Raw genomic sequence first — 57,671 nt, 5'->3', positions numbered from 1 at the left:
TCCACGCGTATCGCCTCAAGGATGGGATGGCTCGCTTACGCGCGTGCGCCGCGAACCACGGCGGAAGCTGCCTTTCCCAAGTTTATGAAGGAAGCAAGGCAAACTATCGGTTTCGATGTAAGGCCGGTCACGAATGGGAAATGTTAGGTGCGCGGATCTTTCGTGGAGCATGGTGCACGGAGTGCCAGCATGAGGCGAAGCGATTTGGTATCGACTTCATGCGTCAGTTGGCAGCCGGTCACGGAGGGCGCTGCCTAACCAATTCCTACAGGAATACAACTACCCAACTGGAATGGGAGTGCGCACTAGGGCATCGCTGGTGGGCTTATCCAGGAGCAGTCGTTCGAGGTCATTGGTGCGCCGCCTGCAGTCACAATGCGGCCAAACTCGGTATCGACCTGATGCGTACGATCGCGGCCGAGCGCGGAGGAATGTGTGTCTCCACAAGCTACGTGAATAGTGCGACAAAGCTGGAGTGGGAGTGCGCACGGGGCCATCGTTGGTTAGCTACGCCCAATTCTATCCGGCGCGGCCACTGGTGTGCTCGCTGCTATTTCATCAGCATCACAACTACAGACAAGACGCGTCGAAAGCGGCGTCATGAGGTTGCCTAACGCCTGCGCCGATTTGATAGCCGGCGATGCGCTAAAATCCAGCGCAGATAGGCTGCGGTCAAACTCCGCATGTCGAATGAAAGAAATCGAGAGGGCTCATGGTCAAGGCTATCCTAGGCATTGTGATGGGGATCGGTTTTCTCATAATCGCGGCCTTCGTCGCGTGGTCGACTCACGAATTTCTCCAGACGGCGATTGCCGTACCCGGGGAAGTTGTCAGCCTGAATGCAGGCGGGAGCCATCCCCAGATCGAATTTGTCACCAAAGCAGGCCAGCGCGTCTCCTATCCGCAGGGAGGGATGATCTACGGCATGAAGGTCGGCGATAAAGTGACCGTGCTATATCAGGAGGACGCTCCTCTGCGATCCGCCACGATCGATCGATTCGGCGCAGTTTGGAATTGGACGTTGATGGCACTGATCTTCGGCGCCGGCTTCATTCTCTTCTCGCTGATGAACCTGCCATCCAGAAAATAAACGACTTGAGAGGGCCACGTGTCAATTTTCAGGCATAGCGACTGGACATACAAAACTGGCGCAACTGGTGGTGTCAGTCTCGAACTTGCCGTTGCTTCGGGCGGCACGATCGTCCTGGCGGATCCCGGCGGTCAACTGTTCGACTTCTATTACGGCGGTCTTGGGATCGGATATGGCCTTGGACTCCGAATCCCGAAGATCAAGTTGCCTAGGTTTTCGATACCTGAGATCAAGATTCCGAAGATCGCCGGGCACGAGGTCGGGGGCGCAGGTTCGCTCAAGTCCTTTGATAGCGCTGGCTTGATATACATGTTGCCGGCGTTTGACGGCAAAGAGCTCTCCAAGTCGGATTTTCAAGGGGCTACGGTCTATCTCGACGGAGGCGTCGGCGTCGGGTACGGCAAGGCAGGTACGGCCATGCTTCTTGGTATCAATCCCGCACAACTTGCGCTCGGATTATCGAGCCCCGCAATGATGTGGCTGGCAGAGAACGCAATTGCTCACGCGCGGGCCGCCCTGGTGATGGGCGGGACGACTGTGGGCCTCATAGCTGGAGGCGGCGCAGGCATTTTGGTCGGTTATCTGCATTAACTAGATCAGCGGCCGTGTTCCGATTCGCGCCGGACAGCGTCGAAGTTCGCGCCCCGTCTGCGAGGAGCAAATAACCAGCTCGATGTAGCTGTTCATCGCAGCATACGGGGCAAACAACCTGTCCAACATTCGCGCGAACAAGTGCAACGTGACGTCGCGCAACGCTGCCTCATCGAGAGAGACGACAATCTCGACACCGCGGACGAACGACGGGAACGCGCCATCGGGTGACATCCATCTGATCGCGGGGCGATGGTCCAGGTCGGTGATCGCATCGATGCTCCGTTGCGCGATGATGCTCGCGCGCGGCGCGTGCAGTCTTAGAAAGTCTTTAAATGCCTTCAGCCCCGTTTGCGTGAGATCGAACGGGTGCAACGACATGCCCGCAAGGATCCGCCACAATGCGTCGTGGCCGCGCGGCAGTGTGCTCGGCAAGGTCGGGCGCGTAAGCAATCTAATGGGGCACGCTAACGCCGCGCTCTCGTGCAGCAGGTCGCTGTCGCGTGCACCGATTGGCAACCGGGCGGGCAAATCTCCGTTGGTAGCCGTGACGTCGACATCGACTTGCGGATGTTTCAGTTGCGCAGAATGGCCCTCCAGTCCGACGAGTGATAGCAGCAGTGGCGCGCGCGTTGTTCCAGTTGCTGCGTACGGATCGCGAAACGCAGCCCAGTATGCAATCGCGGGATCAGGGGCGCGAGCATGGCTGAACGCCCGGTAAGGCAATACGTTCGTACGTACGTGGCGACTGGTCAATGGCGAGCCCCTCTCTTGTTCAGCCTCCAAGCGATCGCCTAAATGAACGGCATCGATCGAGTACACGTCGAGCGGGGAGCCGGTCTCCAGCGGCTCCGGTGTGACGGGGTATGCCCTATCAGCGCTTGTCAACTGGATCGGAATCGCATCTCGCTTGAACAGATTGACCACCGGTGTGCAGTACAACCGAAAGGACGAGGCATCGAGTTCAGTCAGTACCTGTGCTGCGGCGGATTCGGCTGGTGTGTCGAGGATTGCGAGATGCAACGTCAGTCGCTTTGCCGCTGGCGTGCGTGCGGCCCGCCGAATTCGTCCTAGATCGATGTCAACAAAGTCGAATTTTTCGGGGAACGCGAAGGACTCGATGAGCGTTTGGTACGCATCCGATGTAGTGGTCGATTCTTTCGGCAACAGGCATTCATTCTCGCCAAAACCTACCGATTCGATCGGTATCCTAGATAATGCCGCCCACCGGCCGCTCTGATCGACCTCAACAAATGCGGCGCCGGCACGTAGCAGCAAAGCATCGGTGAGCGCAGCAACGCGCGGCCGATCACCGGACAGGTGAACACGAACTGTACCGGACGGGATTGCCTCATCGAATATCTCAGTCGGCGTCGCACTGGCGAACTCGATCGAGAGTATGCCTGTGACACTGGGCGGGAGTCGGACGGCCGCTGGGACGAGCGTGGCCGGAGCATAGCGCACCGAGTGAACTCGTAACGGGGACAACGTGACGTCATAGATAGTTTGAAACCGGTACGGTGCCGCGTTAGCATCGAGCAGCGTGCCGCGCGGCATCGTGAACGGCGTTGTCAACTGGCCGAAGAGATCTCTCGGATCAAACTGCGCGATCGCGCACGAAGGCACGGTGCGAAGATACTGTGGATACAGCATCTCCAGCAGCGATTCGGTGAATTCCGGATAGGTGTCCTCAAGCTTTGCATCGACACGCGCGGCCAACAATGCAAACGTCTGGATCATCCGGTCGACATGCAGATCGCCCTGCCCGTTTGCAACCCCGAGTCGGGCGCCGATCTTCGGATAGCGTCGTGCAAATTCCGTGACGCCACGTAGCAGCAAACCGACCTCGTATTCGTAGTGAGGCAACAGGTTATCCATTCACCTTTCCTACAGCTCCGTCCCCATATATGAGGTACAAGAAACACAAAACTTGATCTTTTCGGCGGCCGGCAGTTTAAAATCCACCGACGAATAATATCCTGCCACTCCGATGCAGGGTTCTGAGGGCGCCATGCAACTGTCAGATATTCCAAGTTTTTTTGGGCTACAGAGCAATCGGCTGTTCACCATCCAGACGCCTATGAAGGGCCGATCTGACTTGGTGCTTGTCGATTTTCACGGTACCGAAGGCTTATCTCAAAACTTCGAGTTCCACGTTCGGCTCGCCTCTCAAGACTCGAACATTGAACTGAAGAAGCTGATCGGTCAGCCTGTGACGATTACGTTACAGCTTACCGATGCGCTGGCGAGCTCGGAAGAGCGGTATTTCCACGGCTACGTAGCCAACTTCACCCACCTCGACCACGACGGTAGCTTCACCGTCTACAGCGCGACACTCGTGCCATGGCTTTGGATGCTCTCGCGCAGTCGCGACATCCGGATTTTTCAGGAGGAGAATACCGAAGCAATTCTTTCAAAAGTCTTTCAAGACTACGGAAAGATTGCGTCGTTCGAGTTCCGATTGTCTAAGGCGACAAAGAATCGCAGCTACTGCACGCAGTACCGTGAAACCGACTTGGAATTTGTCGAGCGCCTCATGCAAGAAGATGGCCTGTTCTTCTTCTTCGAGCACGCGAAAGACGGTCACAAGCTGATCATATCGGACAACTCGATCGCGGCGAAGCCGATCAGCGGCCGCAGTCCGGTGTTGCAATACACCAAAGGCGAGGCGCTCGACAATCTAGCTGTCATCACGTCGTTCCAGGCGAGCCGACAACTGGAATCCAACAGTGTCGGTCTGAAGACGTTTGATTACAAGGCACCGCACGCGCGCCGGTTTGTTTCGGGTGGAACCGAAGTCAACCAGGGCGAAGTACCGTCGTACGAAGTCTACGACTATCTGGGCGAGCATGGGTTTGCGGACAGCGATCGCGGAGAAGCATTGACGCGCTTCAGAACACAGGCGCTTGCGGCACACAGCAAGGTCTTCATCGGAACGAGCACGAGCCGGCGGTTAGCGCCATGTCAATACTTCGAACTCGACGATCACTACGACCACAGCAATGCCAAACAGGAGGATCGACAGTTTCTGTTGACGACGATCACCCACAGCGGAACGAATAACTATCAGGCCGGAGAAGGCGCAGCGAACTACCACTGCAGTTTCACCTGCATCCGCAAGAAGATTCCGTATCGGCCGGCGTTCACCATCGAGCGACCGTCGATCATCGGTCCGCAAACGGCCGTCGTCGTCGGTCCCGAAGGCGAGGAAATTTACACGGACAACCTAGGCCGCGTGAAGGTGCAATTCCATTGGGATCGGCTAGGCAAGCGCGATCAAGGCAGTTCATGCTGGGTACGTGTCGGGCAACCGTGGGCCGGTCGCGGATTTGGGATGATCCAGATCCCGCGGATAGGTGACGAGGTGGTCGTAATTTTCCTTGACGGTAATCCGGATAGACCCCTGATCATCTCGAGCGTCTATAACTCCGCCAACCTGCCTCCATGGGGATTGCCTGCGAATGCTACACAGAGCGGGATTCTCACGCGCTCGACCAAAACCGGCAACGTCAACACGGCCAACGCCATTCGCTTCGAGGACAAGAAGGGTTCGGAGGAAGTCTGGTTGCATGCTGAGAAAGATCAGCGCCTCGAGGTCGAGCACGACGAGTCGCATTGGGTTGGAAACGATCGAAAGAAGAACATCGATCACGATGAGACGGTGCATGTCGGCCATGACCGAACCGAGACGGTCGACAACAATGAGACCATTACGATCGGCGTGGATCGTACCGAACGCGTTGGCAGCAACGAGACCCTGACGGTTGGAGGTAACCGAAATGAGACGATCGAAGGTTTGCAGAATCTTCTGATCGCGCTCGCCTCAACCGAGACGATCGGACTCGCCAAGGCGCTGACGATCGGCGCCGGCTACAACGTGGCCGTTGGCGGTGCAATGAATACGGTTGTCGGGCTCGCGCAGGCCGAAGAGGTTGGTCTTTCCAAGACAACGCTGGTTGGAAAGACCTGGACCATTACTGCTGGCGATCGGCTGGAAATCAAGGTGGGCAAAGCACATCTTGTGATGGACAGCGACGGGACGATTTCCATCAACGGCCACGAGATCAACGTTGGAAGCACTGGCGAGCAGCACTATAAGGCCGACGGTGAGATCAACATGAAAGGCAAAAAAATTCTGGGGAACTGATTATGAATACTCGCCTACCCGATTCCCTTCGTGTCGAGATTGAAGGTACGCTTTCCGAAAGTGCATCGAAACCGTTATCGACGAAACCGGACGATCTGCGGTTTGGCGTAGTGCTTGCACGAATTCGTGGCACCAGAGAGGACGGTCGAGTTCAGATCAGTTTCCTCTCAGCTGATCTGCCGGATGCGTGGGCGCAGTGTTTGTCCCCGCTTGACGAATCATCAACAGATCGCACTTGCGCAGTGCAGTTCGTTGGTGGCGATACAACGCAGCCGATTGTTATGGGCTTGTTGCTAGAATCGACCTCGAGCGATAACGATGACGTCGCTACTGCAATGGCTGGCGAACGGGTCGTCATCGAAGCACAACAAGAAATCGAACTTCGCTGCGGCGATGCACGGATCTTACTGACGCGCGACGGTATTGTTCAGATTCGCGGCACATATGTCACCAGCCACGCGAGTGCGACGCAGCGCATTCGAGGTGGTTCGGTCCAGCTCAACTGACGCGACGAGGAGACGTCGCAGTGGACATCGTGAATGGAAGCAAGCACGTCTCAGTCGAGGTCTCTACTGCCCTCGATGTCGAGGGACGTGAGCATCTGATTATCGTTGCGAAGGCCACATACGGCATACCTGCTAATGATGGAGCGGCTACGCCGATCAAAAGCCAACCGTTCGTTATGGCTGACATCTACGCCGGTGAACCTGGTCTATCAGCGGCACTCTATGAAGCGGACTTCGTGTTACGGAAGCAGCGGTGCGACGTGCTGTTTAACGCCAACGCCTATGCATCTGGCCTGAGTCCCGTGACGCAATTGGATGTTCGAGTTCAAGTCGGCGCAATGAACAAGACGTTGCGTGTGTTTGGCGATCGCTTCTGGGAAAAGCGGCTGACCGGCATTAAACCGGGCAAGCCCGCACCCATCACGCGTGTGCCGTTGCACTATGGGAAGGCCTACGGCGGGGTTCAGATTGTCGACGGCGATAGCGGAACGCAATCGTTCACCCACAGAGGGAATCCAATAGGCATCGGGTATGGGCCATCGAGCAAAGAGATGGTCGGCGTTCCCATGCCGAATATCGAATCTGTTGACGACCCGGTTCAATCTCCGAAGAAGGATTACCCGCCTCGTGCACTGTCAGCAATCAGTCGATCCGATCCGAAGCGAGCCGCATATGCAGGAACATATGATGAGCGATGGCGCCGTGACGTCTTCCCATTTCTGCCAGAGGATTTTGACGACCGCTACTATCAGTGCGCACCGGAGGACCAACAAATCGAATTTCCTCGCGGCGGTGAGACCGTGGAACTGCTCAATCTGATGCAGGGCAGGCCTCATGTTCGCTTCAAGCTCCCGAAACTGAGTCAGATGCCAGTTCGAATTCTGGGAACTGACTATCAGGTACACGAACCAGAAGTGCATGTCGATACGCTGTATTTCGAACCAGACGAAGAGCGTTTCAGCGTCGTCTGGCGCACCAGCATTCCACTTCAACGCCGCATACAGGAGATTGATACGGTGGCCGTCGGACCAATCTGCAAAAACTGGTGGATGGCGAAAATCGGGGGCGCGGCTGGATGCACCGGGTGTGGCGGTAAACGCAGCACCAAATCGGCACCTGACGACTGTGAAGACGAGATCACGTTGGTCGAAAAATTATGACGCCTCTTTCGGTTCAAGAAATCGGGATGTGCTGCGCAGTCGGCCATTCATCGCTATCGGCCAGTGCTGCGATCCGTGCGAACATCAATCACTTCCGGGAGACCCGCTTCGTCGGCTTTGATGGGGAACCGATTGTCGGTGCCTATCTGGACGGAATCGAAGAGTGGGGGTCTGCTCGACTGGCCAAGATGTTTCGCACTGTTGTCGAAGAATGCCGCACCAGTTCTGGCGTGCGCTGGTCACCGGAGACAACGGCACTGCTGTTGCTGGTGCCTGAGCCAAGTCGCCCCGGGACCGACGATGACTGGCCCGATGAGATCTTGACCTCTTGTGCTCAGGAAACGGGCCTCTCTTTTAGCCGACTATCGCGAATCTTGCGTACCGGAAAGGCTGGAATTGGAGAGGCACTCTTGCTCGCGCACTCGTTGCTGAACGAGCAGCGGGTTGGGCATGTGATGGTCTTGGGCATCGACAGCTATCTGCACGCAGATGTTGTCGTCCAGCATCTCGAGGGTGAGCGAATTCTCTCAACTGAAAACCGCGACGGATATATTCCTGGCGAAGGAGCCGGCGCAGTTTTGTTAGGTCTAGACGATGGAGCTCCAGGGCGGCTGCTAATTACTGGCATCGGATGCGCTGAGGAGAACGCGCGGATTAGCCAGTTAGAGAAGCCAATTCGCGGCTTGGGGCTCAAGAGGGCGATCCGCGATGCAAGCCAAATGAGCGGTTTCGCTGTCAGTGCGTGTGCTTTCCATATGAGCGATATCAGTGGTGAGTCGTACTACTTCAGAGAAGCGTCGCTAGCGATCGCAGGCAGTTTGGAAACGAAGGTGGAGAGCTTCCCTCACTACACCCCGGCAAGCAGCCTTGGTGAAACAGGTGCTGCGGTCGGGCCGTTGTTGCTCGCTTACCTTAGTGCAATCTCCGGTCGCTGGGACAGTCCTGGCCATCGAGGTCTTCTTCACTTCAGCAATGACGACGGACGGCGGGCCGCCGTCATGGTCGAATATCGGCCGGATCCCTTCCACAAGAACAATGATGCGAGCTTTGTCGCATCAGGGGTAGGACGATGAGCACGAACGTATATGTGAACAATCGCGAGGCCTGCTCGAAAGCGGCCAACGGCAAGTCCACGGCAGCGTTCCCTGACCCGTGCTGGAGTCCGCCGAATCCACCCGCCGGTCCTATCGTTGTGCCGTATCCAAACACGGCATACGCGAGAGATCTCGCAAACGGCACGAGTACGGTATTTATCTGTGGCTCAATGGTTGCACAAGCCGACACATCGTATTTTGCGACGAGTATCGGTGACCAGGGGGCAACGGAATCGCTACCGAAAGGCGTTGCAACCGGCGCAATCGAAGGCAAGGCGTATTTTATTTCGTGGTCGCATGATGTGATGTTCGAGGGTAAGGGGGTTCCTCGGCACGAAGATCTGATGACGCACAACCACGCTTCAGATCCCGGGAACACTCCGCCGCACATTTATATGGATAGCGATGCGATTCGACGCGATTGCTCTGGGGAGCTTAAGAAGGTTCAGGACGCTTGTAAAAAAACTGGCGACGATAAGGTACCGAAGCACGCCGTCTTGAACAAATTCCTGAGCCCGAAGACCCTGCAAAAACTTGATCAGCTTGAAGGCGATATCAAGAAAAAGCTCGAGAGCAATAGCGATACGGCTTGGATGGAGCATTGCACTGGGCTCTGGATCAAACCTAGTGGCGGCGTCAAGGATGTGATCGACAAGTTCAACAGCTTGCTGAAAGACATGACGTCCGACTTCAAGGACACTGTGAAGAACATGCTGACCCCCTTGGTCGACAAGGTGAAAGCCGAGGTTGAACAAAAAGTTGGACAGGCAGCTGCGAAGCGCGGAGCAGAACTCGGGGAGCGGGCACTGACGCGGTGGGGCGTAGGCGCTGTCGCGGGTGGTGGTATCTTCGATGAGGTAACTGAAATTGGTGCGACAGCATGGAACGCCTATGACTGGGCGAGTACCGCTTATCAGGGTTACCAGCTCAGCAAAGAGGCGTACAAGGCCGTTCAGGAAATCGGCGACATCAAGGATATGGTTGGACAGGCTTCGAAGGAACTTGAAGCGCTTGCTTCCGATGCAGCCAAGATGTCTCCGACACAGGCCATGGCCACCGGCATGGGCGTTCTGTCGCGCTTCAACGCATGCACGCGAGCACGCCGCTGTATCCTCGTTACCTATGACGAGACTAAAGCGCCGAAGAACCTAAACGGGAAAGGCTGTTGCCCAGGGCAAACGGGACACCACATCCTCCCTGATGAAATGACAAAGGGCGGGCGCTGCCCAGGATACGACAAGAACTCGGCACCGACGGTTTGCGTGGAAGGCACGAACAACAATAACGGTTCCCACGGCCTTATCCATAAGGCGATGGCTATCATGATCAAGGACCATACTTCTGGATTGTTCGGGAGCAACACACTGTCGTACGAAAAGGCGCGGGACTACGGCATTAGAAGCATTCGAGATACTTTTCCAGAGTCTCAGTGCAGTAGGAAGTGCCTGAAAACCCAGTTGGACTCGTACTATCGAAGTAAATGCAACCAGGACCTGCCTGCGGTTTCGGGAAGCTCCGGCGGTGGTGGGCAGGACGATAGCGCAACGGATACCGAAAAATGAACTCTGAAGGAAGCGGCATGATCACGGACCGGGAGTACAAGAACAGTCTGCATGGGTACTACATTACAGACTGTGTTGTCCGGAACCGAGACTACTTTCATTTCGCGGTGCGGAATGAGGCCGAAGGTGAGGACGCTAGTCCCTTGTCGGAAGAGAAAGTATCGAAGAAGATTGTCGGGTTCTATCTCGATGAGCCACTCGACAAGCGGATGGGGTCACGTGGCCTCACCGGGTTCGGCATGCTTCATGTCGGCGCGGCCAAACTGCCATCTGGGAAAGACCAGGTCGTTGCGGTCGACGACGGCGGGCAAGTATACGCAAGCGGTGGCGGACGGTCCGAAGTCGAAGCCGCCATTCCGGTTAGTAAGGAAGGGCCTCGACGTGGTGGAATTCGACGCATCCGCATGATCGCGGGCCGGCTATATGCTGTCGGGGGATATAACACGGCATGCTTTAGAGCCAACGTCGGTGACTGGACATCTTTGTGCCTCAATCTGCCCATCCCCGATCCTGACAACGTCGACGCCGTCGAAGATGGAAGCTTCGCGGACATCGACGGGTTTTCGCACGACGATCTCTATGCTGTGGGCGGACGCGGCAATGCATGGCGCTTCACCGGTTCGAAATGGAAGCGCGTACCGTTGCCGACCAACATGCTGCTGACGTCCGTCTGCTGCACGCCGGATGGGAATGTATATATTGGAGCGCAGTCGGGAACGATCTTCAAAGGTCGCGAAGACACCTGGGTCATGATTCACCGTGGCGATATGACGTTGCCGTTCAAGGACATCGTGTGGCACGCAGGCAAGCTCTGGTGCACGTCCGATTACGGTGTGTGGAACATCGTCGACGACAAGGTCGTCGACGTCGAGCTACCGGCCGAAATCAAGGTATGCGCTGGTAATCTATCGGCCGCGGATGGAATGATGCTGATGGCAGGGGTACACGGCGCAGCGTATCACGACGGGATTGAATGGCGGCTGATCTTCAACCGCTTCGAGATGGATGAACGGGCCACTCGATAATGACGGTTCCTACGGTTGCAAGATCTCCTGTTATACGACCATTGCTGATGCGGCATGCACAGGATGCCGCGTTCTACTGGGCTCAGAGCGATAGCAGTTTATGTTCGCCGACAGTGTCGATCAAGAAATTGGCATCGTTTCATAGTCTGCTTGAGGCGAACCTCGATGGACTCCGTGTGGCGGGCGACGCCGGAATGCTGATGGCGCGCAGAGAGCTTGATCGCTGGAAATCCCAAGGCGACGCGTTCGTATACGGAGTGCTCTCGCTCGAGAGATACGCCGACAGCCAGTTTGAACCTGCGTGGGATTTGCTCGACGAGCATGCAGAGTCGACTGTATACGGGTTCAGTTGCGCGATCTCATGGGCGTCGCGTAAGGCGGTCTTCGCCCGACTCGAGCAATGGAAAGCGGCTGCTCACTCGCTTCCGTTGGCGCTATCGGTATTCGCACGGCGGGAGCTTGCTTTGCCGATCGCCTCACCGGACGTGGCTCGATACTTCGATCATGAATCGCATTGGGTGCGGGTCGCGGCGTGCAATCTCGCAGCAGAACTCCCTGTTGCATCCGCTCGAAATTTCCTTCTTCGCGCACTCGATGATGACGACCTAGGCGTCCAAATCGCCGCTGCTGACGCTTTGATGAAGTTTGGACGTGATACAAGAGTGAGGCAACGACTCGTCGACATGGTCGGGCGATGCAAGCTATTGGCTGAGGAGTGGCGCGGTTTGGCAAAGCAAATCGCACTTGCGCGACTGGACCGACTAGCCAGATACCTTGGGCATGCGGTGAACTGTGGCGACCATGAGGCCCGCGAAATATTTGAGGCGCTTCCCGCTGAACTAAAAATGCCGTTCGTCGCCCATCATGGTGATCCGGTGTTTGTCGACGATCTTGTCGCGCAGTTGTCCGAGAACAGATTGTCTGACACCGCATTTCAGGCGATGCATTTAATTACTGGCATCGATTTGGATGACAGCCAGTTTCTGGTTAGAACGACACCGATGCCCGATAAGGATTCGGACGAGGACTCCTTGCAGCAGCTTGATTCGGCGCGGTTGCAACCGGACCATAGCGCAATAACCGACTGGTGGGATAAAAACCGGGCTCACTTCAGGAGCGGAACTCCGTGGCTGGTAGGGTCGTCGGCTTTGAACCACGAACATATCGGCCGGATCTTTCGTTTGGGATCGCAGTTGCAACGGTTCGCGGCTCAAATGCACGCGTTTTCGCATGGCATTTCGATTTCCAAGTTGGACATCCGAACACCCATGTGGCGGCAACCGGTGAATTCTGCTTAGCTGGTTGATCGGACCTATGGCGTCGCACGTGACTTTTCTACCGCATTTCGGAACTAGGATCAACATAGCTTGCTGCTCAAGTTCATAAAATCATCAGCCGGCACGACCGAGAGTTATCTCACTTTCTTAGCAGGCCGTTGAAATACCTCGGTCGGTCCTGCACGATGTAGGTTCCCGAGATCAAGGAAGAACAGGCCGATGCGAGGTGCGGGCGGTTACAACGAATCGTTGTTCAGCACGGTGAGGCTAGAAGAATTTGTTCCGCAGACGCATCGCTGCGATCCTGACTGGCGCGAACGTCAACGATGTTACGCAGTTGCAGCCGCTGATCTACGCGATTCCATCGATTCGCGGCCTGCGCGGCCACCCGATTCAACGGCCTCGCGTGGTCTACGCCGATCGCGGATACGACTCCGAGCGGCATCGGCGAGCCCTGCGCAATCGCGGTATCCAGCCAGTGATCGCGAAGCGCCGGACCGGACACGGCAGCGGACTCGGCAAGTATCGTTGGGTGGTCGAACGCACTCCCTCCTGGCTCCACAGTTTTCGTCGCTTACGCACTCGCTTCGAGCGACGGGCTGACATTCACGAAGCATTCCTGAAACTCGGTTGCTCGCTTGTCTGTTGGAACATCTTCAGGCGTATCGAGCAGCCCTTTTTGAACTAGCCTCTTAGAAGTTTCCGACTAATAGCCTCGTTCTCGGGACTTCCAGTATTCTTTCGGGAACTTCAGTGGGATCGCGATGGCAAAGGTACGAAAGGCGTTCGACAGCGTGCGGGCATCTCGGGATGGCCATGAATTCCATGAAGCTTGGGTAGCACGTAAATGTCTGGGACTGTTATTGCCCAGAGACGATCTTGTCGGTATCGCCATCGAAGGATTTGGCACAGAAGATCAGAAGCTTGTCACTGCCGAGGCCAATGAAATTGCCGATGCGGTGCTGTACTTTGGTCGGCGCGCGACGTTCTCCGAAGCGAGGCAGGTCGTAGTCGTACAGGTGAAGTATTCCAAGGCTGCGGAACTTAAGCCTTTCCGTGCTTCCGATGCCAAGAAGACTTTGGATAAATTCGCGGGAATCTATCGCGCGCACAAGCGCAACCATGGCACCGAGACAGCGCGCGACAAGCTTCGCTTCGAGCTGGTTACGAATCGCCCGATCGCAGCAGTCTTCACCGACGCGCTGCTTGGTCTGGCTCGAGGCAACCTACTCGACGGTGAGACGAAAGAACAGGCAACTCAAATCACAGCTGCTTGCAAGCTGAGAGGCAAGGATCTCGCTGAGTTCGCGGCGCGCGTCGTGATGGTCGGTTTGACCGGCGATCTGCGGTCCAACAAGGAGCAGTTGGCCATCACGCTGGCTGATTGGTCACCGGCACGTGATCACATGGCGGCCATTCGCCTCAATAGCATACGAGAGATGGCGCGAGATAAGGCTGGGCTCGCGAAGCAGCACCGCAACGTAATCGCACGCACCGATGTCTTCGCTGCGCTTCAACTTTCCGATGACCGTGACCTGTTACCTTGTCCGGCAAGCTTTCCGGAGGTGGGTGCGATCGTGGATCGCGTGCAATTGGACGATGCCATCGCTCGGATCCCCCGACTCACCAAGCCATTGGTCATCCACGCTGAAGGTGGCGTTGGCAAGACTGTCTTCATGACCTCCCTAGCGTCCCGACTGTCGTCGTCGCACGAGACAGTGTTGTTCGACTGCTTCGGCATGGGGCAATACCGCGCGCCTGACGATGCCAGACACTTGCCCGGACGAGGACTCGTCCACATTGCCAATGACTTGGCTTGCCGCGGCTTGTGCGATCCGCTACTTCCCTCGACGAGCAACAGCGAAGACATTGTTCGTGCGTTTCGCGTGCGCTTAGAGCAGGTGGTCGCCACACTACGCCTCGGCTCGGCCGACCGGCAACTAATCTTGTTCTTGGACGCGATCGACAACGCGAACGAACTCGCACGTGATCGTGGCCAGGATGCTTTTCCGAAGCTACTGCTCCAAAGCCTGGAACACGGGATACTAATTCCGGGCCTGCAGGTGGTGGTCAGCGCACGCAGCCATCGACGCCAAGCTGCGACAGGCGGTGCGTCCTGCGAAGAACTGGAGCTTCGGCCGTTTACGGAGCCCGAAACGCATACGTTTTTGGGTTCCCGTATTTCGAAACTGACAGAAGCGATGGTGCAGGTCGCTCAATCCCGCTCGCTGGGAAACGCACGTGTCCTCGAGCACTTAGCCAAGGAGCCTGACCTACTTGCGCCGTCTGAGATCGGGAAGCTCATTGAGCTCGACGACTTGATCCGACAGCGCATCTCGGATGCGCTGGTCGAGGCGAGGAGGTTGGGCAACACCGACGCGAACATTCGAGCGTTTCTCGCGGGCTTGGCTACGCTGCCGCCACCAGTACCTCTTAAAGAGTTTGCTCAGGTCAATGGCATGCCTGAGGGCGCCGTAAGGAGCTTCGCTGCCGACTTGGCCCCCTTGCTTGAACAAACGAGCCATGGGCTGATGTTCCGTGACGAGCCAACGGAGACTTTGATTAGGCACGATTACGCCGCCGATGCAACGACGTTGCGTATCCTGGCGGACAATCTTCTCGCGATGCAGTCGACTTCGGTCTACGCGGCCACGACCTTGCCGGAACTGCTCCTGCAGTTGTCGGATGGCGATCGCCTGTTTCAACTGGCGTTTGACGAAAGGTTGCCGACAGCGATCACCAGCAAGGTTGGGCAGCAAGCGATCCGCCACGCGCGCTTGAGGGCGGCGGTCGGACACTCGGTTCGTGAGAGCGAACTCGATCATCTGGTGCCGTTGTTGGTTGAAATGTCTACGCTGGCTTCGGTAGATCAGCGCGGGACCCAGTACCTGCTGGATCATCCTGATCTCGTCGTGACCGCGCGGGATATCGACTCATTGCGACGCCTGTTCGAAGCTCGGACCAAGTGGGCAGGGTCTCGCCATGCACGCCTCGCTATTGCTCACGCGCTTATGGGCGAGAGCGCTGACGCCGTCCGACATGCGCAATGGGTCTCCGAGTGGCGCGCGCACTACTATCAGCAAAAACCCGACCATTTTCAGGACCGTGCCAGTCCGACGGTTATGGATATGGCGGCAATCCCGTTTTGCCATTTAGCGAACGGCAACGGTGAGGCGGCGGCGCATGACTTAGAGGGGTGGATTGACTGGTACGCCTATGATGTCGCGAAGGCGACGTTTGAAATGGCGAGTCGCCCCGAATCTAGGCTCCTCTTCGCCCCCGATGTTATGGACCGGTACTTAGCCAGCCTGAACACGTTCGGGCCGCTGGCGGCGGCCGTTCGGTACGCGACTAGCGACGAGAATCGTAGGCGTGACCTCATCGTCACTCTGGCTAGAGTGTGCGCTAACGAGAAAGGGGTCGATCTGGGCAAAGACCACCATCGAACCGGCCAACCGGCAATCGTTCGAGGCCTTCTCGAGGCTGCAGCGGCCGCCATCGCGCTGGAAATGCCAGTGGAGGCCAAGGCAATTGTTGATGCGCTGCCTCCTGTGCCGCCGACATTGCACTCCTTTCGGGAGCCCCATTGGGCCGGTGAGGTCTACCCGTTTGTGGCGCGGCAGGTTATCGGGTGTATCGCGGACGGTGAGCCGATCGATGATCGGCACTTGCTACCACGCGAACTGATCGAATTTGCTCAAAAAGTTCCGGCCGACACCCGCGGAAGCGAATTCCGCAAAGCACTTCAAGCAGTGCTCGAATCGGAATACCGAGCGAAGGGCAAGTCGCCTGATGCCAAAGAACGGATCAGCTACGATGACAAGACGTCGGCGGAGCGCTTCCTCGATCAACACCTGTCGACTTGGGTGAAAGTCGCGAATGCGTTCGCACAGGCCTTGGGTAGTGGACACGGTCGTGCTGCGGCCACCCTGTTGCCACTGACGAGTTTGTGGAAACAGCTGCGCGTCAAGGAAGACCATTACTCCGGTAGCAAGAATACCCAGCGACAGCACAACGCGGTTGGGGAGCGTCTATTGACCCTCGCGCTCGTTGCAAACCTCGACGCGAACCCATCGGAACTCTCGACGTTCGTTACCGCTGCCGCCGAACCCGGGACAACGCCGGTGCCGAAGATCATTGAGCTGGTGGAACTGCTGGCCGCTCGCCCGGCCTTCCAGGCATTGGCCGGTGCGCTTGCTGTCAAAGTGAGCACCGCGATAGAACAGGAAAATGAAGTGGGAGCGCGCGCGGAGCATTTTGCCCGCCTCGGCCAGGCCTTGGCTGTGGCAAGTCCCTCCGAGGCGGTTGAGTACTTCAGGCGGGGCCTGGATCAGTTGGACGCAATCGGCTCCGGTGATTACCGATTCGTGGACGGACTGATGCACCTCGCCAGCACGCTGAAAGGCGACCATATTGACGATCGAGATAGTCACGCCTTGTCCAACATCTGCGAACTCAATCTTGGGGAGGAGCGGAAGTTCCACTGGGGCATGTTTGGAAATGCGATGTCTAGGGCGTCTGGGCTGAAAGGTTTGGCGAAACTGGCGCGGTGGCAAGACCGCGATCGAATTTCGCTCGATTACACTTTGCTGCCCTATCTGCGAGCTTTGGTCGAAGATGACCAGCTCGATCCTGACCTCGCCGTGATTTTGCTGCGACTTTCCAACCCTGCCGAGCTCTATGTCTGTGGCACCGAGCAGTTGGTTGCCACGCTCGAGACCAAGGTCTGTAGGCACCAAGTGCTCCTGGTGCGCGAACTCGTTGCTCAGTATCTGCAGAATAATCCAGGCTCGTTGAGCTCTGAAACCCCACGCGTTCTCGCACAGTTCGCTAAGAATGTGTTGGGCGAAAATTCGCGGGAATGCGGTTACCTTTTGGCTGCAGCTGAAAGGATCGAGGTGGCGTGTGACGACTACAACACGCTCAATAACTGGCGTCCATCCGAACCCAGGCACAGTGCAGTCGAACGGCAGAGCGAGGAAGCAGCAGCTCGGACTGCTGTCTTGGCCCTCGCGGCCGATCTGAACCCACTCGATGACGTTTCGGTGGCTCGCGCGCTCGACGCGGCCTGTGCCGTGCGAATTGGGATGAGATTCTCGCGTGACGTACTTGATGTGCTGAGGGCGAAAGTCGCATTTTCGGACTGGCCGCAGTACATCAAGCTCATCGCACGTCAAGGTTTGCTCGACCTATACGACAAGGAATATGAACTTCGGCAGTGCAAGGAGCAGTGGTCTGGCGCATCTTTGGCTGTAAGTAAGGCATTGCGGGACTGCGCTGAAATCATCGTATGCGAAAACGCGCTCGAGTTCATCTCGTCGGACTATTTGTCGACGTATCACGTCAAGGCGTTTCAGGATGTCTGTGGCGTTGATCGCTGCACGCTGTTGATGTTTCTGATTCGAGAGCTATCGCATCCGAAATCCCCCGTTCCTGCATCCGTATGGCTCAATTTTGCTGCGGAGTTCAACGAGCTGGCGATGCCGGGCGTGGGTCAGACGGCGCTGACTCGTCTGCTCCAAAGCGGTCCGGCGAAGCTTGCTTCCAGTGCCGAGGATGGTCCTTGGAAGCCAGAGCTGTATTCGAACGGCGACCCTGTCGAAACGACGGCTGGGTTGATCTGGTTTGTGTTGGGTTCTCCGGTGGGCGAGCGACGATGGATGGCAGCCCACAGTTTGCGTACCGCGATTCGGTTAAGTCGTGCTGACGTACTGGACGCTGTCATCACGCACTTCGATCGACGTTGTTCTCCCTGTTTTCAGGCGCCCGAACTGCCGTTCTACTATTTGCACGCACAGCTTTGGCTTTTGATCGCCATGGCTCGGATCGCTCTGGAAGCGCCTGCTGAGATCGCACGGCACAGCGCATTTTTGGAGAAGATCGCCTTTGATCCATTGGACAAACATGTGCTTCGCAAGCACTTCGCCGCTCGGGCGCTGAACGCGTGCGTGCAGCGCGGAGAGATTACGCTGTCAAAATCCAAGATGAAGGTATTGGACGCGGTCAATTGTTCCCCTTATCCGTTCAAGCGGTCGAAGGACTATGTAGGCAATTCATATCGGCGATCGCGGCCCGAAGGTGTCGACAGACCCAAGCCGGAGTTACATCTGGACTATGATTTCGACAAAGACGACGTCGCGCACATGGCCAACCTATTCAGACATCCGCATTGGGAAACGGTGGATGCCGTGACTGTTTGGGTGCGTCGACATGACGCCGGCATCACGCACATGCACGAAACAAAGGGCAGATTGCAGTCTGGTCGTGACTACGTCAGAGGCATCAACCCCGACTATCACACGTACGGAGAGCAGCTATGCTGGCATGCGTTGTATGGCGTCGCTGGCGACCTACTCGCTGGGCACCCTGTCGTGCGCGGACCGTACGACGACAACGATCCGTGGGGAAAATGGCTTGGGCGTCAGGTTCTAACGCATGCGGACGGCCTATGGTTGGCAGATGGCACGGATTGGCAGCCCGTCGATACGTGGAACACGCTGCGTGTCGCGGGTCAGAAGGGTGTCGAACTGACAAGTGATTCAGCGACATTGCAGGCGTTGCTCGGGATCGAGTCGGCAGTTGGCGACTGGTTAGTTGTGGACGGAGACTGGAATTCAACGGAGGGCATTGGTATCTGCGTGATGTCTGCTTTAGCGCCACGCGGTGAGAGTGTCGCCTTGGCCGAGGCCGTCGCCGCGGCAGATCCCTTTCAAGCCTATTTTCCGCGACTTCGACCGTATGAGGACGACGATGCTTCCGAGGCGCAGCGGAACGCGCCATACTTGCCGTGGATCGTGGTGCCAGATGATGATGCTCGGCTGGATGAGGCCGATTCGCTGGGCGCGTCGACGGCCGCCTCGCGTCGACGACTGAGCCAGGCAGCCATCGACTTTGGGCAGCTTACATCGACCGATGCGTTTGGCCGTGCGTGGGTGAACCCATCACGCGAGGTGTTGGTGCGCTCTGAAGTGTGGATGGACTCTAGCCACAGGCGAGAACGCCGAGCTATGGGAGCACGACTCCTCTGCCGCGCATCCTTAATTCACGACTATCTCGCTGATAACGACGCGGATCTGCTCTTGTTGATTCGCTTGCGGAGCTATAACGAAGGCTACGGTCGTGAGCGTTCTCGGTTTTGGCATACCACCGGAGTGGTGCGTGTGACTCCGTCGCTCGCAATCAGTTTTTACCCGGGCCGGGCCAACGAGCTGCACGAATCGAAGTACTAGCTGCACCTGAATTGTCTCAATGGCAGGTGCTGTGCAAGCGGCTCGGCCGGACCGTTTCCCGAAGCCGGAAGGTCTATCTCGAAAAGATGGTACGATGTGAGCAGATGTTCTCATCGCAATGAGTGAGCGTGTCGTGGCCGCATGCGATACAAATTCAATAATATTGCGACTGATTCACATTCACTAAAGAAAACAGGGAGCGGAGCATCTCGGTCTGGACGTTGTTCCGCGATTTGCTTTCCGCCCCACCTCTCCAAAGGCCCACTCGATGAGTGGGCCTTTTTTACTTGTGTCCGGCTTTTCATGTCCCTTTGTCGTGGGGTACGATTGGTGTGATCGGAGTCGAAGCAATCACACAGCGAAAGGCACGGGGAATGAAGACCATCAAAAAGCTCATACTAAAAAACTTTAAGCGCTTCAAGAAATTGGAGATTGAGTTTGACCCGGATCTGAATATTCTGATCGGGGGAAATGAAGCAGGGAAAAGTTCAATTCTGCAGGCACTGGATCTGGTAATGAGTGCGAGTCGCAGTAAGGTCGAAGGAATTGGCTTGGAGTCTCTGTTTAATGCAGCGTGCATCGAAGAATTCATGGATGGTGCTCGCAAGATTGTTGATTTGCCGACGATGACCGTAGAGGTTCATCTCGACGGGTTTGCCGATCCTGAGTTGAACGGCAAGAACCACAGCAAACGAGATGTTGCGTTGGACGGAATCCAACTCATCTGCGAACCTGTAGATGAGTACACCAAGCATATCGAAGAAGTCCCGAAGGATCGAAATTCGAGCTTCCCGTTCGAGTACTACGCAATCCGATTTTTGACATTCGGTGGAAATTCGGTTCATCCTTATAAGAAACCACTTAAGCATCTGCTAATCGACAGTTCGCAGATCAACAATGAGTATGCGACGCGTGAATACACGCGATCAATGTACCAAGCTAACGCCTCCGTACTGGAGCGAAACCGTCACGGGCTGGAGTACCGGAACGCCAAGACCAGGTTCCGCGACGCCGTGTTGTCCGACATCAACGACAAGTTGCCTGACTACAAGTTCGGTGTCAGGAGCAGCCCCAGGGCCAGCATTGAAACGGACATCATGATTACCGAAAGCGACATTCCCATCGACAGCAAGGGGAAGGGGCGCCAGTGCTTCATCAAGATCGAATTCGCGCTACGGGACCGCGAACACACGTTAGACGTTGTCCTATTGGAAGAGCCCGAGAATCATCTCAGTCACGTTCACACGCGAAAACTTGTCGACCGGATCAGTAGTGCGACAAAGAAGCAAATTTTCGTCGCTACGCATAGCAGCATGATCTGCACTCGCTTGAATCTACGGAAGGCAGTCATTCTCAGCGAGACTGATCCATCATGCCCGATGCCGTTGAAGGAACTTCCGCCCGATACCGCAACTTTCTTCATGAAAGCTCCGGATAACAACGTACTCGAGCTAGCCCTGTGTAAGCGAGCTATTCTCGTCGAAGGAGACGCAGAATTTATTCTGATGGAGGCGCTCTACAAGAAGCACGGGGACGGCGGTTCCTTGGACAAGGATGGGGTACATGTCATCTCTGTTGACGGTACCAGCTTCAAGCGCTATTTCGATCTCGCCAAGGTGCTTCAGATCAAGGTGGCGGCAATTCGTGACAACGACGGGGAGTATCGAAAGACGTGCGTGGACAACTACGTTGACTATCAGGAGCCCACGATCAAAATATTCGCCGATCCGGACAACAAGCGCTCAACCTTCGAGATCTGCATGTACGAAGACAACAAAGACGTGTGCGAGGATCAATTCGCGGCGGGAAGAAAGAAACTTACCGTCCAGGAATACATGCTGAACAACAAGGCGGAGGCAGCGTTCGAGCTTTTGGATAAGAAATCAGATCTCCTTGTGGCACCGGCCTACATTCAGGAGGCGGTTGCATGGATAAGACAGTAATCTTCGCCGTCGCCGGTTCGGGAAAAACATACAAGATTGTTGAGAAATTGGACGAGGTGCGACGCGTCTTGCTTGTCACATACACAGAGGCAAACAGGGAAAATCTGAGAACCCGAATCATCCAGAAATTTGGATATTTTCCGGAGAATATAGTCCTCTATACCTACTTCACATTTTTACACTCGTTCTGCTATCGGCCGTTCCTGCTGGCGGAGAAGCGCACAAAGGGTGTGACATTCCAGCGGCCGCCAGCAAAGGGGCCAATGTTTGGTGTCGCGGATGATCGGCGCTATATGACTTCGGGGCGCCGGCTATATCACCACCGACTTGCAAAGTACGTGGAGCAAACGGGTACGGTCAAGGATGTGATCGCTCGAATCGAGAAGTACTTCGATGCCTTCTTCGTTGATGAGGTACAAGACTTCGCTGGACATGATTTCAATCTGCTGATGCTGCTGTGCCACAGCGACGTCGAGTGTATGTTTGTGGGTGACTTTTATCAGCATACGTACGATACGAGCAGAGACGGCAATGTGAACGCCAATCTCCACGTCGACTACGAAGCGTACAAGGCGCGCTTCAAAGCGGCAAAAATGGAGGTAGATCTCACGTCACTGATGAAAAGCCGGAGATGCAGCAAGTCGGTATGCGATTTCATCTCCGCGCAGATCGGGATACAGATCGAGTCGCACTCGGACACGATCACTGACGTTCGATTGGTAGAGGATCGTGCGGTCGCGCAAGAACTTTACGAAGCGCCTAATATCGTGAAGCTCTTTCTGCAAGAGCATTACAAATATGATTGCTACTCGCAGAACTGGGGGGCATCGAAGGGCCTCGACCACTACGGGGATGTATGTGTGGTGCTGCATCCTGCTGCACTAGCTGCTTGGAGGGCTGGAACGTTGGTCGCCCTCAATCCGGAGACTCGAAACAAGCTCTATGTCGCATGTTCACGAGCACGTGGTAATTTGACTTTCGTTCCAGATGCCCTTTTTAAGAAACACAAACGTACGCGAGTTGGGTAGTGTTCATCGCGATGTGGGGCTAGCGTTTAGAGTTTCCGCGATAGATCGCCGGCGATCCAGGAGGATCGGCTTCTATCGTACTGAGGTATACGTTGCCATTTCTTTCTCCTTTGATGGTGTCGACGATATGATAGTGTTTCCGATTGGGCCGGTGGCAAAATTTGGTCACCAATTTCATGACGAAGTTCTTCCCGGTTGAGTGCGACACAGCTCGATGCGGCGACTGTATGCACCCGAACTTCAGTAACTTGTCTATGGCAACCAACAAAAATCAACATTTTGTTCCTCGCTGTTATTTGCGATCGTTCACGAAGAACGAGGAAAATGTCACCATCAATTTATTCAATATCGACAGGGCAAAATTGATTGAAAATGCTGCCGTTAAGCATCAATGTTCGGGATCGTATTTCTATGGACAAGATGACAAGCTAGAGGCCGCAATACAGGGTAGTGAAACGGCGTACGCGAGCCTGCTGCGCAGGATCCGTCAACCCGGCTATGAACTCGACGATGCCGACCGGCACTCGCTCAGATTTTCTTGGGCTCTCCAGCATCTGAGAACTGAAGCCGCATCGCAGCGTGCAGTAAAAATGGCCGCATCCACTGATGCGGTGCTGGGTGAGGAGCTGCTTTCATTTCGATTTGGTATCCGAGAGGCTGTACAAATTGCGATGCAAACGGTGGTCGACGTAAGCGACTGTGTAGATGATCTGAAAGTTTGTCTCGTAAAGAACAGAACGGACGTACCGTTCTTCACTTCTGATGATCCTGCTGTTGCAACAAATCGTTGGTATCTTGAGGACCGTCGAGCTTTGGGATGTTCGTTTGGATCGTCATCCTCGGGTTTTCTGGCATTTATGCCACTGACTCCAGATATTCTCTTTGTTGCCTACGACGGCGATGTGTATAGTGTTCAGCACAATAATGGTTGGGTCGAAACTAGGAGTCCCGGAGATGTCAAAGCGCTGAATCAGCATCAGATAATGAATTGCTTTGCTAATCTGTATGTACACGACGCAAAATTTGAAGGTGAAGTGCGGCGACAAATTGCAGACTGTGCTGACCGACGACTAGAGGCTAAGCATAGAGTCAACTACGCCATTTTGGATGAGGAGGGATCGAGTCACACTCACTCTAGATATCGTGTTGTTGAGCCGACAGACGAAACACGACAGGGCAAGGCAATTCTCCACATGCAGACACTCCACCCGCACCCGACACGATGGCCAGCGTTCCTTCGGTGGAGGGCCCCAGGTGTTGTCTACACGAACGGGACTGGATTGAATTACATCCGATACAGCCACGTCGTTACCACGCACAGCGCTAATCCCTTTTGGAAGGAGCGTGCGCGCTGATTATGTGTTGGCGGTGGTCGTGAGATTCGTTTGCGATGGAAGTGGCAGTTTTTGTATTAACTGACGCACGAAGAGCATAAAATCGCTCAGGTCTGGTAAATGACAGAAGAAATTACATTCTGGGATCCGTGGGTTTACATGCGTACCCACCGTTTCGGTCGCCGGCCACTCATTATTGGAGAGGCACCGTCGCCGCAGGCACCGACGCTATCCTGGTTCGCTGATGCCAAGAGTACCAAAAACTTGGCGGCTGTTATCTTTGGGGCTGCTGCAGAGGCGGACATGCTGACAAGTTGCTTCGAGATGCGCAACGTTTTCGATGTCCATCCAGGGAGGAGCAAGGATGGATTCTCCGAGTTTGATTCAGATCGTGCGGCGATTACTCTTCAGAGAAACTCGGATTCTGGCCTTTTCGACGATCGAGTGACGTTCTTCTTGGGCTTGCGCGTTGCCGCTGGACTTTGCAGGACTGAATCATACGAGCCGGCATTGTCTGAGGACAGTCGGTTTGTTGCTAAGCACGGGTGGATTGATTGGCTGCCCGTCGAGGGGAGCACGAACCTCTTCGGGCTGTATCTCTTCGTGCCGCACCCACAGTCATACGACTTGCGCTACAAGCCGAAGGATCTTGTGAAACTGTCCGCACTATTTCGTGCCGCACTACTATTGCCGCCGCTCAACTTTCAGTTCAGGTTCTGAACATGCTTGGGCGAGATCACCCAACCAAGCTCTGCATATCGAATCGACAAAGCGCGAACACTCGTCGTGGCCTTCGTATCGAAGTGTTCATCTGATCACGGAAGTGGTCGTTAGCTGTTAGCTATTTGCAGACTCTGCACAAATTTATAGCAGACGCGAGCCAGCCATCGGGCCGTCAACCTCAAGCAACCAGGGCTTCGGCAACTCGTATGCGGCGTAGGTCGGACCGTCTCGATCCATGAGCACCACTTTTTTGGGGGGCCAACCGTGGCGCAAGTCTTTGATTTTAAGAACTTCTAGGCTGGGGTTCGATCGGAGGTCAACTTTTCTGCGAATTTTGTAGGGAGAGGTCATCTTTTCTGCCACATCGTTGCGGGAAAATTCGCAGAAAAGACGGCCAAATCATTGATTTGTATGGACCGCGGAGGCCACCTTTTCTGCGAACCTACAGTGGGTTGATTTGCTGTTGCAGGATCTCAATACCCAAAGGGAACCTGAAGTCGGTTTGGAGTCGGCTACGGCCGTGCGCTGTACCGCGATGCAAGCGCACGGGTAAGAAGAAGGGATCCGGCCAATGCGTCGGGCTTGGCAACGTAGCGGTAGCGCCGAGGCGGACGCGGACACTTGCAAACGCCCGAAAGGGGTTCGATGCGATTGCCATGCGTGTGGTACGGAGCGATCCGCGGCTTCCTCTGGATGCTGCTCACACCCCGGCAGCGTGCCTGCGGACTCAGCTGTCCATTTCTACAACAGCGAGTCGATATTCGCGTTCAGGCGCTCGGCACCGCGCCAGGTCTGGCTGTCGATGATTTCGTCGACCATCCCGAGGGCCATCCGCTTCCCTTCGAGCACCGCTTGCGAATGCGAGCGCGCCGTATTTTCACAGAGCGCCCAGGTGATGTAGGCACCCCGGATCGGACTCCACGAGATCGAATCCTCCCAGAATGCGTTGCCGCTGACCGCGCAACATGGCGTCACGGTGTCCGCGATTCCCCGCCGCGCGAGTTCCATCGAGAGATGCATCGCATCGAGTTCGAACAGGATGTCGAGTGCGAAATTGCGACGGACCATCGCGTGCTCGATGGTCGCGCGGATGACATTCTGTTTTCCCGCCAGCGCGAGTTTGCGCTCTCCGAGACGCGACAGCGGCACCGCCTTGTCAGGCCTCAAGCCGGCGTCCTTGGCGGCCACGAGGATGAGCGGTTCCCGAACGACGGGGGTATGGACATAGCCCTGCGGCGGCGACGCCTCGAACGGGACGATGGCGAGGTCGAGCATTCCGGAATGCATGACGTCACGCAGTTCATGGCTCACGCCCTCGTGAACACGAAGCCTCACGCGCGGATAGTCGGCGACCAACCGCGCCACGAAGTTCGAGGTGAAGAGATTGCGCCAGGACGGTGCAATGCCAATCGCCAACTGGCCCGCCGCGCGGTCGCCAACCTGCTCGACCAACGAAGTCAACTGACGAAGAATGGGCCGTGCGCGCTCCACCAGCAGCCTGCCGGACTCGGTCAACTGCACGCCGCCCCGCGTTCGCGTAAAAAGCTTCGCGCGAAGTTGATGCTCGAGCAGCGCGATGTGGCGCGACAGCGCCGGCTGGGAGAGCCGCAAGTCGGTTGCAGCCTTGTTGATACTGCCGAGTTCGGCAACACGCAAGAAGTACTCGATAAGGCGGGAGTCCACTGGCGCCTCCGTGAGTTCCGGTTGGGTCTATTGCAAAAGCGGGGCAAGCGTAACGCAATTATTCAATATTTGGATAACGGCGATAGAAAGCCCGCATTATCGGGATAACGAAGCGCTCGTTAGCATTGAAGCAATTGCATACGAGGTCGTCGACCGAAACAGTCCCATGGCAGCCCCATATCTCGACCATTTCATGAGTCTGTGCCTCCGCAGCAAGGAGGCCGCGATCGCCGAATTCGTCAGGCAGGAGGGCAGCAAGTGACTGCGACAACCACGACCCATACCAACTGGAGCGCACGTCGCGGCTGGGTCGCGCTCGCCGTGGCCTACCAATGGTTCTATAACGGCGCCAATTTCCTGGCTTTCAAGGTTGCCGGGAACGCGTTGCATCCGTTGATGGTGGCGACATTGCGCTTCTCGCTCGCGGCGCTGGTCGTTCTGCCTTTCGCGCTGGCTCGCTGGCGCCGCTCGCCTGCGTCGGTTCGCGAGTCGGGTGGGGCAGCGTTGATTGGCGTCACGATGCTGGTGGCCAGTCAGGCACTCGCGATCTGGGGGACGCATTTTCTGCCGGCAGGGGTGGCCGCGGTATTCGGTTCGTCTTCGCCGCTCTTTCTGGCGTTGTTCGCCTGGGCGGTGTTTCACCGGCCGCTGACAGGCCGCCAGATCGCCGGGGTCGCCATTGGCTTTGCCGGTCTCGCGCTGATGGGCTGGACGTCTGCTACCGGCGGCGACTTCCGGCCGATGGGCGCGGTGCTTGCGCTGATCGGGACTGCAGCCTGGGCAGCCGGGTCGCTGCTTGCGCCGCGACTGGCGTTGCCTCGCGATCCCGTCATCAGCCTGGCGATACAGCTGGTATCAGCCGGCGCAGTGCTCGCCGCGATCGTCGCCGTGTCGGGGATCGCTGCCACGACGCACCTTGCGCGCGTACCGCCGGCGGCATGGGCCGCGCTCGCGTTTCTCGTCGTGGCGAGCACGCTGATCGGTTACGCCGTGTTCCTGACGCTCAACGCTCAGGTCTCGACGACGCTCGCCAACACCTTCAACTATGCGGCGCCGGTGATCGCGCTGTGTTTGTCCGCGCTCTTGCTGCACGAGCCGTTGACGCTCGTGAAGCTGATTTCCGGCGGCATCGCCCTGGTGGGGGTGGCGCTGATGATCGACCGCAAATAACTCGGCGAACGGCAGGCTTTTCACCTTCAGCAAACCGCTGAAATCAACCGGAGCCTTGAATCATGACGGAAACATCTCGACACCCGCTGGTATCGCGCACGTTCAACATGACGCGTCAGCCGACGCACTATCTCGAGAGCGGCCCGGCCGAAGGACCGCTGATGTTCTTTCTGCACGGCTGGCCGAGCCTGAGTTTGATGTGGCGCGCCCAGATGGATGCCTTTGCCGCCGACGGCTGGCATTGTATCGCGCCGGACCTGCGCGGCTACGGCGGCTCTTTCGCACCTGAAGCCAACGACGCCTACACGATCGAGGCGGTCGTGACGGACATGACCGAACTCCACGACCACCTCGGCGGCGAGCCTGCGATCTGGATTGGGCACGACTGGGGGTGCGTCGTGGCCGCCGAGCTGTCCGCGCATGAACCCGAGCGCAGCCGTGGTGTCGTGCTGACCTCGCTGGCATATCAACCCGACGGGCACGCCCTGAGCACGGTCGTTCCACTGATCGACCGGGCGATTTATCCTGCCGACGAGTATCCCGATGGCCAGTGGGATTACTACCGCTACTACATGACGCATTTCGAAGCGGCGGTAGCAGACCTGGATGCGGACCGGACAGCATCGCTGGCGTCGATTTTTCGACCGGGCGACCCGGACGGGATCGGCAAGGTGTCGCCGAATGCGGCCGTCACGCGCAATGGAGGGCGCTTCGGTGCTGCGCATCGTGCGCCGCCGACTCGCCCTGATCCGGCATTGTGGCCGCCGGCGGACTTCGAAGCGCTGGCAGCGTCGTTCAATACGCATGGCTTCCGTCCCGCCTGCGCGTGGTATCTGAACGATGAGGCCAACATCGCTTACGCGCGCACTGCGCCGGATGGCGGCCGTCTCTCGCAGCCGGTGCTGTTCGTCAACGGCGAATTCGATCAGATTTGCAGCATCACCGGAAATCGTCAGGGCGACCCCATGCGTGCGGCATGCGCAGACCTGACCGTGACGACGATGCCGGCCGGACACTGGTTGCCGCTGGAATGCAAGGCACAGCACATCGAAGCTATCCGCGCCTGGCTTCGGAGCAAAGACCTTTGATGCAGCGAGACGTCGGTCGGACTGTCTGCATCGATCCGCGCGTACTGAGGTTTGTACGACGAACGCATTCAGCTCGACCATCTTGCCGCCATCAAACCGGCTGACGTCACGGTACGCGTTTTGAACGTGTCCTCCGTCTACGCCTGCGGATGTGATTTCGCCGACCGCCACCACGAAGTCTCCATCACCGATCGGACTGTGAACCGTAAAATGTCGGGATGAACGCCGGCCGCTACAGCGGCATCAGGTATCGTCAGGGACAACGGACCCAAACATGGGCTGGATTGATCGTATCAACGCGCGATTGACCCGCTTCGCCCGCCGCCATGAACCAGTCAGGTACATCGCGACCGACGGTGTGCGGCTGGCTTTCCCGAACGGCACGGAAAAGCGGCTACCCTTCGCCACGCTCGTCGGCGCGCGGGCTGAACTGCGCGACATCTTCGTGGGCGACATCGTTGTACTAGTGCTGCGCTTCGACGACGGCACGTGCGTCGAGTTCGGGCAGGATGACCCGAACTGGTGGGCGCTGATGGAGGGGCTCGACCGCTCCGGCCGCATCGCCATGCCCTCCGCCCAATGGCAGCTCGCGGTGATCGCCGCCTCAGGAGATTCTGCCGCCATCGACTTGATGTAGCGAACCTGGCGATATAGGCATGCTCTCCGCCGACGCAGAGAGGCGCCGAGATGGCCGTTCATCGACCCTCATGGACGCACCATTCCCGCCGGCGGCTCGGCATCAAGGCCTTGAGCCTTCAGATGCACCCATACCTTCACCTTGAAGGGATAGATCGGGCTGTCCGGCAAGGTGGCGCCGGGAATCTTGAATGTCTCGACCAGGCCGGCCGCTGCCTTCGGCGTATCGGTGCGGGCACCGAGTTCGATCAGCCGCCACACGACATCCCAGTCGGCACCCCAAGCCGCATTCACCACCATCGGCTGTCCGTCGACCTCCGCATCGATATCGGCGCCGCGCGAGTGGAGATACGTGATCGCATCGAGGTTTCGATCGTTGAGGAAGCGTACGATCACCGGATCGCCATCCGGGCGCACCGCGTTGGGATTGCCGCCGCCATCGAGCATCATCGCGAGCAGCGACGGATCGCGCCGATAAGCGTTGACCGCGAGCGAAACCGCGCTGTCGCCGTCGGCATCACGCAGGTTCGGATCGGCATGGTGCGCGATCAGCGCCGCGGCGGCCTTCTCGCGATGGGTGGCGACGGCGAATTCGAGCGGTGTGACATTGCGGGCACCGCGCGCATTGACCGAGGCCCCGCCGGCGATCGCGATCGCCACGGCGGCGGGATCGTCGGCCTCGATCGCCCGCTCCAGCCGGGTATCGCGTCCGTTGAATTGCATATCCGCACTCGTTGCCGACAGGGGGGCGCAACCGGCGACGATCGACAGCGCCAGCAGCCAGGCGCGCCACCTTGCCCTCACAACGCGCTTCAGCCTGACGTCTTGCCAAAGTCCTGCTTCTCCGCGCGGATGCACGTCCCTGTTGGCGATCATCGGGTCGACGATGTTCATGATGAAGTCCTGGCGGTCGGCTGGAGAGGCTGTTCTTCCCGGTTCTCGCCGTTCTCGGGAACCCGCGACTTTGAACGCATGGCTGTCTACGACCAGCGGGAAGCAGCGTTGATCGGCGTCGCCGCTACCGGCCGGGCCATCCAAGCTTCTGTGCCCGGTCGAGCGAGGCTCGCACGACGAGGCGATGGAAAGGCGCGATAACGCCAATATAGGCGCGGCCCAGCAGACGATTGTAGAAGACGAGCGTAGTGAGTATCAGCCGCCGGGGCCGGCCCTCGGAGGCAGGCTGCACGAGAACCGACACGCGGAAATCGAGATGCGCGTCGTCCTCGCCCAGAATGATCTCGTCTTCATGCCGCTCGAACACGCGGAAAATACTGAGCCGGTCGTCCTTCGCGGCTTTCAGATCGATCGTTCTTTTAAGGCCGAATGGCGAGACGGCAATGTCGCGAATTCCCTGCAGTATTGCGATCCATTGGGGTTGTCCTGCAAAGATATATCGAGCGAGAGACTCTGCGTCGTTGCAGGCAGTCGTTGGCAAGTCCACTGAAAATGCGTCGACAAAATCAGCGTTGCCGTACGACCGGCTCAGCCTTGAGGTCGCCGGCGGGCCGACCTGTTCGGCCTTCTTCGGTTGCTTCTGCATGCCCATTCTCCATGCGTTCAAGTTGTCCGGCTGCCTCGGCGCGACCCGAATGAACGCGGTCGAGAGAATGAGCGTGACATGTTCCTGCTTGAGCCGAAACAAACTGATCGTGGTGGCCCGGCACTGAACGCCGGACCGGATCACCCCGCGGGGGCAGCCCACCTTTGGATACTGACCTCTGCCAGCGCTTCGAATACAGCCGGCGTGCGTTCCAGGCGGGCGATCGTTCGCGCGCCTTCGAGGGCGGCGACCAATGCGGCCGCGGTGGAGGCCGCACGCGCGGGAGCGAAACCGCACCCCGTGAAATGCTCCGCAATAATCCCGGTCGATTCAGCAAATCCACGCGCCACGCGTTGGGTCAGCTCAGCGTCGAGCGCGGGTAGCTCATTCGCCAGATTTTGCATCAGACATCCATACTGGAAATCAGAGGCGACCATTTCGGCCGCGAATGTGCTGAAAATTCGATGAACGAAATTCAGCGCATCGCCCGCCGTACTCGCCGAGATATCCCGTAATACAGCCATTCGCTTCGCAACATAATTATCGATGGCTTCTTCTGCGAGTTGCGCCTTGCCCCGTGGAAAATGAAAGTAGAACGACCCTTTGGGCGCGCCGCTTTCCTCGAGTATCTGGGTCAACCCGGTCGCAGTGTAGCCCTGGATGCGAAATAGTCGCTCGGCGGTGGCAATCGCGCGATCGCGCGCGTCAGTCTTGCGTGTCATGCCGAAAACGTACCACGTCTCGCTTGACGTTGCTATGGTGAACGCCATAGTATGGTGATCACCATATTTCGGAGATGAGCGATGTCCTGGTACTCAATCAAGCCATCGTCGTCCCGACGAGCGGTCCTGGCGATGGGCGCGGCCAGTCTGGTTGCGGCGTTACTCCGACCGGCCCGCGCAGACCCTACGGGAGGAACTGATTTGGCCACGTCCACCTATGGCGAAGGAACGCTTCCCACCGGGGTCCGCTCACGCATGATCCATGGGGTCAACGGCCTCGATGTCCATATTCTCGAGGCCGGTTACGAGAGTCCCGGCCGGCCGCTCGCACTGCTTCTGCACGGCTTTCCGGATCTGGCTTATGGTTGGCGACACCTTCTCCCGATCCTGGCTGACGCCGGATACCATGTTGTTGCGCCCGACCAGCGGGGCTTTGGGCGCACCACAGGCTGGGTGAACGGCTATGACGCCCCGCTGGAGCCATTCGGTCTCCTGAATATGACGCGCGACGCCCTCGGATTGGTTTCGGCGTTGGGGTATCGGCGGACGACGATGCTCGTCGGGCACGACCTCGGCTCGCCGGTGGCGGCCTATTGTGCGCTGGCGCGACCTGACGTCTTTCCGTCGGTAGTGCTGATGAGTGCACCGTTCCCCGGTCCGCCGGCCCTTCCGTTCAACACCGCGCAAACCGACGCATCGTCGGCTCAATCGAACACCGGCAATCAAAAGCTGGCGGCCGCGCTGGCGGCACTCGATCCGCCGAGAGCGCATTACCAGCAGTACCTGAGCTCACGAGGGGCGAACCAGGACATGTGGCACCCACCTCAGGGCCTGCACACGTTTCTTCGTGCATTTTTCCATGTCAAAAGCGCCGACTGGCCGGGCAACAAGCCGCATCCGTTGAAGGCGCCAACCGCCGCGGAACTTGCACGGATGCCCACCTATTACGTCATGGATCTCGGCAAGACGATGCCCGAGACCGTCGCTCCATTCCAACCATCCGCCGCCGAGGTCCGGGCCTGCAAATGGCTCACCGAGCCGGAACTCGCGGTGTACACGGCCGAGTATGGCCGCACGGGATTTCAAGGCGCGCTGCAGGCTTATCGCGTTTTTTCCGATCCCGACCTGAACGCCGAGTTGCGCCTGTTTTCGGGCAAGACGATCGATGTCCCGTCGCTCTTTATTGGCGGGAAGAGCGATTGGGGTACCTATTCGGCGCCGGGCGCGCTCGATCTGATGAGGACGAAGGCGACGACGAGAATGAGTCGCATCGAGCTGATCGACGGCGCCGGTCACTGGATCCAGCAGGAGCAGCCGGGTCGGCTCGGCGAGCTGCTGCTCGCCTTCGCCAAGGAGGCCGGCGCGGCGGATCGTGCCGGCGATTAGTTCGGGAACGGCGGCCGTTCTGGCATCAGCTTCCGGCCGCACCGTCTTCGATCGCGGCGTGAAACATGCTCCCGATGAACGACGTCTCGGGGCTGGATACAGTTAACGCGACCCAAAGACGTTCCGCATATTTCGCGCGGCTCACTGGAGCCTCGTCTGCCACCGTTCCTGAAATATGTGCCCGGACGATGTCACCCTATTAGCAGGGACAAGGCAACCGTACCGAGTATGGAGCTGCAGGGTAAGTTTCACATTCACGAGAAATGTTTAGGGTTGCGTTACCGAATCATGAGAATTTTCGACAGAGGAAATTCTCATGAACGTGCCTAACTTTTTGATTTGTGTAGGGGGAGAAGGGTGGATTCGCTGAGACCCTGCACGCGTACGATGGACCGATTCGCAACTCGCTTGAACATGCCTGCCGGCGTGCATGCATGCGAATCCTCTATCCGGCGCACGGATGTCCCAGCGTCGCCGGCACCGGCGTCCTACAGTGGGCCAGATAAGCCGATCCTCCTTCCTGCCCGGATCGGCTCCTGATCGGGAGACCACGACATGACAGCCGACTACACCCTCACACACCGGATTGCGGGCGAGCCATGCGACGCCGCGCACGGCGAGTGGTTCGAGAAATTCGAACCGTGCACCGGGCACCTGCTCGCCCGCGTGGCGGCCGGCACCGAAGCCGACGTCGACCGGGCCGTGCGCGCGGCGCGCGCCGCATTCGACGGCGGGCCGTGGAGCCGGTTGCCCGGCGCCGCGCGGGCGAAGCTGCTGCATCGGCTGGCGGACCTGCTCGAACACGACGCGGAGCGCTTCGTCGAGCTGCTGGCGCGTGAGCAGGGGCGCCCGGCCATGGAGGTGCGCATGATGGATCTGCCGATGTCGATCGACACGCTGCGCTACTTCGCCGGCTGGGCGGACAAGCTCGAAGGCCGGCAGATTCCGACCGGCGGCTTCATGGGACGCCCGACGGTCAACTACACGGTGCGCGAGGCCGTCGGCGTCGCCGGCCTGATCGTGCCGTGGAATGCGCCGCTGATGATCGCGTGCTGGAAGCTGGCACCCGCGCTCGCGGCCGGCTGCACGGTCGTGATCAAGCCGTCGGAGGACGCGCCGCTCGCCGTCGGCGCGTTGGCGGATCTGGCCGCGCAGGCAGGCTTTCCGCCGGGTGTCGTCAATCTGGTGCACGGTATCGGCGCATCGGTCGGGGCCGCGCTCGTCAATCATCCGGGCGTCGACAAGATCAGCTTCACCGGCAGCACCGAGGTCGGCCGGACGATCGCGCGTGAAGCCGGCGCGCAATTCAAGCGGCTGACGCTTGAACTCGGCGGCAAGGCGCCGCAGATCGTCTTCGACGATGCGAACCTCGAGCAGGCGATCGCCGGCGTCGCGATGGGGTTGTTCGTCAACCAGGGGCAGACCTGTGCGGCCGGCACGCGCGTGCTCGTGCAGCGTCGTCGCTACGACGACGTCGTCGGCGCGCTCGCGCACGCGGCACGATCGGTCAAGGTTGGCACACCGTTCGACCCGGCGACGCAAATGGGTGCGCTGATCAGCGCGCGCCACGCCGAGCGCGTGAAAGCGCATATCGCAACGGCGCTTCGCGACGGCGCGACGCTGGTCGCGGGCGACGAGCCGGTGCCGTCGCAAGGCTTCTTCGTACGGCCGACGATCTTCGCGAACGTCGATCCGGCAATGCGCATCGCGCGCGACGAAGTGTTCGGGCCGGTCGGTACGATCATCCCGTTCGAGACGGAAGACGAGGCCGTCGCGCTCGCGAACGACACCGCCTACGCGCTGTCCGCGACGGTGTGGACGCGCGATCTCGCGACCGCCCACCGCACGGCTGCCCGCCTGCGGGTCGGCGCGGTTGCGGTGAACGCGTGGAGCCCGCTCGACGCAAGGCTGCCATGGGGCGGTTTCAAGGACAGCGGCGTCGGGCGCGACCTGTCGCAAAGCGGGCTCGATGCGTACCTGGAAGAGAAGGTCGTCACGATCGCGATGTAGCCGAAGCCGCGCCCGTTCCGGCACGGAAACACCCCCCACAACGAGACCGCGGGCGTTGCGCCGCTGGTCCGCTTACCCCTATCGACAGACACATGACTACTCAAGACCTGACCTTCGATTACGTCGTCATCGGCGCGGGTTCCGCCGGTTGCGTCGTCGCCGCGCGGCTGATCCAGCAGAACGCCGGCTCGGTGCTGCTGCTGGAGGCCGGCACGCGCGACGACAATCCGTTTCACCGGATTCCGGGCGGCGTGATGCAGGTGTTCCAGAAGAAATCGTGGCCCTACATGACCGAGCCGCAGCCGAACGCGAACGGCCGCCGGATGATCATCGCGCAGGGCAAGGTACTGGGCGGCGGCAGCTCGGTCAACGGGATGATCTACATCCGCGGGCAGCGCGACGACTACGACGACTGGGCGACGCAGTGGGGCTGCACCGACTGGCGCTACGACGACGTACTACCGTACTTCATGAAGGCGGAAGCGAACGAAAGCCTGGGACCTGCGTATCACGGCCAGACCGGGCCGCTGCCCGTCAGCGAGAACCGCTATCGGCATCCGTTGACTGCCGCGTTCATCCGGGCCGGGCAGGAGATGGGGCTGTCCTACGTCAACGATTTCAACGGCGAAGTGCAGCAGGGCATCGGGTATTACCAGACGACGACACGCAACGGCGAACGCGCGAGTACGGCCCGCACGTATCTGGCGTCGGTGCGCAACGACGCGAAGCTGAAGGTGGTGACGGGTGCGCTCGTGCACCGCATCCGCACCGATGCGGGGCGTGCGGTGGCGGTCGAATTCAGCGAGGACGGCAATGCGCCGGTATCGGTACGCGCGCACAAGGAGGTCGTCGTGAGCGCGGGCGCGATCGGGAGTCCGAAAGTGCTGATGCTGTCCGGCATCGGGCCGGCAGAGCAGCTCGCCGCGCTCGGGATCGATACGGTGGCCGCGTTGCCGGTTGGCAAGAACTTCCACGATCATCTGCACATGTCGGTGCAGGCGTCGATCCGCACCCCGACCAGCCTCTACGGCGAGAACGCGGGGCTCCGGGCGATGCGCCACTTCCTGCAATGGAAATGCTTCCGCAGCGGGCTGCTGACCAGCAACATCCTCGAAGGCGGCGCTTTCATCGACACGCTGGGCACCGGGCGGCCGGACGTCCAGTTCCATTTCCTGCCGCTGCTCGACAATTTCGACAATACGCCAGGCGAAAAACCGCCGGCGAGCGAGCACGGCATGTCGGTCAAGGTCGGCCATCTGCAGCCGAAGTCGCGTGGGAAAGTGGGGTTGCGCAGCAAGGACCCGGCGGATCTGCCGACGATCGATGCGAACTTCCTCAGCGATCCGGCCGACCTCGAAGGACAGATCCGTGCCGTTCAGGCCGGGCTCCGGATCCTGTCGGCGAAAGCGCTGCAGGCGCACGTGAAGGAGATCGTCGCGCCCGCGCGGATCGATCCGGACGACCGGTCGGCAATCGAGACGTTCGTGAGGCAGGACATCAAGACCGTCTATCACCCGGCAGGCACTTGCCGGATGGGTACGGACCCGCGGACCTCGGTGGTCGATCAGAAGTCGCTGCGCGTGCACGGCTTCGCGAACCTGCGCGTGATCGACTGCTCGATCTGCCCGCAGGTGCCGAGCGGCAATACCAATGCGCCGGCGATCATGATCGGCGAACGCGGCGCCGATCTGCTGCTCGGCCGATGAAGGGCGCGGCGCAGGGATGACCTGCGCCACCGCCGCGCCGGCCGATGCCGGCGCGGACCCGTTCGGGTCACAGCGGAAACACGGCCTTGAGCCAGAATGCCGCGCCTTCGGGGCGGTTCCGCACGTCGGTTTCCATCTGGTATTTGGCAGTCACGAACCAGCCCTTTCCGCTGTCGTACTTGATCGACGGGCCGATCGCGAACGAACGGCCGCGATCGCCGGCGATGGTCTGCCCGGCCTGCGAATCATCCGTCATCTGCCGATAGAAGTAACCACCCGCACCGAGCGTCAGCCCGTTGCCGAAGCCCCAGCCTGCCGAATAGTCGACGATGAGCTCCTGGCCGGACCGATAGTCCGTCGCGGGGTTGCGCCGGTTGAGGGTCCACATGACCTTGGCGTCGAACACGGGCCCGGTGCGGCCGCCGTACGAGACGCCGGCGATCGGCTGGATCGCCCAGTAGTGCCGGCCCAGGTTGGCCAGGTCATTCCTGGCGTACCGGCCGGTCGGCGCGAAGACATCGACGGCGAGCAGCGTATGGAGCGTCGGCGTGACGTGCCAGCCGAGCGCCGGCCCGAACGTCATGTCGCCGATGCCGGTCCGTCGCTGCGATTGCCCGCCCGCGTGGACGTCGAGCGTGACGAGCGGCAGCAGCGCATGCATGGCCAGCGACGCGCCGGCGAAGGTGTACGGCGTCACCCACACGATCCGCGGCGTGACCGCATAGGCCGTGATGCTGAAATCCGGCGGCGCGACGTTGCGGCCATCGTTGTCGCGCAGTTCGCCGGCGTGGTAGCGCTCGGTATAGATCAGTGCATAGAGCCCGGGCGGCGGCAGCGCGCAGCACAGGTAACCTTCCGCGCCCGTCGGGTACACGGAGCCGCCGCCTTCGGTCGCATGAGCGCCGTGCGCGGCGGCGAGCGCGGAAAGCATCAGGGAAATGCGTAGCTTTTTCATCGTTTGTTTCCTGCTGCGGCGCATGAGTGGCCGCTGTTCGTCTTCGGGCGGTGTGTTTGACGGCGTGACCCGGCAAACCCGAACGGATGGGGGGCCGCTGGTCAGCAGGGTGCCGCGCCGTACCGCCGGTCGCATGTGTTTGCGTGCAGAGCCGTCAGGAGTGCGGTGCATCTAGGTGAAATCTTTATCGCGTCAGGTAGCGTCCCGGCCGGGCATGAGCGTTATGCGAATTTTTTTTTGCGCGGCCGCGTCGTATGCTTCGATCGGATCCCCTCGATGTATGACCGGCACGCGTCGCCGCACACGACCGGGAAGTCGGACGAGTCGATCATCGCGCCTGCGGTGTATGGATGCAGGCGGCCAGGTAACGGACGGACTTGAAAGCCGGATTCTTCTGGAGATGAACATCATGATCGAGTCGGGAGCGCTTTCGCGGCGGCGGGAGGGCGGCATTGCGTGCTGGTCGGAGCAGATCCGGCATCGATTCTTTCCGCTGGAACTGAGCGCCGGCGCATCCGGCGAATTCGACGCTCGCGTCGACGTGTTCGATCATGCGCGCTGCCGCGTCGCGCGCGTGTCGGCAAGCGCGCACAGCGCCTCCATCGGGCGCGACGCGTGCGGGACGCTGAAGCACCGCTATGTGAAGGTGATCTGGCAACTGAGCGGGGCGGCGACGCTCGAACAGCGTGCGTGCGAGGTGCTCGTGCCGCCCGGGCATTTCACACTGTACGAGGCCAGCAGTCCGTACTGGATTCAAAGCGACACCGGCGGCGAGTTCGTCACGATGCTGTGTGAAGTGGCCAATCACGACGTGCTGCTGGCATTGGCCCGGCACGCAATCGGCCGCGCGATGCCGACGACGGGCGGCGCGGCCGTCGCGCTCGCCAGCTTGCAGGCGATGATCGCCGAGGGCCCGCGCATGAATCCGCGCAGCCGGTTCGGTGTGCTGGAGCTGGTGGCGGCGCTGATCGCCGAGGAAATCGATTTTGCGGACGGCACGGCGCCCGCGTCGCGGCGCAGGCTCCGCGAGGCGTTGCTGCGCGACGCGCAGCACTACATTAATCAGCACCTGGACGACGGCGAACTGTCGCCCGATCGGATCGCGGCCGCATTGAAGGTCTGTCGCCGCACGCTCTACCAGGCGTTCGAATCGGTCGGCGAAAGCCCGCAGGCGATGATCCAGCGTCTACGGCTCGAGAAGTGCTACGACGTGCTGTCGCAGACCGGCGCCGACGGTGCGAGCATTACGCGCCTCGCGTTGCAGTCGGGATTCTCCGATCCCGCGTATTTTGCGAGGCTGTTCCGCCGGCGTTTCGGTGTCACGCCGTCGCAGTGTCGGGATGCGGCGATGCGCGACACGGGCGGTCCATTGCGGTAACCGTTGTTGAAAGGGGACGAAGGCAGCGGCCCGGCGCCGCGCCTTCGTCGTCAGTCGCGCCGGATGCCGGAACGCCGGAATGCCGACACGCCGCGCCGGATCAGAACCGCGTACTGAACCCGATCCGCGCGACCGACTGCAACGTGCCGCTCGAGGCGCCGTTCGCGTCCATCACGCCGTTGATTTGCGCGTGGCTGCCGCGGCTTGCGCGTTGATGCACGCCCGCGACGTACACCATCGTGCGCTTCGACAGCCAGTACTGGACGGCGGCGAGCAATTGATGCGCATGCGCGTTGTCGAGCGTGTCGTTACCCTTCATGTACGTGTAGCTCGCGCCGACCACCCATACCGGCGACGGCCGCCACGTGGCGCCGGCTTCCGCCGACCACGCGCCCGCCCCGTTCTGCGCGTTGTGCACGGTCGTGAAGAGCGCCTTGCCCGTGACCGTGCCGACCGTGTAGTGCACGCCCGCGCCCCAGTTGCGTACGCTGGTGGGCGGCAGGCCGTCGGCCGCGCCGTATTTCTGGTTCGTATAGGCGGCGCCCGCGCCGAACGGGCCGTTGTCGTAGCTGACGCCGACGCTGACCGTGTTGTTCGCGCCGATCGATCCCGCGACGTTGCCGAAACCGTACAGCGCGCCGAAGGTCAGGCCCGACAGCGACGGGCTCGTGTACTTGACCGAATTCGCGACGCGATTGCTGCCGGCGACGCGGTCCCAGTCGAATGCGCCGGTCGGGTTGTTCGGCAGCGCGAGCCGGTCGAACGGCCCGTTGCGAAAGCCGTACAGGCCGACGAGGTCCTGCGCGATCTCGTTGCCGCCGGCAGCCAGCGAATCGACCATGAACTCGTACTGGTTGCCGAGCGTCAGCGTGCCGTACCGGTCGTTCTGCAACCCGACATAGGCCGTGCGCGCGAACAGCCCGCCGCCGATGATCGAGCCGTTGCCGAGCGAATACTGGTTGACGAGCCGGAAGATCGCACGCGTGCCCGCGCCGAGATCCTCCTTGCCTTCGAAGCCGAGCAGGTTCGGAAAGAAGATGTTGTCGTCGAATTTTGCGGCGCCATGGCCGCCTTGATTGCTGACGTAGCTGATGCCGGCATCCATCAGCCCGAACATCGTCACGCTGCTCTGGGCGAACGCCACGGCCGGAAGCGTGCAGGCCGCGAGCGCCAGAAAGGTCTTTCTCGTCATCTCCAAAGTGCTCCTCACATGGTCCGATCGAGTCGGATATTTTTTAGTCGGACTACTGATTGATATGAAGAAAACTGAGCCGGGCGAACCCGGTTCAGCGACGGTCAAGCGGAGCCGTGACGCGCAACGGGCATCGGCAGATCGCGCCGATGCGCCGCGCTAGACCGTCGAATACCCGCCGTCCACCGGCACGACCGCGCCGGTGACGAACGACGCGCCGGGCGAGCACAGGAACAGGATCACTTCCGCGACTTCGTCGGCCGTGCCCCAGCGCCCGAGCGGCGTGCGTTCGAGGATGCGGCGCGACGCCTGCGTGTCAGCCATCAGCCCGCTGCTGAGCGGCGTGTCGATCCAGCCCGGCGCGACCGCGTTCACGCGGATGCCGCGATCGGCCCACGCTTGCGCGAGCGAACGCGTGAGTTGCGCGATGCCGCCCTTGCTCGCGCTGTACGCGGGCCGGTCCTTGCTGCCGAAGTACGTGTACATCGACGCGATATTGACGATGCTGCCGCCGTTCGCCGCCAGCGCGGGCCGCGCGGCGTCGGATGCCCGCATCACCGACGTCAGGTTCACGTTCAGCACGTGCTCGAACTGGTCCATCCGGTACTCGTCCGCGTGGCGGCTGATGCCGACGCCGTTGACGAGCACGTCGAGCAGCGGCAGCGCGGCGATCGTGCGCGTCAGTGCCGCGCCGTCGGCCACGTCGAGTTCCACGCAGCGGATGCCGGCATGCACCGGCGCATGCGGGCCGGCTGCGTCGAGCCCGAGTGCGACGACCGATGCGCCGGCCTGCGCGAAGCGCAGCGCGGTGCGCGCGCCGATGCCCGACGTGCCGCCCGTCACCACGACCGACCGCCCGTCAAACGCCCACTGACGATTCATGCTCGACACTCCCGATGGTGGATGCGCGACGGGCCGGCCGCTGCGCGGGTGAAACGAGGATCTTGATCTGCGTGCGATCGGCAAGCAGCGCGTCGAAGCCGTCGGCGACGGCATCTTCGAGCGCTACGGTGCGGGTGACGATCGATGTGAGGTCGAGCGCGCCCGACGCGGCGATGCGCAGCAGGTCTTCGTACACATGCCGATAGCCGACGCTCGCGGTGAAGGTCAGCTCGTCGTTGACCGCGCGAAACGCGTCGAAGCCCGCCTGCGGCATCAGGCCGACCATCACGACGCGGCCGCCCTTGCGCAGTGCCCGCATCGCCGATTCGAACGTGGCCTGCAATCCGGCCGCTTCGAAACTCGTATCGACGCCGAGCCCGCCCGTGGCCGAGCGAATCGCGTCCTGCAACGCGGACGCATCGAGCCCGCACGCATCGAACGCATGCGTCGCACCGAAGCGCGTGGCCGCCGCGAGCCGTTCGGGCGACACGTCGACGGCGACGATCGTCGTCGCGCCCTGCAGCTTCGCGAGCATGATCAGCAGCAGGCCGATCGGCCCGAGCCCGAACACCGCGCAGGTGTCGCCGAGCCGCAGTTCGCCCCGCCGCAGCGCGTGCAGCGCAACGGCGGCCGGCTCCATCACCGCGGCCTGTTCGAGGCTCACGCCGTCGGGCAGGCGATGCAGCATGTAGGCCGGCACGACCGCGAAGTCGGCCATCCCGCCGTCGCCCATCAGCCCGGCGAAGCCCATCGACACGCACAGGTTGTACGACCCCGAGCGGCAGTACGCGCACTGGCTGCAGCGATACTCGGGCTCGACGGCGACGCGGTCGCCCGCGCGCAGCGTCGTCACGCCTTCGCCGACTTCGACGACGGTGCCGCAGAACTCGTGGCCGAGCGTCAGCGGCGCGGTGCGGCGCGACAGCGGATGCGGCGCGTCGACCGGAATCGCGTGCGGGCCGTCCGCGTATTCATGCAGGTCGCTGCCGCAGATGCCGCAATACGCGACCGCGATGCGCACGTTGCCGGGGCCGACGCGCGGCGTGTCGATTTCCACGAGACGGACGTCGCGCGGGCCATGCCATTGAAGTGCGCGCATGTCAGCGTCCTCCGAGGTTCTGCGTATCGAGACGGCCGGCGGCGGCGCCTGCGAGCGCGCGCTTGCGCAGCACGGCCGGCGCGGTTTCGACGAGACCGAACGACAGCACGCACGCGAGGAGCGCGCCGGTGGTCGACGTCCACATCGCGAACTGCAAGCCGTATTTGTCCGCCGCGAAGCCGGCGACGGTCGGCGCGACGAAGCCGCCGATCAGCTCGCCGGCGCCCATGATCAGCCCGAGCGCGCTCGCGATCGCGCGCGGCGGCACCGTTTCGGCCGGGATCGTCGCCATGAACAGCGTGAAGCAGCCGAGGCCCGTGTACGTGACGAACACGAGCGTGCCGAGCGCCCAGACCGAGCCGACGTGGATCAGCACGACCGGGCACACGGCCGCGATCAGCGCGAACCCGATCATCGTCGGCTTGCGGCCGATCCGGTCGGAGATCGCCGGCACCGCGAAGCCCCAGAACACCCACGCGGCGCCGAGGCAGGTCATCACGACGCCCATGTCGGACGGCGACAGGTGGCGGCTTTCCACGAGGAACACCGGCGCGAACGAGATGACCACGACGAACCACGTGAGGAAGCAGCAGCTGATCAGCACGCACAGCAGGATGTTGCGTTCCTTCAGCAGGGCCCAGCGGCTGACCGCCGCGCCGCCGGCGGCCGAGACCGCGGCGGTATCGGCCTGCACGTGGCGCACGCCGCCGGGCGGCACTTCGCGCACCCAGCGCCAGAGGCAGAACGCGATCAGGAAGCCCGGAATGCACGACACGTAGAACGCCTCGCGCCAGCCGTATGCGGTGGCGATGCCGATCACGACCGGCGGCCCGATCATCGCGCCGAGCAGGCCGGCGGCCGAGCCTTGCAGCAGGCCCATGTTCAGCCCGCGGCGGCTCGGCGTCGAACTCTCGACCATCAGCGATTGCGACAGCGGCAGCACGGGGCCTTCGGCGATACCCATCAGCGCGCGAAACGCGATCAGGCTCGCGAAGCCGACGACGAGGCCCGACAGCGCCGAGCACACGGAAAAGCCGAGCACGGCCGCGACCAGCAGCGGCTTGCGCGTGCCGCGCGCGTCGGACCACGCGCCGGTGGCGGCGCCCGACAGCGCCCACGTGAGCGCGAGCGCGGACGACACCATGCCGAGCTGCGTGTTCGTCAGGTGCAGCTCGGCCGACATGAACGGGAACAGGAACGACAGCGCGAGGCGGTCGAAGAACACGAAGCCGAACGTCATGAACAGGATCAGCAGCAGCCTGTTCTCGTACGTCCATGCAGGCCTGGAGGAGGGGGAAGTCATCGTGAGCCTCGCCGCGCGTCAGCGGAACAGCTTCTCGATCGCTTGCGCGCCGAGGCCGACCTTCTCGTAATGCGCCTTGCACATCGCGATGTACGAATGCACGTCGAAGTAGCCGTCGGGATTGCCTGCGTCGTCGAGCCAGATCAGTGGGCCCTTGACGATGAAGAACGCGCGCATCGGCTCGGGATGATCGAATGCGACGAGCGTGTGGCCTTCGCCCGGCGTCTCGTACACGAAATCGCCGCGCGTCGCGGTCCATTCGTGTTCCAGGTAGCCCCATTTGCCCGACAGCGTGTACGCGAACACCTCGTGCGGGTGATAGTGCCGGTTCACGAGCCCGGCTTCCTTCGCCATCAGGATATCGCACCATTTGTTCTGCGACGGCGAGATCCATAGCGGCCGCGACGAAACCGTTTCGGTGAACGGAACGTAATAGCGCTCGTCGTCGGTGGCCGCGTTCGGAATGTAGGCTTCGGGCAGCGCATCGGGCTTGAACGGATTGGCAATCGCCGGGATGTTTTGCCAGAATTCGGATACGGCTTTGTCGACCACGGTTGTCTCCTTGTGTATAGGTGTCGTGGGATCGACTTTAGCCAGCCGGTGCGCGCCGCTCTTGACTGGGCTGGACGAATTGCTTGACCGCGCCGGACATTGCATCGCACCAGAATCCAGACGAACCATCCCCCAATCCGTGCCGCTCCGCACGACAGGCGCCAGCAGGAGGCGACGTGACGAATTCGACCGTTTTTTCACGCACGCGAGGCTCGACGGCCGACGTGCCGGCGCGCGACCGGATGGCGTACTGGGATGCGTTCAACGCGGCGACGCTGGTCGGCCTGCGCTGCTCGTCGCTGTCGCCGGCCGGGCTCGACGTCGAGAAGACCGACATCGCGCTGCCGGGCCTCGGCATCGCCGACATCAGCGGGCAGGATCACGTGATCGAACGCAGCCCCGCGCTGGTGCGCCAGTTGCCGAAGGAGTCGCTGTTCGCGTGCCAGATCGTGAGCGGGCGCGCGTATTTCATCCAGCGCGACCGGTGCCTGCTCGCGGAAGCCGGCGATGTCGTCGTCTACGACACGCGCGTGCCCTATCTGTTCGGATTCCTGACGCCGATGCGGCAGTTGCTGATCGATATCCCGATCACGACGTTCGATGACCGCCTCGATGCGGAGCTGGCCGCGCTGCCGCTGCGGATCGCGCCGAAGCCGGGCGCGGGCGCGATGCTCGGCGCGACGTTGCGTGCGAGCGTCGAGCGGTTCATGAAGACGCCGGTCGAGCGCGACGCCGCGCGGTTCGCCGAGCACACGCGCACGCTGGTCGCGGAACTCATCGACGCGGAAGTGAACGGCGCGGGCGCCTCGCGGGCGTCGCTGTCGTACCTGCTGACCGCGAAGCAGTACATCGCGACGCATCTCGGCGAGCCGGAACTCGCGCCGCAGGCCGTCGCCGAGGCGGTCGGGCTGTCGCTGCGGCATCTGGGCCGTCTCTTCGCGGCCGAAGGCGAGTCGATCACACAGCACATCTGGTCGGAACGGCTGTCGCACGCGCATCGCGAGCTGACCGACGCGCGGCTGCGCAAGACGAGCATCGGCGAGATCGCGTTTCGCTGGGGGTTTTCGAGCCAGGCGCACTTCAGCCGCGCGATCCGCGAGCGCTACGGCGCATCGCCGATGGCGCTGCGCGATGCGGTGCGTGCGGCTGGGGGCTGATGCCGGTTTTCCGACGGTTCGGCGGCGGCGCGTGTATCACGCGCCGCTTTCGTTTTCGTTTTCGGCGCGGCGCGGCGCAGCGCACGCGCATTGCGTCATTCCGCCAGCATGAATTCCGCGCAGCGCTCCGCGATCATGATCGTCGGCGCGTTCGTGTTGCCGGACACGATGCGCGGCATCACCGATGCATCGCAGATCCGCAATCCGTCTACGCCCTGCACCGCGAGACGCGGCGTGACGACCGCGTGCGCGTCGTTGCCCATGCGGCAGGTACCGGCCGGGTGATAGACGGTTTTCGCGCGACGCCGCACGTAGTCGGCGAGCGCGGCATCGGTCAGCGTCTCGGCTTCGCGAACGATGCGTGCGAGCGACGGCGCGCGGAGGATCTGCCGCGCGAGCGCGACGCCCCGCACGAGGCCCTCGACGTCGGCCGGATCGGACAGCGCGCCGCTGTCGAACAGGATCGGCGCGGCCGGATCGTTGCCGCGCAGTTGCACGGAGCCGCGCGAGCGCGGCCGGAGCAGGCACGGGTTGATCGACAGGCCGTGGCCGGGCAGCGGTTCGCGATCGACGTCGCCGACGAGCGTCGGCAGCACGTGGAACTGGATGTCCGGGCGGCCGCTGCCCGTCGTGTCGACGAACGCGCCCGATTCGACGACGTTCGACGTCAGCAGGCCCGAGCGGCTCAGCATCCATTGCAGCCCGTGCCGCAGCGCCCTCCACCCGCGATCCTCGCCGAGCAGGCTGACGGGCGCATCGCTGCGGCCGTAGATCGATACTTCGAGATGGTCCTGATAATTCGCGCCGACTTCCGGGCTGTCGTGCAGCACGTCGATGCCGTGCGTGTGCAGGTGCGCGCCGGGGCCGATGCCCGACAGCATCAGCAGCTTGGGCGTGCTCAGCGCGCCGGCCGCGAGCACGACGTCGGCGCGCGCGGCGGCCGATCCCGCCGCGCCGCTCGCGGTGCGCCATTCGACGCCGGTTGCGCGGCGGCCGTCGAACCGGATGCGCGTCACGCGGCAGCCGGTCAGCACGCGCAGGTTCGGATCGGCGATCGCGTCGGCCAGATAGGTGGCCGCGGTGCTGCCGCGCTGCCCGTCGAAGATCGTCGTGTGATAGAAGCCGACGCCATGCTGCGCGGCGCCGTTGAAATCGTCGTTGTATGCGATGCCGGCTTCCTGCGCGGCCTTCACGAACGCGAGGCTCAGCGGATGCCGGAAGCGTGTGTCGCCGACCTTCAACGGCCCGTCGGTGCCGTGATACGGCTCGGACAGCCGCAGATGCGATTCGGCGCGCTTGAACACGGGCAGTACGTCGTCCCAGCCCCAGCCGGTGCAGCCGAGCGCGGCCCAGTCGTCGTAGTCGTCGCGCGTGCCGCGCACGTACAGCATCGCGTTGACCGAGCTGCCGCCGCCGAGCGTGCGGCCCTGCGGCACGTAGGTCTTGCGTCCCGCCGCGCCGGGCTGCGGCTCGCTTTCGAACGTCACCGTGCGCTGCGTGCCGAGCACGCGGATGAACGTCGCCGGAATCCGGATGAACAGGCTGTCGTCCTTCGGGCCGTCCTCGAGCAGCAACACGCGCCGGCCGGCCTTCACCAGCCGGTGCGCAACCGTGCAGCCGGCCGAACCGCCGCCGACGACGATGTGGTCGTACGTCTCCATCCCGCTTCTTCTCCTTGCTGTCGGGCGGCGGAACGCATGCCGCCGCGCAGGAAGTCAGCTTAGCGAGCGGGCTGCGGCCCCATTTGACCGGGGCGGACGCCGTGCTTGCCTCGCCGGGACATCGCGGCGAGTGGCGGTGTGAGCGGCAGGAAGCGGCAGGAAGCGGCAGGAAGCGGCAGGAAGTGGGAACCGGCGCTAGCGTGCGTCGGCCGGCGCGCGCGCGTCGCTCGGCGTCTCGCCGAACCGCGCGCGATAGCTGCGGCTGAAGTGCGCGCTGTTGTTGAAGCCCCAGCGGAACGCGATCTCGCTGATCGTCAGGTGCTTCAGCGACCGGTCGCGCAGGTCGGCGCGACAGCGTTCGAGCCGCCGCGCGAGGATGTAGCGCGTGAGCGGCATCCCCTCGATCTCGAAGATGCGTGCGAGCTGGCGCGGCGACAGGTTGATCGCGCGGCTGACCGAGCGGCTGTCGAGATCGTCGTCGGCGAGATGGCTGTCGATGAACGCCTTCGCGCGCGACAGCGTATGGACCGTCGACTTCGTCGGAGATGCATCGCCGTCGTGCAGCCGCAGCATCGACTGCACGAGATCGAGGATCGCGGCGGCGCGCCGTTCGCGCGCGTCGGGCGTCGGCTCCTGCGGCGCGGCGAGCAGCGCAACCACCTGCCGCACGGCCCACGACGCGAGCCCGTCGCCGCGGTCGATCTTGACGAGGCTGCGGTAGCGCCACGGGCCGACGCGCGCTTCGAACACGTCGCGCGGCACGTCGAGCACGGTCATCGCCATGTCGGCGGGAAAGCCGTGACCGTACGGCATCGACGTGTCGTACAGCACGAGGTCGCCGGGCCCGTGCTGCATGCAGTCGACGTCCTGGAACGTATAGCCGTGCCCTTCGTGCATCAGGCAGATGAACACGGCGTCGCGCTGGTCCGCGTGAATGTTGTGCGGCGTGCGCACGACCGCGTGCCGGTTCGCGACGATGTCGCATGCGCGGAACAGCCCGAGATCGCGTTGGCTCAGCGACGCATCGATCCCTTCGGACGATTTTCCGCTGCATTCGATCCGCACGAGCGTGCGCGCGACATGGTCGACCCAGAAGTCGACGCGCTCGGCGCCGCGTACGGCGCGCGTCGAGATCGTGGCGATCTCCGTGCTGGTGTCCGGCATGACGTTCTCCCGATGACGGCCCGAGCGGCGCAGTCTCGGGCATGCCGAACGCCGCGGTCAATCCGTGAAAGACCCGGGGCACGCGCGTGACGCGCTTGCAGCGGGGCGCGGCGGGCGATGGCGCGGGCGATGTCCTTCCCGGTCAACGGAAGCGGCCGGGTGAGTCAAGACACGGATGCGATTCCGGGGTAAGCGCTGCCGGCTTACTTCGATGAAGACGACGGCAGCCCGAGCGAAACGTTCTCCTGATAGCCCATCTTGCCGTCGCGAAACTCGACGCTCACGTGGCCCGGCGGTTGGGCGGCCTGCCGCCGACGGTTTCAGGGCGCGCTGGCTTCGTCGATCCGGCGGATGTCGTCCTGATCGAGCGTGACGCGGATCGCTTCGCCGAGCAGGGCGAGCTGCGCAAGCGACGTCGCGCTCGCGATCGGCGCGGTGATCGTCGGCCGCACGATCTGCCACGCGAGCGCGATCGCCGCCGGCTGCGTGCCGTGCTTCGCCGACACGGCGTCGAGCGCCGCGAGGATGCGCAGGCCGCGTTCGTTCAGATAGCCGGCGACGCGATCGCCGCGCACGCTCTTCTTCAGGTCGGCTTCGCTGCGGTACTTGCCCGACAGGAACCCGCTCGCGAGCGCGTAGTAGTTGACGACGCCGAGCTTCAGGTCGCGCACGACCGGCTCGAGATCGCGTTCGTAGCCGGCGCGGTCGAGCAGGTTGTATTCGGGCTGGATGACCTGGTAGGCGGGCAGCCCGTCGCGCGCGCTGATGGCGGCGGCTTCGCGCAGGCGTGCGCCGCTGTAGTTCGACGCGCCGATGATGCGCACCTTGCCTGCGTCGATCAGCGTTTGATACGCGCCGAGCGTTTCTTCGAGCGGGGCCGTGTCGGCCAGGTCGCGGTGCGAGAAATACAGGTCGATGTAGTCGGTCTGCAGGCGGCGCAGCGAATCGTCGACGGCCTTCAGGATGTTGTCTTTCGACAGCCCCGCGCGCGTGCCGAGCATGCCGACCTTGGTCGCGATCACGACCTGTTCGCGCTTGCCGGAGCGCTTCAGCCACTTGCCGATGATCGTTTCCGATTCGCCGCCGTGGTTGCCGGGAACCCAGGCCGAATAGACGTCGGCCGTGTCGATGAAGTTGATGCCGGTGTCGGCGAGTGCGTCGAGCAACGCGAACGATGCGTTTTCGTCGACGGTCCAGCCGAAGACGTTGCCGCCGAACGCGAGCGGCGAAACCTGGATGCTGGAGGTGCCGAGGGTGCGATGTGCCATGTTCCTCTCCGATAACTGCAGATAACGGGCTTGAACTGCGGGATGGGTCGAGGCGATTGCGGCGGGACGGCAGGATGCGCGGTGCGGTTCCGCCGTTGTCGCGGGACACCGGACATTCTCGCCGATCGTTTCGATTCGTGCAGGCGGAGTGATGCCGCGATGGTGGACGGCTTGCGGCAGATGGCGGATACGGCGTCCGCTGCGTGAGCATGCCGTGCGGCTGTGTTCGATCGGGAGCGAATTTTTGCGGCGGGGCGTGCGACGGAAATCAGGCAAGTTGCGCTGGCGTGGCGCCGACGCGGAGGGAAAGCCGGGCGGCAGGCGGCCGCCCGTGCGCAGACGGTGCGGTCAGCGCAACTGCACGGCCGCGAGAAACAGCACCATGCTGCCGATCGCGCCATCCAGCACGCGCCACGCGACCGCCTTGCGGAACCACGGCGCCAGCAATCGCGCGCCATAGCCGAGCCCGAGGAACCACACGACGCTGGCCGTCATTGCGCCGATCGCGAACGCGAGCCGCCCGCCTTCCGGCTCGCGCGCACCGGCCGTGCCGATCAGCAGGAACGTGTCGAGATACACGTGCGGGTTGAGCCACGTGAACGCGAGCGTCATCAGCACGATTGAGAGCACGCTCTGCGGCGGCGGCGCGACCGCGTCGCCGCGGACGTCGAGCGTGTCGTGGCCCGGCTTGAACGCGCGGCGCAGCGCGTTGATGCCGAACCACGCGAGATACGCGAGGCCGACGTACAGCACCGCATGGACGAAGGTCGGATAGCGCTCGACGAGCACCGATGCGCCGCCGACACCCGCGCCGATCAGGATCATGTCGGACACCGCGCACAGCAGCACGATCTTGCCGACATGCGAGCGCATGATGCCCTGGCGCAGCACGAACGCGTTCTGCGCGCCGATGGTGACAATGAGCGACGCGCACAGTGCGGCGCCGTGGGAAAAAGCGAGCCAGTTCATGATGAGGGACAGCCGTGGAAGCAGTAGACGAATGAATCGGGTAGCGCTAGTCTGCGATCGGCAGGGGAATAAGAGAAGCTAAATCACCTAATGCAGATTAAGGAAATCTAATGCTCGACTACGCGTTGCTCGATGCCCTCGCGGCCGTGATCCGGCACGGTTCGTTCGAGCGGGCGGCCAAGGAGCTGAATGTCACGCCGTCGGCGGTGTCGCAGCGCGTGAAGCTGCTGGAGGAGCGGGTCGGCAGCGTGCTCGTCAAGCGCGGGCAGCCGTGTGTCGCGACCACCTCGGGCGCGCTGCTGTGCCGGCATACCGAACGCGTGCAGTTGCTGGAAGCCGAACTGGGCGGCCGAATGCCCGCATTGCCGGGCCAGATCGCGAGCGCGTGGCCGACGTTGCGCGTGGCCGTCAACGACGACAGCGTCGCGACGTGGTTCATCGACGCGGTCGGGCCGTTCTGCACGGAGCGCGAGACGCTGCTCGACCTCGTGATCGACGATCAGGATTACACGGCCTCTCGCATCCGCGACGGCAGCGTACAGGGCGCCGTGACCGCGCAGGCCGAGCCGATCCAGGGATGCCGGTCGGAGCGGCTCGGGCGGATCCGCTATCGCGCGGTGTGCTCGCCGGCGTTCTACGCACGTTATTTCGACGCGGGGATTACGCGCGATGCGCTGCGCCGCGCGCCATGCGTGATGTTCAATCCGAAGGACGGGTTGCAGGCGCGCTTCATTCGGCGCGTGACGCGCGCGGATCTCGATCCGCCGCAGCACTGGATACCGCACGTCGCGGGCTATCTGCGCGCGTGCGAAACGGGATTGGGATGGGGGATGTGCCCGGACCGGATGGTCGACCGCCAGCTGGCGGCAGGTGAATTGATCGACATGTCGCGCGGGCGAACCATCGACATCGATCTGTACTGGCAGAGCTGGCGTCTGTCGATCGGCTGGCTCGACGATTTCAGCGCGGCGCTGAAGGCGCGTGCCGCGCTGTTTCTCGATTGACCGGCGAGGTGATGCAAGCGGCGCGCGACGGGCGCGCGCCGTGCGGGGTCAGAGGTGCTGCAGGCCGTCGAAGTCGACGATCTGCACGTGGCGGCCCTGCATTTCGATCAGGCCGCGCTTCTGGAATTTCGACAGCGTGCGGCTGACCGTTTCGAGCGTCATGCCGAGATAGCTGCCGATGTCCTCGCGCGTCATCCGCAGGTTGAATTCCGACGGCGAGTAGCCGCGCTTCAGGTAGCGCGACGAGACGTCGAGCAGGAAAGCGGCGACGCGCTCTTCGGCATTCAGCGAGCCGAGCAGCATCGTTTGCGACGTTTCGCGCACGATCTGTTCGCTCATCAGCTTGTGCATGCGCAACTGCATCGAGCCGGCTTCCGAGCACAACGCCTTGAGCGCGCTGTACGGAATCACGCAGACCGAGCTGTCTTCCAGCGCGACCGCGGTGCGCGGATGCGTATCGTCGCAGATGCCGTCGAGGCCGAGCGCTTCGCCGGCGAGGTGCAGGCCCGTGACCTGTTCGCGGCCGTCGTGGCGCGTCGCGACGGTTTTCAGCGAACCCGAGCGCACTGCGTACAGGTTGTCGAATGCGTCGCCTTCGCGGAACAGCGCTTCGCCGCGCTTGACCGGGCGTGCCGCGCAGATGACCGACTCGAGGCGGCTGAGCGCTTCGGGCGCCAGGCCCTGCGGCATGCACAGATGCCGCATCGCGCACGACGAGCAGTGCGGGGCCTGACGGGGAGCCCAGCCACCGGCATGGGGCGTGGCGGCTGGGCGGGTGGCGACGGGCGTCAGCATGATCGTTTACTCCGGCGTTGAATCGACGAAATCATTGTCCCACCGCAAGTTGCCGCTGTCGGGTGACAAAACGTCGCGACCGGCCGCGCCTGCCGAACGCCGCTCAGGCAGTCGGCTCGTCCGCGTTGGCGGCCGCCGGAATCAGCAGCACGGGCAGCGTCGCGTGGCGCACGCATTGTTCGGCGATGCTGCCGAGTACGAGGCGGCGGAAGCCGCGGCGGCCGTGCGTGCCGAGCACGAGCAGATCGGCGCCGAACGCTTTCGCGCCATCGAGGATCAGCGACGATACGTCGTTGAGCGACGTCGCTTCGTTCAGCCGCGTTTCGCCTTTCACGCCGGCGGCCTGCATCAGCTTCGCGAAATCCTGCGCGAGCGTGTTGCCCTGCGCGACGAGCTGATCGCGCAGCACGGACGGATCGTAGCCGGGCACGTTGTAGTAGATCGCGGCGTTCTCGACGACGTAGAACGGCTGCAGCTCCGCGCCGTGCGCTTTCGCGAGCGCCAGCGCGGCATCGAACGCATGGCGGGACGTGTCGCTGCCGTCGACGGCAACCAGAATACGCTTGTACATAGTGTCTCCGAGTGGCGGGTTGAAACGAAGTCGGCCGGATGGCCGATCGGGCTGGGCAATGCGCGATGCTGCGAGGCAGAGTAAACCAACGGGCACGATCGTGCAGCGAGATACCCGCCGTGCCGCGCGGCCGCGCGATTTCTGTGGATGACGTGCGTGGCCATGCGCGCGACGCATGCTGCATTGCGCGATGTGTGTCGTGTGTTCGGCGCGCGCATCGACCCGGCACGGCAAGCAAGTCGGTGCGCCTCACGTATCGCCATTCAATCGCAACTGCGCCGTGGCGCGATGACTTCGGTCAACGTATGTGCGTCGATGCGATGCACGGCATGCATGACGGCGAATGCCCATGCCCATGCGCGGAATCGTTCGCTCCGGCACCGTGCGGGCGAGTATCGGCGCGCGGTCGAATCGCACGCGCCGATGCACCGTCATCGATCGATGACGGTGTCGGTTCCCAAACGAACGATCGATTCAAACGCCGCGCCGGCTATCCCGGCACGACCGTCAACTCGATGATGCGCTCCGGCCGGCGGCTGTGGCCGGGCCAGTACGCGCTGCCGTACATCCGGTGAACGGGACCGAACGGCGCGTCGCCCGCAGGCGGCGCGGCGAAGCCTTTCTCGATCACCCTGTAGCCGGCGCGCAACGCGAACATCGGATGATTGCCGTCGGGGCGGCTGTCGAACCCGGCGAGCCCGTCGCCGGCTTCCGGCATCGCGTTGACGAGCGACGCGTTGCTGCGCGTGATCTGGTCGGGCGAAATCGGCCCGGCCCCGGCGAGGCGCGACGCTTCGCGGTTCTTGCCGTCGGTGTCGACCGTGCTGTCGTGCGTGTCGTCGTTGTCGAGTTCGATGCTGCGCGGATGCGCACGCGCGGTTTGAGCGGATGATTCCATCGCGGCTCTCCTGGCGGCGACACGCTCCGGATCGAAGCAAATCCCGTTCCGGGCACGACGGGAAAAGGCGCGCGGGCGATCGCCGCGGTCGCGCGACGCGCACTGATTTGTCATGATTTATTTCAGCTAGAAGACGCGTTTTCTACAGAGTATGATTCTTTTCCTGCGAAGCGGCGACAGGGGATGGAGTCTCGCCGCCTCTGCCCGCGCCGGGGCGCCGCAGCACCCTTAAAGACGGGTAGTGAACAACAAAGCAAGGGACTAGAGGTGGCGGATTCATGCAAGCGACTACTGCCTTCACGCACCGCGGTTATCTGTTGAATTGCGCGCCCGCACGCGCCAGTGACGGTTCATTCAAGCCCTATGTCGTGATCTCCCGATCGAGCGACGGAGAACTCGTGGCGAACCGGTTTTTTCCGATCGAGCTCCAGTTCAACGACGAAGGCGACGCGATCGCGCACGCGCGCGACTGGGCCGTGCGCTGGATCGACGCGAGCAGCATCTCGATGTGACGCTGTCGTATTCGAACAGCGTCGGCCATCCGGCCGATCCCCGGGGGGCCGCTCCCCGACAAAAAACGCGGTAATCTTGTGGAACCCGTCACTTTATTAGCGGCCGTGCTATCGAGCGCGGCTGCCCGCATTGGCTTATGTCGACATCACCCGCCCGTCAGTGGGGCCTCGAAGAAATCGTCGCCGGCTTGCGCGAGTCGCGCGAGGAACTCCATCGCACGCGCCATCCGCGCGGCATTCGCGAACTGCCGTCGCGCGATGCGATCTGCAAGATTGTGACCGGCCTGCGCGCGTCGATGTTTCCGACGCACTACGGCGCGCCCGATCTGACCGACGAAAGCGTCGACTACTACGTCGGCCACACGCTCGAAAGCACGCTGCGCGTCCTGTCCGAGCAGATTCGCCGTGCGCTGCCGTTCCTGCCCGAGCATGTCGATACGCCGTTCGCCGAGCTCGACGAACGCGCGTTCGAGATCGCACGCGAATTCGGCCGGCAGTTGCCGGCGATCCGCGCGCTGCTCGTCAGCGACATCCAGGCCGCGTACGCGGGCGATCCGGCCGCGCAGCACATCACCGAGATCCTGCTGTGCTACCCCGGCGTGTTCGCGATGATGCACCATCGGCTCGCGCATGCGCTGCACCAGCTCGGCGTGCCGCTGCTCGCGCGCTTCATCAATGAAATCGCCCACTCGGCGACCGGCATCGACATCCACCCCGGCGCGCAGATCGGCCCGAGCTTCTTCATCGACCATGGCACCGGTGTCGTGATCGGCGAAACCGCGATCATCGGCGAGCGCGTGCGCGTGTACCAGGCCGTCACGCTCGGTGCAAAGAGTTTCCCGGCCGATGGCGAAGGCGCGCTGGTGAAGGGCAACGCACGGCACCCGATCGTCGAGGACGACGTGGTGATCTATGCGGGTGCGACGATTCTCGGCCGCGTGACGATCGGGCGCGGCTCGGTGATCGGCGGCAACGTGTGGCTCACGCACAGCGTGCCGCCCGGCACGAGCGTCGCGCAGGGCAAGGTCCGCGAAGGCGGGAGCGCCGAGAAGCCGTAACGCGGCGGGCGGCGGCGCGGGTGTCGCTTGCGCAACGCAGGTGAGGGTGGGCGGCTGCTGTGCAGCCGTCGGCGCGCACCCCGACGTGCAAACGCGGCTCAATGCCGCCGCCGTACCTCTGAAGTCAGTGCTTGCCGTCCGGCGAGCGGTGCTTGTACAGCACGTCCTGGTCTACGCGGATCAGGTTCTGGCCCGCATCGACGACGAAATCCACGCCGTTGTACGCATTGCCCGTCAGCAGCAGGATCGCGCTTGCGACGTCGTCGGGGCCCGCGATGCGCGCGAGCGGCGTCGATGCGCGGCTCGCGTGTTCGAAGTCGGCCTGCGTCTGGTCGTCGCTCGGCAGCATCAGCCCCGGGAACACCGCATTCACGCGGAGCACCGGCGCGGACGACAGCGCGAGCATCTGCGTCAGGTTGCCGAGCGCGGCCTTCGCGACCGTGTAGCTGAAATGGTCGCGGTGGAAGTTTTCCTTGATCTTCTGGTCGACCACGTTCACGACGACGCCCTGCGTGCCGGCCGCGCGGGCCCGTTCGTAGAACGCGCGCGTGAGCAGGATCGGCGCGCGGCAGTTGACGGCCCACGCCTGGTCGAACGCCGCGAGATCGAAGCTCGGGAAATGGTCTTGCCAGAACACCGATGCGTTGTTGACCAGCACGTCGAGGCGGCCGAAGCGCGCATAGACCTGATCGATCAGCGCGGTGGTCTGCGCGGCATCGGACAGGTCGGCCTGCAGCGCCACCGAATCGTGCCCGCGTTCGGCAATCGCGCGGGCGGCGGCCTGCGCGGCATCGGCCGAACGGTCGTAGTGCACCGCGGTGCGATAGCCGTGCGCGGCGAAATACTCGGCGAACGCGCGCCCGGCCCGGCGCGCGGCGCCGGTCACGAGCACGACGGGCGCGTGCGCCGTTTGCTTCGTGGACTGCATTACGTGTTCGTCAGGTTGACTGAAGACGGATTCGCGACGATCGACAGGAATTCGCGCCGCGTCGACGGATCGGTGCGGAACGAGCCGAGCATGCGCGACGTGACCATCTCGACGCCCGGCTTGTGCACGCCGCGCGTCGAGATGCACTGATGCGCGGCTTCGAGGATCACGCCGACGCCCTTCGGCTGCAGCACGTCGAACAGCGTGTCGGCGATCTGCACGGTCATCTTTTCCTGGATCTGCAGGCGCTTCGCGAACGCGTCGACGAGGCGCGCGAGCTTCGAGATGCCGACGACACGATGGTTCGGCAGATACGCGACGTGCGCGCGGCCGATGATCGGCACCATGTGGTGCTCGCAATAGCTTTCGAAGCGGATATCCTTCAGCACGATCATTTCGTCGTAGCCGTCGACTTCGCTGAAGGTGCGCGCGAGGATCTCGCGCGGCTCCAGCGCATAGCCGGCGAAGAACTCCTCGTATGCGCGCACGACGCGTGCGGGCGTGTCGAGCAGGCCTTCGCGCGCGGGATCGTCGCCGGCCCAGCGCAGCAGCACGCGGACGGCGTCTTCGGCTTCTTCACGGCTCGGCCGGGCGGCGACCGCCTCGGGCTGCGCGGATTTCTTTCCCTTACCCATGTAGTGGCTCCATCGAAGGCCGCCTGCGGCGGCCAATATCCGGCCATTGTTTCATGCTTTCGCCGGTCGTGCGTGCGGGCCGCCGCGCCCGCTTCTTCACTTCGGCCATTCGTCCTGCTCGTCGTTGAACAACGATGCGACGACGCCGCGCAGCCACGCAGTGCGCGGGTCGTTGTGGTACTTGCGATGCCAGTGCTGCTTCAGGTCGAAGCGCGGCAGCGCGAGCGGCGGCTCGACGGGCACGATGAACGCGTGCTCGGCCGCATACGCATAGCCGATCGCGTGCGGCACCGTCGCGATCAGGTCGGTGCGGCTCAGGATGAACGGCAGGCTCATGAAGTGCGGCGTTTCGAGCACCGCGCGGCGCTGCATGCGCTGCTTCGCCAGATATTTCTCGAGCACTTCCTGGCTGCGCCCTTCGGCACGCACCACCGCGTGTCCGCACGCGAGGAACTGCTCGACCGTGAACGGCGGCGTCTGCTCGAACGGATGGCCGCGTCGCATCAGGCAGACGAACCGGTGCGTGAACAGCCGCTGCTGGAAGAAGTTGTTGCCGTCGAGATCGGGAAAGTAGCCGACCGCGAGATCGATCGACCCGGCTTCGAGGCCGCGTCCGACTTCGTCGTGCGCGGGCGAGACCGAACGCAGATTCGCGTGCGGCGCAAGCGTCGCGAACGCCTGCAGCAGCTTCGGCAGGAACACGATCTCGCCGACGTCCGACAGCGCGATCGAGAACGTATGCGTGCTCGCGGCCGGATCGAAATCGTGCGGTGCGACGAGGCCGCGCTCGATCTGCGCGAGCGCGTCGCGGGCGGCCGGCAGCAGCGCGAGCGCGCGCGGCGTCGGCTCCATCCCGCGCGACGTGCGCACGAACAGCGGATCGCCGAAGTACTCGCGCAGCCGGCCGAGCGCCGTGCTCACGCGCGGCTGGCTCACGCCGAGCAGATCGCCCGCGCGGCTCACGTTGCGCGTGTCGTCGAGGGCGACGAGGTAGGGAATCAGGTTCAGATCGAGCGCATCCATCAGCAGGTCACTATCCG

At 61.8% G+C, this 57,671-nt stretch carries 46 protein-coding genes and 1 pseudogene; 26 read left to right on the top strand and 21 right to left on the bottom strand.

Translation table 11 applies throughout. From position 1 onward, the window contains the following. Positions 1-712 precede the first annotated feature (712 nt). Positions 713-1,090 (top strand): DUF3592 domain-containing protein, encoded by a 378-nt coding sequence (locus HWW87_RS35830; protein WP_059834025.1) that lies wholly within the window; start codon positions 713-715, stop codon positions 1,088-1,090. 18 nt (positions 1,091-1,108) lie between these two features. After that, positions 1,109-1,681 (top strand): hypothetical protein, encoded by a 573-nt coding sequence (locus tag HWW87_RS35825; protein WP_059834023.1) that lies wholly within the window; start codon positions 1,109-1,111, stop codon positions 1,679-1,681. Here the strand turns inward: HWW87_RS35825 and tssF are convergent, their stop codons facing one another. After that, the gene (gene tssF, locus HWW87_RS35820) at positions 1,682-3,559 is read right to left on the bottom strand and encodes a type VI secretion system baseplate subunit TssF (protein WP_175824228.1); all 1,878 of its coding nucleotides are present in this window, start codon (positions 3,557-3,559) and stop codon (positions 1,682-1,684) included. It abuts the gene before it with no gap. Between the two features lie 133 nt (positions 3,560-3,692). Here tssF and tssI point away from each other — a divergent pair, with 133 nt between their 5' ends. The 13 genes and pseudogenes from tssI (at position 3,693) to HWW87_RS35755 (ending at position 24,706) form a co-directional block, all read left to right on the top strand. Next, entirely contained in the window at positions 3,693-5,828 is a 2,136-nt protein-coding gene (gene tssI, locus HWW87_RS35815) for a type VI secretion system tip protein VgrG (RefSeq protein ID WP_244107408.1), read from the top strand. 2 nt (positions 5,829-5,830) lie between these two features. After that, positions 5,831-6,334: a DUF6484 domain-containing protein gene (locus HWW87_RS35810; protein ID WP_175824227.1), complete on the top strand. Its 504-nt coding sequence runs from the start codon at positions 5,831-5,833 to the stop codon at positions 6,332-6,334. A 20-nt stretch (positions 6,335-6,354) separates the two neighbouring features. Further along, positions 6,355-7,494: a DUF2169 domain-containing protein gene (locus HWW87_RS35805; protein WP_175824226.1), complete on the top strand. Its 1,140-nt coding sequence runs from the start codon at positions 6,355-6,357 to the stop codon at positions 7,492-7,494. Then, the gene (locus HWW87_RS35800) at positions 7,491-8,567 is read left to right on the top strand and encodes a hypothetical protein (protein ID WP_175824225.1); all 1,077 of its coding nucleotides are present in this window, start codon (positions 7,491-7,493) and stop codon (positions 8,565-8,567) included. Before HWW87_RS35805 ends, HWW87_RS35800 begins: the two co-directional genes overlap by 4 nt. Continuing rightward, positions 8,564-10,150: a PAAR-like domain-containing protein gene (locus tag HWW87_RS35795; RefSeq protein ID WP_077176432.1), complete on the top strand. Its 1,587-nt coding sequence runs from the start codon at positions 8,564-8,566 to the stop codon at positions 10,148-10,150. The genes HWW87_RS35800 and HWW87_RS35795 overlap by 4 nt, the downstream gene beginning before the upstream one ends. Further along, positions 10,147-11,175, top strand: a complete 1,029-nt coding sequence (locus tag HWW87_RS35790; protein ID WP_208449975.1) for a hypothetical protein — start codon at positions 10,147-10,149, stop codon at positions 11,173-11,175. Before HWW87_RS35795 ends, HWW87_RS35790 begins: the two co-directional genes overlap by 4 nt. A gap of 47 nt (positions 11,176-11,222) precedes the next feature. After that, entirely contained in the window at positions 11,223-12,473 is a 1,251-nt protein-coding gene (locus HWW87_RS35785; RefSeq protein ID WP_175824224.1) for a HEAT repeat domain-containing protein, read from the top strand. Between the two features lie 271 nt (positions 12,474-12,744). After that, positions 12,745-13,140: pseudogene (locus tag HWW87_RS35780) on the top strand (IS5 family transposase); the annotation flags it as partial. Positions 13,141-13,216: 76 nt separating this feature from the next. Continuing rightward, complete coding sequence (locus tag HWW87_RS35775) at positions 13,217-19,681, top strand: NACHT domain-containing protein (RefSeq protein WP_175824223.1); 6,465 nt, start codon at positions 13,217-13,219, stop codon at positions 19,679-19,681. Positions 19,682-20,055: 374 nt separating this feature from the next. Next, entirely contained in the window at positions 20,056-21,624 is a 1,569-nt protein-coding gene (locus tag HWW87_RS35770) for an AAA family ATPase (protein ID WP_175824222.1), read from the top strand. Beyond that, positions 21,609-22,652 carry a UvrD-helicase domain-containing protein gene (locus tag HWW87_RS35765; RefSeq protein ID WP_175824221.1) on the top strand — a complete coding sequence of 348 codons (1,044 nt, stop codon included), beginning with the start codon at positions 21,609-21,611 and terminating at the stop codon, positions 22,650-22,652. The genes HWW87_RS35770 and HWW87_RS35765 overlap by 16 nt, the downstream gene beginning before the upstream one ends. A 176-nt stretch (positions 22,653-22,828) precedes the next feature. After that, positions 22,829-24,007 (top strand): DUF4238 domain-containing protein, encoded by a 1,179-nt coding sequence (locus tag HWW87_RS35760; protein WP_175824220.1) that lies wholly within the window; start codon positions 22,829-22,831, stop codon positions 24,005-24,007. Positions 24,008-24,106: 99 nt separating this feature from the next. Further along, a complete protein-coding gene (locus HWW87_RS35755) occupies positions 24,107-24,706 on the top strand; it encodes a hypothetical protein (protein WP_175824219.1) in 600 nt (199 codons plus the stop codon). A 744-nt stretch (positions 24,707-25,450) separates the two neighbouring features. Here HWW87_RS35755 and HWW87_RS35750 read toward each other — a convergent pair. Continuing rightward, complete coding sequence (locus HWW87_RS35750) at positions 25,451-26,392, bottom strand: LysR family transcriptional regulator (RefSeq protein WP_175824218.1); 942 nt, start codon at positions 26,390-26,392, stop codon at positions 25,451-25,453. A gap of 258 nt (positions 26,393-26,650) precedes the next feature. Between HWW87_RS35750 and HWW87_RS35745 the strand changes: the two genes are divergently transcribed. From HWW87_RS35745 to HWW87_RS35735, 3 genes are all read left to right on the top strand, one after another. After that, positions 26,651-27,562 carry an EamA family transporter gene (locus HWW87_RS35745; protein WP_175824217.1) on the top strand — a complete coding sequence of 304 codons (912 nt, stop codon included), beginning with the start codon at positions 26,651-26,653 and terminating at the stop codon, positions 27,560-27,562. Positions 27,563-27,624: 62 nt separating this feature from the next. Continuing rightward, the gene (locus tag HWW87_RS35740) at positions 27,625-28,650 is read left to right on the top strand and encodes an alpha/beta hydrolase (RefSeq protein WP_175824216.1); all 1,026 of its coding nucleotides are present in this window, start codon (positions 27,625-27,627) and stop codon (positions 28,648-28,650) included. Positions 28,651-28,924: 274 nt separating this feature from the next. Next, a complete protein-coding gene (locus HWW87_RS35735) occupies positions 28,925-29,287 on the top strand; it encodes a hypothetical protein (protein ID WP_175824215.1) in 363 nt (120 codons plus the stop codon). A gap of 68 nt (positions 29,288-29,355) precedes the next feature. On the opposite strand, the gene HWW87_RS35730 is transcribed toward HWW87_RS35735, so the two are convergent. From HWW87_RS35730 to HWW87_RS35720, 3 genes are all read right to left on the bottom strand, one after another. After that, positions 29,356-30,180 (bottom strand): hypothetical protein, encoded by an 825-nt coding sequence (locus HWW87_RS35730; protein ID WP_175824214.1) that lies wholly within the window; start codon positions 30,178-30,180, stop codon positions 29,356-29,358. A 124-nt stretch (positions 30,181-30,304) separates the two neighbouring features. Continuing rightward, the gene (locus HWW87_RS35725; RefSeq protein ID WP_175824213.1) at positions 30,305-30,826 is read right to left on the bottom strand and encodes a DUF2867 domain-containing protein; all 522 of its coding nucleotides are present in this window, start codon (positions 30,824-30,826) and stop codon (positions 30,305-30,307) included. A gap of 140 nt (positions 30,827-30,966) precedes the next feature. Further along, positions 30,967-31,548 (bottom strand): TetR/AcrR family transcriptional regulator, encoded by a 582-nt coding sequence (locus tag HWW87_RS35720; protein WP_175824212.1) that lies wholly within the window; start codon positions 31,546-31,548, stop codon positions 30,967-30,969. Between the two features lie 255 nt (positions 31,549-31,803). Here HWW87_RS35720 and HWW87_RS35715 point away from each other — a divergent pair, with 255 nt between their 5' ends. The 3 genes from HWW87_RS35715 (at position 31,804) to HWW87_RS35705 (ending at position 36,650) form a co-directional block, all read left to right on the top strand. Further along, on the top strand, positions 31,804-32,934 hold the full coding sequence (locus HWW87_RS35715; protein WP_175824245.1) for an alpha/beta hydrolase: 1,131 nt from the start codon (positions 31,804-31,806) through the stop codon (positions 32,932-32,934). Between the two features lie 555 nt (positions 32,935-33,489). Beyond that, positions 33,490-34,944, top strand: coding sequence for an aldehyde dehydrogenase family protein (locus HWW87_RS35710; RefSeq protein WP_175824211.1), 1,455 nt, complete (start codon positions 33,490-33,492; stop codon positions 34,942-34,944). A 92-nt stretch (positions 34,945-35,036) separates the two neighbouring features. Then, positions 35,037-36,650, top strand: a complete 1,614-nt coding sequence (locus tag HWW87_RS35705) for a GMC family oxidoreductase N-terminal domain-containing protein (RefSeq protein ID WP_175824210.1) — start codon at positions 35,037-35,039, stop codon at positions 36,648-36,650. 67 nt (positions 36,651-36,717) lie between these two features. On the opposite strand, the gene HWW87_RS35700 is transcribed toward HWW87_RS35705, so the two are convergent. Further along, the gene (locus tag HWW87_RS35700) at positions 36,718-37,776 is read right to left on the bottom strand and encodes a transporter (protein WP_244107407.1); all 1,059 of its coding nucleotides are present in this window, start codon (positions 37,774-37,776) and stop codon (positions 36,718-36,720) included. A 109-nt stretch (positions 37,777-37,885) separates the two neighbouring features. Between HWW87_RS35700 and HWW87_RS35695 the strand changes: the two genes are divergently transcribed. Next, positions 37,886-38,983 (top strand): helix-turn-helix domain-containing protein, encoded by a 1,098-nt coding sequence (locus HWW87_RS35695; protein ID WP_175824209.1) that lies wholly within the window; start codon positions 37,886-37,888, stop codon positions 38,981-38,983. 100 nt (positions 38,984-39,083) lie between these two features. Here the strand turns inward: HWW87_RS35695 and HWW87_RS35690 are convergent, their stop codons facing one another. The 5 genes from HWW87_RS35690 to HWW87_RS35670 form a co-directional block, all read right to left on the bottom strand. Beyond that, on the bottom strand, positions 39,084-40,175 hold the full coding sequence (locus HWW87_RS35690; protein ID WP_175824208.1) for a porin: 1,092 nt from the start codon (positions 40,173-40,175) through the stop codon (positions 39,084-39,086). A 159-nt stretch (positions 40,176-40,334) separates the two neighbouring features. Then, a complete protein-coding gene (locus tag HWW87_RS35685) occupies positions 40,335-41,057 on the bottom strand; it encodes an SDR family oxidoreductase (RefSeq protein ID WP_175824207.1) in 723 nt (240 codons plus the stop codon). After that, positions 41,035-42,156 (bottom strand): 2,3-butanediol dehydrogenase, encoded by a 1,122-nt coding sequence (locus HWW87_RS35680; RefSeq protein ID WP_175824206.1) that lies wholly within the window; start codon positions 42,154-42,156, stop codon positions 41,035-41,037. The genes HWW87_RS35685 and HWW87_RS35680 overlap by 23 nt, the downstream gene beginning before the upstream one ends. A gap of 1 nt (position 42,157) precedes the next feature. After that, complete coding sequence (locus HWW87_RS35675) at positions 42,158-43,459, bottom strand: MFS transporter (RefSeq protein WP_175824205.1); 1,302 nt, start codon at positions 43,457-43,459, stop codon at positions 42,158-42,160. An 18-nt stretch (positions 43,460-43,477) separates the two neighbouring features. Further along, on the bottom strand, positions 43,478-44,011 hold the full coding sequence (locus HWW87_RS35670) for a 2,4'-dihydroxyacetophenone dioxygenase family protein (RefSeq protein ID WP_034205782.1): 534 nt from the start codon (positions 44,009-44,011) through the stop codon (positions 43,478-43,480). Positions 44,012-44,187: 176 nt separating this feature from the next. Between HWW87_RS35670 and HWW87_RS35665 the strand changes: the two genes are divergently transcribed. Beyond that, the gene (locus tag HWW87_RS35665; RefSeq protein WP_175824204.1) at positions 44,188-45,168 is read left to right on the top strand and encodes a helix-turn-helix domain-containing protein; all 981 of its coding nucleotides are present in this window, start codon (positions 44,188-44,190) and stop codon (positions 45,166-45,168) included. A gap of 95 nt (positions 45,169-45,263) precedes the next feature. Here the strand turns inward: HWW87_RS35665 and HWW87_RS35660 are convergent, their stop codons facing one another. The 4 genes from HWW87_RS35660 to HWW87_RS35645 form a co-directional block, all read right to left on the bottom strand. After that, on the bottom strand, positions 45,264-46,829 hold the full coding sequence (locus HWW87_RS35660; protein WP_175824203.1) for a GMC family oxidoreductase N-terminal domain-containing protein: 1,566 nt from the start codon (positions 46,827-46,829) through the stop codon (positions 45,264-45,266). A gap of 195 nt (positions 46,830-47,024) precedes the next feature. Further along, positions 47,025-47,993, bottom strand: a complete 969-nt coding sequence (locus tag HWW87_RS35655) for a helix-turn-helix domain-containing protein (protein ID WP_175824202.1) — start codon at positions 47,991-47,993, stop codon at positions 47,025-47,027. A gap of 320 nt (positions 47,994-48,313) precedes the next feature. Beyond that, the gene (locus tag HWW87_RS35650) at positions 48,314-49,261 is read right to left on the bottom strand and encodes an aldo/keto reductase (protein WP_175824201.1); all 948 of its coding nucleotides are present in this window, start codon (positions 49,259-49,261) and stop codon (positions 48,314-48,316) included. Positions 49,262-49,609: 348 nt separating this feature from the next. Then, the gene (locus tag HWW87_RS35645) at positions 49,610-50,230 is read right to left on the bottom strand and encodes a LysE/ArgO family amino acid transporter (protein ID WP_175824200.1); all 621 of its coding nucleotides are present in this window, start codon (positions 50,228-50,230) and stop codon (positions 49,610-49,612) included. 110 nt (positions 50,231-50,340) lie between these two features. On the opposite strand from HWW87_RS35645, the gene HWW87_RS35640 reads away from it, so the two are divergent. After that, on the top strand, positions 50,341-51,234 hold the full coding sequence (locus HWW87_RS35640) for a LysR family transcriptional regulator ArgP (RefSeq protein WP_006480142.1): 894 nt from the start codon (positions 50,341-50,343) through the stop codon (positions 51,232-51,234). Between the two features lie 48 nt (positions 51,235-51,282). Here the strand turns inward: HWW87_RS35640 and fnr are convergent, their stop codons facing one another. From fnr to HWW87_RS35625, 3 genes are all read right to left on the bottom strand, one after another. Then, positions 51,283-52,029: a fumarate/nitrate reduction transcriptional regulator Fnr gene (gene fnr, locus HWW87_RS35635; protein WP_174390198.1), complete on the bottom strand. Its 747-nt coding sequence runs from the start codon at positions 52,027-52,029 to the stop codon at positions 51,283-51,285. Between the two features lie 103 nt (positions 52,030-52,132). Continuing rightward, a complete protein-coding gene (locus tag HWW87_RS35630; protein WP_175824199.1) occupies positions 52,133-52,600 on the bottom strand; it encodes a universal stress protein in 468 nt (155 codons plus the stop codon). A 490-nt stretch (positions 52,601-53,090) separates the two neighbouring features. Next, positions 53,091-53,498, bottom strand: a complete 408-nt coding sequence (locus HWW87_RS35625) for a DUF3005 domain-containing protein (protein WP_175824198.1) — start codon at positions 53,496-53,498, stop codon at positions 53,091-53,093. 278 nt (positions 53,499-53,776) lie between these two features. On the opposite strand from HWW87_RS35625, the gene HWW87_RS35620 reads away from it, so the two are divergent. Next, complete coding sequence (locus HWW87_RS35620) at positions 53,777-54,010, top strand: hypothetical protein (RefSeq protein WP_006480138.1); 234 nt, start codon at positions 53,777-53,779, stop codon at positions 54,008-54,010. Positions 54,011-54,147: 137 nt separating this feature from the next. Continuing rightward, positions 54,148-55,068 carry a serine O-acetyltransferase EpsC gene (gene epsC / locus HWW87_RS35615; RefSeq protein WP_050017187.1) on the top strand — a complete coding sequence of 307 codons (921 nt, stop codon included), beginning with the start codon at positions 54,148-54,150 and terminating at the stop codon, positions 55,066-55,068. 124 nt (positions 55,069-55,192) lie between these two features. Here the strand turns inward: epsC and HWW87_RS35610 are convergent, their stop codons facing one another. The 3 genes from HWW87_RS35610 to HWW87_RS35600 form a co-directional block, all read right to left on the bottom strand. Then, on the bottom strand, positions 55,193-55,996 hold the full coding sequence (locus HWW87_RS35610) for an SDR family oxidoreductase (RefSeq protein WP_175824197.1): 804 nt from the start codon (positions 55,994-55,996) through the stop codon (positions 55,193-55,195). Further along, the gene (folE, locus tag HWW87_RS35605; protein ID WP_174433639.1) at positions 55,996-56,631 is read right to left on the bottom strand and encodes a GTP cyclohydrolase I FolE; all 636 of its coding nucleotides are present in this window, start codon (positions 56,629-56,631) and stop codon (positions 55,996-55,998) included. Before folE ends, HWW87_RS35610 begins: the two co-directional genes overlap by 1 nt. A 96-nt stretch (positions 56,632-56,727) precedes the next feature. Next, entirely contained in the window at positions 56,728-57,654 is a 927-nt protein-coding gene (locus tag HWW87_RS35600; RefSeq protein ID WP_175824196.1) for a LysR family transcriptional regulator, read from the bottom strand. Positions 57,655-57,671 lie beyond the last annotated feature (17 nt).

This window comes from Burkholderia sp. BCC0419 (assembly GCF_902830285.1).
GTDB lineage: Bacteria > Pseudomonadota > Gammaproteobacteria > Burkholderiales > Burkholderiaceae > Burkholderia.
This window is presented reverse-complemented; position numbering and strand designations above follow the sequence as displayed.

Excerpts from the sequence above, each read along its gene's own strand:
- tssF (WP_175824228.1), bottom strand. The coding sequence starts at position 3,559 with ATGGATAACCTGTTGCCTCACTACGAATACGAGGTCGGTTTGCTGCTA.
- HWW87_RS35660 (WP_175824203.1), bottom strand. The coding sequence starts at position 46,829 with ATGGAGACGTACGACCACATCGTCGTCGGCGGCGGTTCGGCCGGCTGC.
- HWW87_RS35690 (WP_175824208.1), bottom strand. The coding sequence starts at position 40,175 with ATGACGAGAAAGACCTTTCTGGCGCTCGCGGCCTGCACGCTTCCGGCC.
- HWW87_RS35725 (WP_175824213.1), bottom strand. The coding sequence starts at position 30,826 with ATGCAGAAGCAACCGAAGAAGGCCGAACAGGTCGGCCCGCCGGCGACC.
- HWW87_RS35600 (WP_175824196.1), bottom strand. The coding sequence starts at position 57,654 with ATGGATGCGCTCGATCTGAACCTGATTCCCTACCTCGTCGCCCTCGAC.
- folE (WP_174433639.1), bottom strand. The coding sequence starts at position 56,631 with ATGGGTAAGGGAAAGAAATCCGCGCAGCCCGAGGCGGTCGCCGCCCGG.
- HWW87_RS35800 (WP_175824225.1), top strand. The coding sequence starts at position 7,491 with ATGACGCCTCTTTCGGTTCAAGAAATCGGGATGTGCTGCGCAGTCGGC.
- HWW87_RS35775 (WP_175824223.1), top strand. The coding sequence starts at position 13,217 with ATGGCAAAGGTACGAAAGGCGTTCGACAGCGTGCGGGCATCTCGGGAT.
- HWW87_RS35650 (WP_175824201.1), bottom strand. The coding sequence starts at position 49,261 with ATGGCACATCGCACCCTCGGCACCTCCAGCATCCAGGTTTCGCCGCTC.
- HWW87_RS35700 (WP_244107407.1), bottom strand. The coding sequence starts at position 37,776 with ATGCACCGCACTCCTGACGGCTCTGCACGCAAACACATGCGACCGGCG.
- HWW87_RS35830 (WP_059834025.1), top strand. The coding sequence starts at position 713 with ATGGTCAAGGCTATCCTAGGCATTGTGATGGGGATCGGTTTTCTCATA.
- HWW87_RS35680 (WP_175824206.1), bottom strand. The coding sequence starts at position 42,156 with ATGCGCGCACTTCAATGGCATGGCCCGCGCGACGTCCGTCTCGTGGAA.
- tssI (WP_244107408.1), top strand. The coding sequence starts at position 3,693 with ATGCAACTGTCAGATATTCCAAGTTTTTTTGGGCTACAGAGCAATCGG.
- HWW87_RS35755 (WP_175824219.1), top strand. The coding sequence starts at position 24,107 with ATGACAGAAGAAATTACATTCTGGGATCCGTGGGTTTACATGCGTACC.
- HWW87_RS35765 (WP_175824221.1), top strand. The coding sequence starts at position 21,609 with ATGGATAAGACAGTAATCTTCGCCGTCGCCGGTTCGGGAAAAACATAC.
- HWW87_RS35620 (WP_006480138.1), top strand. The coding sequence starts at position 53,777 with ATGCAAGCGACTACTGCCTTCACGCACCGCGGTTATCTGTTGAATTGC.
- HWW87_RS35810 (WP_175824227.1), top strand. The coding sequence starts at position 5,831 with ATGAATACTCGCCTACCCGATTCCCTTCGTGTCGAGATTGAAGGTACG.
- HWW87_RS35790 (WP_208449975.1), top strand. The coding sequence starts at position 10,147 with ATGAACTCTGAAGGAAGCGGCATGATCACGGACCGGGAGTACAAGAAC.
- HWW87_RS35655 (WP_175824202.1), bottom strand. The coding sequence starts at position 47,993 with ATGCCGGACACCAGCACGGAGATCGCCACGATCTCGACGCGCGCCGTA.
- HWW87_RS35785 (WP_175824224.1), top strand. The coding sequence starts at position 11,223 with ATGCGGCATGCACAGGATGCCGCGTTCTACTGGGCTCAGAGCGATAGC.
- HWW87_RS35695 (WP_175824209.1), top strand. The coding sequence starts at position 37,886 with ATGACCGGCACGCGTCGCCGCACACGACCGGGAAGTCGGACGAGTCGA.
- HWW87_RS35705 (WP_175824210.1), top strand. The coding sequence starts at position 35,037 with ATGACTACTCAAGACCTGACCTTCGATTACGTCGTCATCGGCGCGGGT.
- HWW87_RS35770 (WP_175824222.1), top strand. The coding sequence starts at position 20,056 with ATGAAGACCATCAAAAAGCTCATACTAAAAAACTTTAAGCGCTTCAAG.
- HWW87_RS35795 (WP_077176432.1), top strand. The coding sequence starts at position 8,564 with ATGAGCACGAACGTATATGTGAACAATCGCGAGGCCTGCTCGAAAGCG.
- HWW87_RS35715 (WP_175824245.1), top strand. The coding sequence starts at position 31,804 with ATGATCCATGGGGTCAACGGCCTCGATGTCCATATTCTCGAGGCCGGT.
- HWW87_RS35640 (WP_006480142.1), top strand. The coding sequence starts at position 50,341 with ATGCTCGACTACGCGTTGCTCGATGCCCTCGCGGCCGTGATCCGGCAC.
- HWW87_RS35730 (WP_175824214.1), bottom strand. The coding sequence starts at position 30,180 with ATGAACATCGTCGACCCGATGATCGCCAACAGGGACGTGCATCCGCGC.
- HWW87_RS35645 (WP_175824200.1), bottom strand. The coding sequence starts at position 50,230 with ATGAACTGGCTCGCTTTTTCCCACGGCGCCGCACTGTGCGCGTCGCTC.
- fnr (WP_174390198.1), bottom strand. The coding sequence starts at position 52,029 with ATGCTGACGCCCGTCGCCACCCGCCCAGCCGCCACGCCCCATGCCGGT.
- HWW87_RS35630 (WP_175824199.1), bottom strand. The coding sequence starts at position 52,600 with ATGTACAAGCGTATTCTGGTTGCCGTCGACGGCAGCGACACGTCCCGC.
- epsC (WP_050017187.1), top strand. The coding sequence starts at position 54,148 with ATGTCGACATCACCCGCCCGTCAGTGGGGCCTCGAAGAAATCGTCGCC.
- HWW87_RS35740 (WP_175824216.1), top strand. The coding sequence starts at position 27,625 with ATGACGGAAACATCTCGACACCCGCTGGTATCGCGCACGTTCAACATG.
- HWW87_RS35675 (WP_175824205.1), bottom strand. The coding sequence starts at position 43,459 with ATGACTTCCCCCTCCTCCAGGCCTGCATGGACGTACGAGAACAGGCTG.
- HWW87_RS35610 (WP_175824197.1), bottom strand. The coding sequence starts at position 55,996 with ATGCAGTCCACGAAGCAAACGGCGCACGCGCCCGTCGTGCTCGTGACC.
- HWW87_RS35720 (WP_175824212.1), bottom strand. The coding sequence starts at position 31,548 with ATGACACGCAAGACTGACGCGCGCGATCGCGCGATTGCCACCGCCGAG.
- HWW87_RS35760 (WP_175824220.1), top strand. The coding sequence starts at position 22,829 with ATGACGAAGTTCTTCCCGGTTGAGTGCGACACAGCTCGATGCGGCGAC.
- HWW87_RS35735 (WP_175824215.1), top strand. The coding sequence starts at position 28,925 with ATGGGCTGGATTGATCGTATCAACGCGCGATTGACCCGCTTCGCCCGC.
- HWW87_RS35710 (WP_175824211.1), top strand. The coding sequence starts at position 33,490 with ATGACAGCCGACTACACCCTCACACACCGGATTGCGGGCGAGCCATGC.
- HWW87_RS35685 (WP_175824207.1), bottom strand. The coding sequence starts at position 41,057 with ATGAATCGTCAGTGGGCGTTTGACGGGCGGTCGGTCGTGGTGACGGGC.
- HWW87_RS35625 (WP_175824198.1), bottom strand. The coding sequence starts at position 53,498 with ATGGAATCATCCGCTCAAACCGCGCGTGCGCATCCGCGCAGCATCGAA.